Source organism: Streptomyces sp. NPDC101181 (assembly GCF_044767975.1).
Taxonomy (GTDB): domain Bacteria; phylum Actinomycetota; class Actinomycetes; order Streptomycetales; family Streptomycetaceae; genus Streptomyces.
This window is the reverse complement of record NZ_JBIWOX010000028.1, coordinates 1-55,904: the sequence shown is the minus strand read 5'-3', so window position 1 is coordinate 55,904 and position 55,904 is coordinate 1. Positions and strand designations below refer to the sequence as shown.

52 protein-coding genes, 1 tRNA gene, 2 pseudogenes and 1 riboswitch (1 of these 56 running past the window's edge) are annotated in these 55,904 nt (G+C 72.3%); of the genes and pseudogenes, 37 read left to right on the top strand and 18 right to left on the bottom strand.

What is annotated here, in order from left to right:
• Positions 1-161, bottom strand: partial view of a cation diffusion facilitator family transporter gene (locus ACIRRU_RS29005; RefSeq protein ID WP_363200093.1) — the 5' end (the start) only. 781 nt of this gene lie to the left of the window's left edge; only the first 161 of its 942 coding nucleotides appear in the window; it begins with the start codon at positions 159-161; its stop codon lies off the left edge, out of view.
• 284 nt (positions 162-445) lie between these two features.
• Positions 446-1,432, bottom strand: coding sequence for a UDP-glucose 4-epimerase GalE (gene galE, locus ACIRRU_RS29000; RefSeq protein ID WP_403685326.1), 987 nt, complete (start codon positions 1,430-1,432; stop codon positions 446-448).
• 324 nt (positions 1,433-1,756) lie between these two features.
• Here galE and ACIRRU_RS28995 point away from each other — a divergent pair, with 324 nt between their 5' ends.
• From ACIRRU_RS28995 to ACIRRU_RS28915, 17 genes are all read left to right on the top strand, one after another.
• Positions 1,757-3,514, top strand: a complete 1,758-nt coding sequence (locus ACIRRU_RS28995) for a DUF5941 domain-containing protein (RefSeq protein ID WP_403685324.1) — start codon at positions 1,757-1,759, stop codon at positions 3,512-3,514.
• Positions 3,511-4,248 (top strand): sugar phosphate nucleotidyltransferase, encoded by a 738-nt coding sequence (locus ACIRRU_RS28990; RefSeq protein WP_403685323.1) that lies wholly within the window; start codon positions 3,511-3,513, stop codon positions 4,246-4,248. Before ACIRRU_RS28995 ends, ACIRRU_RS28990 begins: the two co-directional genes overlap by 4 nt.
• The gene (locus ACIRRU_RS28985) at positions 4,236-5,297 is read left to right on the top strand and encodes an iron-containing alcohol dehydrogenase family protein (RefSeq protein ID WP_363200088.1); all 1,062 of its coding nucleotides are present in this window, start codon (positions 4,236-4,238) and stop codon (positions 5,295-5,297) included. The genes ACIRRU_RS28990 and ACIRRU_RS28985 overlap by 13 nt, the downstream gene beginning before the upstream one ends.
• Complete coding sequence (locus ACIRRU_RS28980; RefSeq protein WP_403685321.1) at positions 5,275-6,054, top strand: CDP-alcohol phosphatidyltransferase family protein; 780 nt, start codon at positions 5,275-5,277, stop codon at positions 6,052-6,054. The genes ACIRRU_RS28985 and ACIRRU_RS28980 overlap by 23 nt, the downstream gene beginning before the upstream one ends.
• Positions 6,055-6,062: 8 nt before the next feature.
• Positions 6,063-6,935: a glycosyltransferase family 2 protein gene (locus tag ACIRRU_RS28975; RefSeq protein WP_403685341.1), complete on the top strand. Its 873-nt coding sequence runs from the start codon at positions 6,063-6,065 to the stop codon at positions 6,933-6,935.
• Between the two features lie 101 nt (positions 6,936-7,036).
• Positions 7,037-7,966: an ABC transporter permease gene (locus tag ACIRRU_RS28970; protein WP_403685320.1), complete on the top strand. Its 930-nt coding sequence runs from the start codon at positions 7,037-7,039 to the stop codon at positions 7,964-7,966.
• Positions 7,959-8,744, top strand: coding sequence for an ABC transporter ATP-binding protein (locus ACIRRU_RS28965; RefSeq protein ID WP_363200085.1), 786 nt, complete (start codon positions 7,959-7,961; stop codon positions 8,742-8,744). Before ACIRRU_RS28970 ends, ACIRRU_RS28965 begins: the two co-directional genes overlap by 8 nt.
• A gap of 413 nt (positions 8,745-9,157) precedes the next feature.
• Positions 9,158-10,069, top strand: a complete 912-nt coding sequence (gene hpnC, locus ACIRRU_RS28960) for a squalene synthase HpnC (protein WP_403685319.1) — start codon at positions 9,158-9,160, stop codon at positions 10,067-10,069.
• On the top strand, positions 10,066-11,019 hold the full coding sequence (gene hpnD, locus ACIRRU_RS28955; RefSeq protein ID WP_403685317.1) for a presqualene diphosphate synthase HpnD: 954 nt from the start codon (positions 10,066-10,068) through the stop codon (positions 11,017-11,019). Before hpnC ends, hpnD begins: the two co-directional genes overlap by 4 nt.
• A gap of 118 nt (positions 11,020-11,137) precedes the next feature.
• Positions 11,138-12,523, top strand: coding sequence for a hydroxysqualene dehydroxylase HpnE (hpnE, locus tag ACIRRU_RS28950; RefSeq protein WP_403685316.1), 1,386 nt, complete (start codon positions 11,138-11,140; stop codon positions 12,521-12,523).
• Positions 12,520-13,623, top strand: a complete 1,104-nt coding sequence (locus tag ACIRRU_RS28945) for a polyprenyl synthetase family protein (RefSeq protein ID WP_403685315.1) — start codon at positions 12,520-12,522, stop codon at positions 13,621-13,623. The genes hpnE and ACIRRU_RS28945 overlap by 4 nt, the downstream gene beginning before the upstream one ends.
• A 108-nt stretch (positions 13,624-13,731) precedes the next feature.
• Positions 13,732-15,732 carry a squalene--hopene cyclase gene (gene shc / locus ACIRRU_RS28940; protein ID WP_403685314.1) on the top strand — a complete coding sequence of 667 codons (2,001 nt, stop codon included), beginning with the start codon at positions 13,732-13,734 and terminating at the stop codon, positions 15,730-15,732.
• Positions 15,732-16,379 carry a 1-hydroxy-2-methyl-2-butenyl 4-diphosphate reductase gene (locus ACIRRU_RS28935; protein WP_403685313.1) on the top strand — a complete coding sequence of 216 codons (648 nt, stop codon included), beginning with the start codon at positions 15,732-15,734 and terminating at the stop codon, positions 16,377-16,379. Before shc ends, ACIRRU_RS28935 begins: the two co-directional genes overlap by 1 nt.
• A 5-nt stretch (positions 16,380-16,384) precedes the next feature.
• On the top strand, positions 16,385-17,404 hold the full coding sequence (gene hpnH, locus ACIRRU_RS28930; RefSeq protein ID WP_363200077.1) for an adenosyl-hopene transferase HpnH: 1,020 nt from the start codon (positions 16,385-16,387) through the stop codon (positions 17,402-17,404).
• Positions 17,405-17,533: 129 nt separating this feature from the next.
• Positions 17,534-18,931 (top strand): aspartate aminotransferase family protein, encoded by a 1,398-nt coding sequence (locus ACIRRU_RS28925; RefSeq protein ID WP_403685312.1) that lies wholly within the window; start codon positions 17,534-17,536, stop codon positions 18,929-18,931.
• Positions 18,932-19,001: 70 nt separating this feature from the next.
• Positions 19,002-19,610, top strand: coding sequence for a helix-turn-helix domain-containing protein (locus tag ACIRRU_RS28920; protein ID WP_403685311.1), 609 nt, complete (start codon positions 19,002-19,004; stop codon positions 19,608-19,610).
• Between the two features lie 43 nt (positions 19,611-19,653).
• The gene (locus ACIRRU_RS28915) at positions 19,654-19,830 is read left to right on the top strand and encodes a DUF6126 family protein (RefSeq protein WP_363200074.1); all 177 of its coding nucleotides are present in this window, start codon (positions 19,654-19,656) and stop codon (positions 19,828-19,830) included.
• Positions 19,831-19,834: 4 nt separating this feature from the next.
• On the opposite strand, the gene ACIRRU_RS28910 is transcribed toward ACIRRU_RS28915, so the two are convergent.
• Positions 19,835-20,647 carry a tyrosine-protein phosphatase gene (locus tag ACIRRU_RS28910; RefSeq protein ID WP_403685310.1) on the bottom strand — a complete coding sequence of 271 codons (813 nt, stop codon included), beginning with the start codon at positions 20,645-20,647 and terminating at the stop codon, positions 19,835-19,837.
• Between the two features lie 458 nt (positions 20,648-21,105).
• A riboswitch (cyclic di-AMP (ydaO/yuaA leader) is annotated at positions 21,106-21,265 on the top strand.
• Between the two features lie 3 nt (positions 21,266-21,268).
• Between ACIRRU_RS28910 and ACIRRU_RS28905 the strand changes: the two genes are divergently transcribed.
• Together ACIRRU_RS28905 and ACIRRU_RS28900 are read left to right on the top strand one after the other, a co-directional pair.
• Positions 21,269-22,261, top strand: a complete 993-nt coding sequence (locus tag ACIRRU_RS28905) for a peptidoglycan DD-metalloendopeptidase family protein (protein ID WP_403685308.1) — start codon at positions 21,269-21,271, stop codon at positions 22,259-22,261.
• A gap of 179 nt (positions 22,262-22,440) precedes the next feature.
• Positions 22,441-23,268 (top strand): SGNH/GDSL hydrolase family protein, encoded by an 828-nt coding sequence (locus tag ACIRRU_RS28900; RefSeq protein ID WP_403685307.1) that lies wholly within the window; start codon positions 22,441-22,443, stop codon positions 23,266-23,268.
• 13 nt (positions 23,269-23,281) lie between these two features.
• On the opposite strand, the gene ACIRRU_RS28895 is transcribed toward ACIRRU_RS28900, so the two are convergent.
• From ACIRRU_RS28895 to ACIRRU_RS28870, 6 genes are all read right to left on the bottom strand, one after another.
• Complete coding sequence (locus ACIRRU_RS28895) at positions 23,282-24,199, bottom strand: STM4011 family radical SAM protein (protein WP_403685305.1); 918 nt, start codon at positions 24,197-24,199, stop codon at positions 23,282-23,284.
• Positions 24,200-24,206: 7 nt separating this feature from the next.
• Positions 24,207-25,619, bottom strand: a complete 1,413-nt coding sequence (locus ACIRRU_RS28890) for an STM4012 family radical SAM protein (RefSeq protein WP_403685304.1) — start codon at positions 25,617-25,619, stop codon at positions 24,207-24,209.
• Positions 25,616-26,446, bottom strand: a complete 831-nt coding sequence (locus tag ACIRRU_RS28885) for an STM4013/SEN3800 family hydrolase (RefSeq protein WP_403685303.1) — start codon at positions 26,444-26,446, stop codon at positions 25,616-25,618. The genes ACIRRU_RS28890 and ACIRRU_RS28885 overlap by 4 nt, the downstream gene beginning before the upstream one ends.
• A 97-nt stretch (positions 26,447-26,543) precedes the next feature.
• Positions 26,544-27,701 carry an STM4014 family protein gene (locus ACIRRU_RS28880; RefSeq protein ID WP_403685301.1) on the bottom strand — a complete coding sequence of 386 codons (1,158 nt, stop codon included), beginning with the start codon at positions 27,699-27,701 and terminating at the stop codon, positions 26,544-26,546.
• Complete coding sequence (locus ACIRRU_RS28875; RefSeq protein WP_403685299.1) at positions 27,682-28,632, bottom strand: STM4015 family protein; 951 nt, start codon at positions 28,630-28,632, stop codon at positions 27,682-27,684. Before ACIRRU_RS28875 ends, ACIRRU_RS28880 begins: the two co-directional genes overlap by 20 nt.
• 5 nt (positions 28,633-28,637) lie before the next feature.
• Positions 28,638-29,600: an STM4015 family protein gene (locus ACIRRU_RS28870; protein WP_363200066.1), complete on the bottom strand. Its 963-nt coding sequence runs from the start codon at positions 29,598-29,600 to the stop codon at positions 28,638-28,640.
• Positions 29,601-29,798: 198 nt separating this feature from the next.
• On the opposite strand from ACIRRU_RS28870, the gene ACIRRU_RS28865 reads away from it, so the two are divergent.
• Positions 29,799-30,125: a hypothetical protein gene (locus ACIRRU_RS28865; protein ID WP_403685297.1), complete on the top strand. Its 327-nt coding sequence runs from the start codon at positions 29,799-29,801 to the stop codon at positions 30,123-30,125.
• Between the two features lie 85 nt (positions 30,126-30,210).
• Entirely contained in the window at positions 30,211-31,212 is a 1,002-nt protein-coding gene (locus ACIRRU_RS28860; protein ID WP_403685295.1) for a DUF6745 domain-containing protein, read from the top strand.
• Positions 31,213-31,278: 66 nt separating this feature from the next.
• Here the strand turns inward: ACIRRU_RS28860 and ACIRRU_RS28855 are convergent.
• Positions 31,279-31,921: pseudogene (locus ACIRRU_RS28855) on the bottom strand (TetR family transcriptional regulator C-terminal domain-containing protein).
• A gap of 192 nt (positions 31,922-32,113) precedes the next feature.
• Here ACIRRU_RS28855 and ACIRRU_RS28850 point away from each other — a divergent pair.
• The 5 genes from ACIRRU_RS28850 (at position 32,114) to ACIRRU_RS28830 (ending at position 36,110) form a co-directional block, all read left to right on the top strand.
• Positions 32,114-32,554, top strand: a complete 441-nt coding sequence (locus tag ACIRRU_RS28850; protein WP_403685293.1) for a PPOX class F420-dependent oxidoreductase — start codon at positions 32,114-32,116, stop codon at positions 32,552-32,554.
• A 102-nt stretch (positions 32,555-32,656) separates the two neighbouring features.
• Positions 32,657-33,865, top strand: a complete 1,209-nt coding sequence (locus tag ACIRRU_RS28845) for an MBL fold metallo-hydrolase (protein WP_403685291.1) — start codon at positions 32,657-32,659, stop codon at positions 33,863-33,865.
• Between the two features lie 166 nt (positions 33,866-34,031).
• On the top strand, positions 34,032-34,505 hold the full coding sequence (locus ACIRRU_RS28840; protein WP_403685289.1) for a hypothetical protein: 474 nt from the start codon (positions 34,032-34,034) through the stop codon (positions 34,503-34,505).
• Between the two features lie 166 nt (positions 34,506-34,671).
• Complete coding sequence (locus ACIRRU_RS28835) at positions 34,672-35,100, top strand: pyridoxamine 5'-phosphate oxidase family protein (RefSeq protein ID WP_363200058.1); 429 nt, start codon at positions 34,672-34,674, stop codon at positions 35,098-35,100.
• A gap of 80 nt (positions 35,101-35,180) precedes the next feature.
• Positions 35,181-36,110 carry an oxidoreductase gene (locus ACIRRU_RS28830; protein ID WP_403685288.1) on the top strand — a complete coding sequence of 310 codons (930 nt, stop codon included), beginning with the start codon at positions 35,181-35,183 and terminating at the stop codon, positions 36,108-36,110.
• 142 nt (positions 36,111-36,252) lie between these two features.
• Here the strand turns inward: ACIRRU_RS28830 and ACIRRU_RS28825 are convergent, their stop codons facing one another.
• Positions 36,253-37,698, bottom strand: coding sequence for a glyceraldehyde-3-phosphate dehydrogenase (locus ACIRRU_RS28825; protein WP_403685286.1), 1,446 nt, complete (start codon positions 37,696-37,698; stop codon positions 36,253-36,255).
• 407 nt (positions 37,699-38,105) lie between these two features.
• Here ACIRRU_RS28825 and ACIRRU_RS28820 point away from each other — a divergent pair, with 407 nt between their 5' ends.
• The 5 genes from ACIRRU_RS28820 to ACIRRU_RS28800 are packed head-to-tail and all read left to right on the top strand — an operon-like array spanning position 38,106 to position 42,150.
• Positions 38,106-40,163: a sensor histidine kinase gene (locus ACIRRU_RS28820; protein ID WP_403685285.1), complete on the top strand. Its 2,058-nt coding sequence runs from the start codon at positions 38,106-38,108 to the stop codon at positions 40,161-40,163.
• A complete protein-coding gene (locus ACIRRU_RS28815) occupies positions 40,160-40,594 on the top strand; it encodes a roadblock/LC7 domain-containing protein (RefSeq protein ID WP_363200054.1) in 435 nt (144 codons plus the stop codon). The genes ACIRRU_RS28820 and ACIRRU_RS28815 overlap by 4 nt, the downstream gene beginning before the upstream one ends.
• Positions 40,595-40,596: 2 nt before the next feature.
• Positions 40,597-40,968, top strand: a complete 372-nt coding sequence (locus tag ACIRRU_RS28810; RefSeq protein ID WP_363200053.1) for a DUF742 domain-containing protein — start codon at positions 40,597-40,599, stop codon at positions 40,966-40,968.
• The gene (locus tag ACIRRU_RS28805; protein WP_363200052.1) at positions 40,946-41,569 is read left to right on the top strand and encodes an ATP/GTP-binding protein; all 624 of its coding nucleotides are present in this window, start codon (positions 40,946-40,948) and stop codon (positions 41,567-41,569) included. Before ACIRRU_RS28810 ends, ACIRRU_RS28805 begins: the two co-directional genes overlap by 23 nt.
• Positions 41,566-42,150, top strand: coding sequence for a GAF domain-containing protein (locus ACIRRU_RS28800; RefSeq protein ID WP_403685282.1), 585 nt, complete (start codon positions 41,566-41,568; stop codon positions 42,148-42,150). Before ACIRRU_RS28805 ends, ACIRRU_RS28800 begins: the two co-directional genes overlap by 4 nt.
• A gap of 28 nt (positions 42,151-42,178) precedes the next feature.
• Here the strand turns inward: ACIRRU_RS28800 and ACIRRU_RS28795 are convergent, their stop codons facing one another.
• A complete protein-coding gene (locus ACIRRU_RS28795; RefSeq protein WP_403685340.1) occupies positions 42,179-43,201 on the bottom strand; it encodes a LacI family DNA-binding transcriptional regulator in 1,023 nt (340 codons plus the stop codon).
• A 255-nt stretch (positions 43,202-43,456) separates the two neighbouring features.
• On the opposite strand from ACIRRU_RS28795, the gene ACIRRU_RS28790 reads away from it, so the two are divergent.
• From ACIRRU_RS28790 to ACIRRU_RS28780, 3 genes are all read left to right on the top strand, one after another.
• Entirely contained in the window at positions 43,457-44,323 is an 867-nt protein-coding gene (locus tag ACIRRU_RS28790) for an ABC transporter permease (protein WP_403685280.1), read from the top strand.
• A 135-nt stretch (positions 44,324-44,458) separates the two neighbouring features.
• Complete coding sequence (locus ACIRRU_RS28785) at positions 44,459-45,478, top strand: ABC transporter substrate-binding protein (protein WP_403685278.1); 1,020 nt, start codon at positions 44,459-44,461, stop codon at positions 45,476-45,478.
• Positions 45,475-46,302 carry an ABC transporter ATP-binding protein gene (locus tag ACIRRU_RS28780; protein ID WP_403685277.1) on the top strand — a complete coding sequence of 276 codons (828 nt, stop codon included), beginning with the start codon at positions 45,475-45,477 and terminating at the stop codon, positions 46,300-46,302. Before ACIRRU_RS28785 ends, ACIRRU_RS28780 begins: the two co-directional genes overlap by 4 nt.
• A gap of 279 nt (positions 46,303-46,581) precedes the next feature.
• On the opposite strand, the gene ACIRRU_RS28775 is transcribed toward ACIRRU_RS28780, so the two are convergent.
• Both ACIRRU_RS28775 and ACIRRU_RS28770 read right to left on the bottom strand, forming a co-directional pair.
• A complete protein-coding gene (locus ACIRRU_RS28775) occupies positions 46,582-47,454 on the bottom strand; it encodes a sugar phosphate isomerase/epimerase family protein (RefSeq protein ID WP_403685276.1) in 873 nt (290 codons plus the stop codon).
• A gap of 26 nt (positions 47,455-47,480) precedes the next feature.
• A complete protein-coding gene (locus ACIRRU_RS28770; RefSeq protein WP_403685274.1) occupies positions 47,481-50,978 on the bottom strand; it encodes a ThuA domain-containing protein in 3,498 nt (1,165 codons plus the stop codon).
• A 220-nt stretch (positions 50,979-51,198) separates the two neighbouring features.
• Between ACIRRU_RS28770 and ACIRRU_RS28765 the strand changes: the two genes are divergently transcribed.
• A complete protein-coding gene (locus tag ACIRRU_RS28765; protein ID WP_403685272.1) occupies positions 51,199-51,603 on the top strand; it encodes an MmcQ/YjbR family DNA-binding protein in 405 nt (134 codons plus the stop codon).
• A 377-nt stretch (positions 51,604-51,980) separates the two neighbouring features.
• Here the strand turns inward: ACIRRU_RS28765 and ACIRRU_RS28760 are convergent, their stop codons facing one another.
• Both ACIRRU_RS28760 and ACIRRU_RS28755 read right to left on the bottom strand, forming a co-directional pair.
• Complete coding sequence (locus ACIRRU_RS28760) at positions 51,981-52,889, bottom strand: transketolase family protein (protein ID WP_403685271.1); 909 nt, start codon at positions 52,887-52,889, stop codon at positions 51,981-51,983.
• Positions 52,890-52,930: 41 nt separating this feature from the next.
• Positions 52,931-53,650 carry a transketolase gene (locus tag ACIRRU_RS28755; protein ID WP_403685269.1) on the bottom strand — a complete coding sequence of 240 codons (720 nt, stop codon included), beginning with the start codon at positions 53,648-53,650 and terminating at the stop codon, positions 52,931-52,933.
• Positions 53,651-53,777: 127 nt separating this feature from the next.
• Between ACIRRU_RS28755 and ACIRRU_RS28750 the strand changes: the two genes are divergently transcribed.
• A tRNA-Pro gene (locus ACIRRU_RS28750) sits at positions 53,778-53,851 on the top strand.
• Between the two features lie 120 nt (positions 53,852-53,971).
• Here ACIRRU_RS28750 and ACIRRU_RS28745 read toward each other — a convergent pair.
• A complete protein-coding gene (locus tag ACIRRU_RS28745) occupies positions 53,972-54,124 on the bottom strand; it encodes a hypothetical protein (RefSeq protein ID WP_403685268.1) in 153 nt (50 codons plus the stop codon).
• Between the two features lie 757 nt (positions 54,125-54,881).
• Positions 54,882-55,508 carry a class I SAM-dependent methyltransferase gene (locus tag ACIRRU_RS28740; RefSeq protein ID WP_403685267.1) on the bottom strand — a complete coding sequence of 209 codons (627 nt, stop codon included), beginning with the start codon at positions 55,506-55,508 and terminating at the stop codon, positions 54,882-54,884.
• A gap of 36 nt (positions 55,509-55,544) precedes the next feature.
• On the opposite strand from ACIRRU_RS28740, the pseudogene ACIRRU_RS28735 reads away from it, so the two are divergent.
• Positions 55,545-55,814, top strand: a pseudogene (locus ACIRRU_RS28735) (transposase); the annotation flags it as partial.
• Positions 55,815-55,904: the final 90 nt, after the last annotated feature.

Genomic DNA, 55,904 nt, shown 5'->3' with positions numbered 1-55,904 from the left:
AGGGCGAGCGAGTTCGACAGCACACCGCCGACGATCTCCATGACCATCACGCTCAGCGTGATGCCCAGGGCGACCCGCAGTCTGCTCCGGTACGCGGCGGCCGCGGTCCCCGTCGGCGGCGGCCCGCCGTGCGTGTGCCCGTGATCGTGGCCAGCCCCCATGGGACGTCCCTTCCGGTCCGTACGCCGACGCCGGGACGAGGTGCCCGACGACGCCAGTGAACTACGGGTGGGGGGTACCCGGCAACACGGTACTGAACACCGTTATCAGCTCCTCTGACCTGCGGAAACGAGGTTCGCTACCGGTCCGGGACGTTACGCAGGTCAGAGCGGTACGGAGATCGCGGACGCCCGGTCCCGAGCTCCCCGGGACGGCACACGGACGCGGTCCGCAGCGCCGTCCGGGTCCCTCCGCCACCGGGGCGCTGGGCGCGGTCCCGGAGCCCTCACGGACGCGCGGCGGAGCCCGCGTCCGGGTGGCGCAGCAGCCACCCCTCCCACGCCGACTCCACCATCTCGCGCACACCCCGCCGGGCCGCCCAGCCCAGCTCCTCGCCGATCAGCGCCGCCGACGCCACCGCCCTCGGCGCGTCACCGGCCCGCCGCGCCTCGACCACCGGCTTCGGACCGAGCCCGGTCACCTCGCCGATCACCTCGGCCAGCTCCCGTACCGAGACCCCCTCGCCCCGGCCGACGTTCACCGTCAGATCGCCGTCCCGCTCCGTCAGCCGGTGGGCGACCGCGAGATGCGCCTCGGCCAGATCGGCGACGTGGATGTAGTCGCGGACGCAGGTGCCGTCCGGAGTCGGGTAGTCGTCGCCGAAGATCCGCGGGGCCTCGCCGCGCGTCAGCCGCTCGAACATCATCGGAACGATGTTGAAGACCCCGGTGTCCGCCAGCTCCGGGGCCGCCGCGCCCGCCACGTTGAAGTACCGCAGGCAGGCGGTCGAGATCCCGTGGGCCCTCCCGGCCGCCCGCACCAGCCACTCACCGGCGAGCTTGGTCTCGCCGTACGGGTTGATCGGGGCGCAGGGCGTCTCCTCGGTGATGAGGTCCACGTCCGGTACGCCGTAGACGGCCGCCGACGACGAGAAGAGGAAGCGCCGCACACCCGCCGCGACCACGGCCTCCAGCAGGACGGCCAGCCCGGCGACGTTCTCTCGGTAGTACAGCAGCGGCTTCTCCACGGACTCGCCGACCTGCTTCTTCGCCGCGAGATGCACCACACCGCTCACCGCGTGCTCGGACAGCACCCTCGCCAGCAGCACCGGGTCCGAGGCCGAGCCCTCCACCAGCGTGACGGTCCCAGGCAGCCGCTCCACGACGCCGCTGGAGCGGTCGTCGAGCACCACGACCCGCTCTCCCGCTCCGGCCATGGTCCGCGCCACGTGCGCCCCGATGTATCCCGCCCCGCCTGTGATCAACCACGTCATGGTGGCCAGCCTAAGCCTCGCGCCCACCCGTCCCCACCGGCGGTTTGTGGCCCGGGGCGCCGATCGATGATGATGATCGCGAGCGGAACAGGACGACCGGAGCCACCCGAACAACGTACGAACGGGCGGTGAACTCGCCCTTCCGTTCATCCGATAGCCTCACCCGGCATGCCGCGGGTCCGTCCCCTGGCCACGCCGTCGTGTGCCGACCGCCGTCAACTGATCAGTGCCAAGGAGTGAGTTCGTCTGTCGACCGCCATCCTCACCGGTGCGCCGGTCCCCGGGTCGTCGCTCGCCGACGATCTGCGGTCCCTGGGCTTCGACGTGCAGAGCGCCGACGACGCCGGTGACGCCGCGGCCCTCCTCGCCGCCGTACCGGCGGGCCGCCGGGTCGCGCTCGTCGACCCCCGCTTCGTGGGCCATGTCCACGCCCTGCGCCTCGGCCTGACCGACCCGCGCTTCCCCGCCGCCGCCGTCCCCGGCGCGCTCACCGCCCGGCCCGAGGCGCGCGGCGCCCTGCTGCGGGCCCTGGAGCGCAGCGCCGCCGCCGTCGGCGCGGGCGCCCCCGTGGCCGGACCGGACGCCGGTGCCACGCCCGAGGACCCCACCCTCCCCGGCCGGATCGCCGCCGCCCTGGACGCGGAGGGCGTCGCCGTCAAGCGCCCCGAGCTGGGGTCGCTCACCGCGGCCGTCCCCGCCGACGCCGGAGCGCGGGCGACCGCCGAGCGCGCCCGCGACGCGCTCGACGACGAGGCGGTACGGCTGCGCGGCGCGGTGAAGGCCCACGACGGCTTCTTCACCACCTTCGCCGTCAGCCCCTACTCCCGCTACCTCGCCCGCTGGTGCGCCCGCCGCGGCCTCACCCCGAACCAGGTCACCACCGCGTCCCTGATCACCGCGCTCGTCGCGGCGGGCGCGGCGGCCACCGGCACCCGCGGCGGCTACATCGCCGCCGGAATCCTGCTCCTGGTCTCCTTCGTGCTGGACTGCACCGACGGGCAGCTCGCCCGCTACTCGCTCCAGTACTCAACGATGGGCGCCTGGCTCGACGCCACCTTCGACCGGGCCAAGGAGTACGCGTACTACGCGGGCCTCGCCATCGGCGCCGTGCACGCCGGCGCCAGTGACGACGTATGGGTCCTCGCGCTCGGGGCGATGGTCCTCCAGGCCTGCCGCCACGTCGTGGACTTCTCGTTCAACGAGGCCAACCACGACGCGGTCGCCAACACCAGCCCCACCGCCGCCCTCTCCGACAAGCTCGACAGCGTCGGCTGGACGGTCTGGGCGCGCCGGATGATCGTGCTGCCGATCGGCGAGCGCTGGGCCATGATCGCCGTGCTCACCGCGCTCACCACCCCCCGGATCGTCTTCTACGCCCTGCTCGTCGGCTGCGCGCTGGCCGCCTGCTACACCACCGCGGGCCGCCTGCTGCGCTCGCTGACCCGCCGGGCCACCCGCACCGAGCGCGCCGCGCGGGCCCTGGCGGACCTGGCCGACTCCGGCCCCCTCGCCCAGGGCGTCGCCGCCCTCGCCCCCGGCCTCCGGGGCGCGTACACCGCCCCGGCGCTCGCCCTGCTCGGGTCGCTCGTGATGACCGGCGGGGCCCTGTTCCTCCCGTACGGCGGCTGGCTCACCGTCGCCGCCGCTGCGGTGTACGTCGTCCTCTCCGGCCTCGCCGTGGCGCGCCCGCTCACGGGCGTCCTCGACTGGCTGGTGCCGCCCCTCTTCCGGGCCGCGGAGTACGTCACGATCCTCGTCCTGGCCGCCCGCAGCGACGCCCCGCACGCCGTCCCGGCGGCGTTCGGGCTGGTCGCGGCCGTCGCCTACCATCACTACGACACGGTGTACCGCATCCGCGGCGGCACCGGTGCTCCGCCCCGGTGGCTGGTGCGGACGATCGGCGGACACGAGGGCAGGACCACGCTGGTGGCCGTCCTCGCCGCACTCACCCCTGTCTCAGGTTTCACCACGGCCCTCACCGCGCTCGCGGTGGCCGTGGCTCTGGTGGTGCTCGTGGAGTCCATCCGCTTCTGGGTGTCCTCCTCGGCCCCCGCCGTACACGACGAAGGAGAACTCGCATGATCGGCCTCGTACTGGCAGCCGGTGCCGGACGACGTCTGCGCCCCTACACGGACACGCTCCCCAAGGCGCTCGTCCCTGTCGACGGCGACAAGACGGTCCTCGACCTGACGCTGGCCAACTTCGCCGAGGTCGGACTCACCGAGGTCGCCATCGTCGTCGGCTACCGCAAGGAGGCCGTCTACGCGCGCAAGGCCGAGCTGGAGGCCGCCTACGGCCTCACCCTCACGCTCATCGACAACGACAAGGCCGAGGAGTGGAACAACGCCTACTCCCTGTGGTGCGCCCGTGACGTCATCAAGCGCGGCGTGATCCTCGCCAACGGCGACACCGTGCACCCGGTCTCCGTCGAGAAGACCCTCCTGGACGCCCGCGGCGAGGGCCGGAGGATCATCCTCGCCCTGGACACCGAGAAGGTGCTCGCCGACGAGGAGATGAAGGTCATCACCGAGGACGGCCAGGGCGTCCGGCGCATCACCAAGCTGATGGACCCGGCCACCGCCACCGGCGAGTACATCGGCGTCACCCTCATCGAGGCCGAGGCCGCCGAGGAGCTGGCGGACGCCCTGAAGGCCACCTTCGAGCGGGACCCCGACCTCTACTACGAGGACGGCTACCAGGAGCTCGTGAACCGCGGCTTCACCGTCGACGTGGCCCCCATCGGCACCGTCACCTGGGTCGAGATCGACAACCACGACGACCTCAGGAAGGGCCGGGAGATCGCGTGCCAGTACTGACCCGGCTCATTCCGTCCCCGGTCGTCGTCGACATCCGGCGCGGCGCCATGGACGATCTGGCGGGTCTCCTGGCCGATCAGCGGATCTCCTCCTCGGGCCGGCTCGCCGTCGCGATCAGCGACGGTTCCGGGCGCGCCCTCAAGGAGAGGCTCGCCCCGGTCCTGCCGGGGGCCGACTGGTACGCCGTCTCCGACGGCACGATCGACTCGGCGGTCAAGCTCGCCGACGGCATCAAGGGCAACCGGTACGACGCGGTCGTCGGCCTCGGCGGCGGCAAGATCATCGACGTGGCGAAGTACGCCGCGGCGCGGGTCGGGCTGCCCCTGGTCGCCGTCGCGACGAACCTCTCGCACGACGGCCTGTGCTCCCCGGTCGCCACACTGGACAACGACAACGGGCGCGGCTCCTACGGGGTGCCCACCCCGATCGCCGTCGTCATCGACCTCGACGTCATCCGCGAGGCCCCCGCCCGCTACGTCCGCTCCGGCATTGGCGACGCGATCTCCAACATCTCCTGCGTCGCCGACTGGGAACTGGCCCACGAGGTCAACGGCGAGGAGATCGACGGCCTGGCCGCCGCGATGGCCCGCCAGGCGGGCGAGGCCGTGCTGCGCCACCCCGGCGGGGTCGGCGACGACGCCTTCCTCAAGGTACTGGCCGAGGGGCTCGTGCTCACCGGCATCTCGATGTCGGTCGCGGGCGACTCCCGCCCGGCGTCCGGGGCGTGCCACGAGATCAACCACGCCTTCGACCTGCTCTACCCGCAGCGCGCGGCCAGCCACGGCGAGCAGGTCGGCCTCGGCGCCTGCTTCGCCATGCACCTGCGCGGCGCCCGCCAGGATGCCCTCCTGATGGCGTCGATACTGCGCCGGCACGGACTGCCGGTCCTGCCGCAGGAGATCGGCTTCAGCGTCGACGAGTTCGTCAGGGCCGTCGACTACGCGCCGCAGACGCGACCGGGCCGCTTCACGGTCCTGGAACACCTCAACCTGTCCGCCGATCAGATCAGGGACGCGTACGCCGACTATGCCAAGACCATCAGTAGCTGAACTCCGTCCGGTCGTTCACCCGCCGGGGGTGAAGGACCGGCGCAGCGGCGAGCACTGGGCCGGGCGTCTGTACATGCGGGAGATCTCGCTGCGCGTCGACCGCTATCTGGTGAACACCCGCGTCACGCCCAACCAGGTCACGTACGTGATGACGCTCGCCGGCGCGCTGGCCGCCCCGGCGCTGCTGGTGCCCGGCATCCCGGGCGCGCTGCTCGGTGTGCTGATGGTCCAGCTCTATCTGCTGTTCGACTGCGTGGACGGCGAGCTGGCCCGGTGGAAGAAGCAGTACTCGCTCAGCGGGGTCTATCTGGACCGGGTCGCCGCCTACCTCTGCGACGCGGCGGTCCTCGTCGGTCTCGGCCTGCGCGCCGCCGACCTCTGGGGCGAGGGCCGGACCGACTGGCTCTGGGCGTTCCTCGGCACGCTCGCCGCGCTCGGCGCGATCCTGATCAAGGCCGAGACGGACCTGGTGGGTGTCGCGCGGCACCAGGGCGGTCTCCCGCCGGTCAAGGAGGCGGCCTCGGAGCCGCGCTCCTCCGGTGTGGCGCTGGCCCGCAGGGCCGCGGCCGCGCTCAAGTTCCACCGGCTGATCCTCGGCATCGAGGCGTCGCTGGTGATCCTCGTTGCGGCCGTCGTGGACGCGATCGCGGGCGGTCTCTTCTTCACCCGGCTGACCGTGGTGGTCATGGCGGGTGTCGCGCTGCTCCAGACCCTGCTGCACCTGGTGTCCGTCCTGGCCTCCAGCAGGCTGAAGTGACCTCTGCCATGCGACTGGGCGCGGTGATCATCACCATGGGCAACCGCCCCGGTGAGCTCCGCGCCCTCCTCGACTCGGTCGCCGCCCAGCACGGTGAGCGGATCGAGGTGGTGGTGGTCGGCAACGGCGCCCCGGTCCCGGACGTCCCGGCCGGGGTGCGCACGGTGGAGCTCCCCGAGAACCTGGGCATCCCCGGTGGCCGCAATGTCGGCATCGAGGCGTTCGGCCCCGGCGGAAGGGACGTGGACGCCCTGCTCTTCCTTGACGACGACGGGCTCCTGCCGAACCGGGACACCGCCGAGCTGTGCCGCCGGGCCTTCGAGGCGGACCCGAAGCTCGGGATCGTCACCTTCCGGATCGCGGACCCGGACACCGGGGTCACCCAGCGCCGCCACGTGCCCCGGCTGCGGGCGGCCGACCCGATGCGCTCCTCCCGCGTCACGACCTTCCTCGGCGGCGCGAACGCCGTACGGACCCGGGTCATCGCCGAGGTCGGTCCGCTGCCCGAGGAGTTCTTCTACGCCCACGAGGAGACGGACCTGGCCTGGCGTGCGCTGGACGCGGGCTGGATGATCGACTACCGCTCGGACCTGGTGCTGCACCACCCGACCACCGCGCCCTCGCGGCACGCGGTCTACCACCGCATGGTGGCCCGCAACCGGGTCTGGCTCGCCCGGCGCAACCTGCCCGCCCCGCTGGTCCCGCTCTACCTGGCGGTCTGGCTGCTGCTGACGCTGGTCAGACGGCCCTCGCGGCCCGCGCTGAGGGCATGGCTCGGCGGATTCCGGGAAGGGTGGAGAACGCCCTGCGGCCCTCGCCGCCCGATGAAGTGGCGTACGGTGTGGCGGCTGACGAGGCTGGGCCGACCTCCGGTCATCTGAGAAGCTTTCCTCTGAGAGCATGAGGCGTATTTTCTTTCCGGAACCTGTCCGCCTGAGCCGCGCCCGCGACTGGCTGCGCGTGAAGACGAGAGTTTCAACTTGTGAGTGAGACGACCCACGACGGTGGGGTAGCCCTCGGCACCCCGCCGTCCGCCCACGAGGGCCTCAGCGCCGCCCAACTCGCTGAGAAGCACGGCCTGACCGAGAGCGGCGCCAGGCCGGGGCTGTTGGAGTACCTGCGACAGCTCTGGGGCCGACGCCACTTCATCCTGGCCTTCTCCCGGGCGAAGCTGACCGCGCAGTACAGCCAGGCCAAGCTGGGCCAGCTGTGGCAGGTGGTCACCCCTCTGCTGAACGCCGCTGTCTATTACCTGATCTTCGGTCTGATCCTGGGGACCAGGGAGGGAATTCCCCACGACGTCTTCGTGCCGTTCCTGGTCACCGGCGTCTTCGTCTTCACCTTCACCCAGAGCTCCGTGATGGCGGGCGTCCGGTCGATCTCCGGCAACCTCGGGCTGGTGCGGGCGCTGCACTTCCCCCGGGCCTCGCTCCCGGTCTCCTTCTCGCTCCAGCAGCTCCAGCAGCTGCTGTTCTCGATGATCGTCATGGTCGCGGTCACCGTCATCTTCGGCAGCTACCCCTCGCTGTCCTGGCTGCTGGTGATCCCCGCCCTGCTGCTCCAGTTCGTCTTCAACACCGGACTGGCCCTCGTCATGGCCCGGCTGGGTGCGAAGACCCCCGACCTCGCCCAGCTGATGCCGTTCGTGATGCGCACCTGGATGTACGCCTCGGGCGTCATGTTCTCCATCCCGGTGATGCTCAAGGACAAGCCGGCCTGGATCGCGGACGTGCTCCAGTACAACCCGGCGGCGATCTACATGGATCTGGTCCGCTTCGCCATGATCGACGGCTACGGCTCCGAGAACCTGCCGGACCACGTCTGGGCCGCCGGTCTGGGCTGGGCCGTGCTGCTGGGCGTCGTGGGATTCGTGTACTTCTGGAAGGCGGAGGAGCGGTACGGCCGTGGCTGACGACAACGCGCAGGGGCGCATCCCCACGGTGATCGCCGACGACGTGCACATCGTGTACCGGGTCAACGGCGCGGGCGGCGGCCGGGGCAGCGCCACGGCGGCGCTGAGCCGCATGCTGCGCCGCGGCAAGGGCGAGCCGCGCGGGGTGCGCAAGGTGCACGCCGTGCGCGGCGTCTCCTTCACCGCCTACCGCGGCGAGGCCATCGGCCTGATCGGCACCAACGGCTCCGGCAAGTCGACGCTGCTGCGGGCCATCGCCGGTCTGCTGCCCACCGAATCCGGCCACGTCTACACCGACGGCCAGCCCTCGCTGCTCGGCGTGAACGCGGCGCTGATGAGCGACCTCACCGGCGAGCGCAACGTGGTGCTCGGCGGACTGGCCATGGGGATGACCCAGGCGGAGATCCGCTCCCGCTACCAGGAGATCGTCGACTTCTCCGGGATCAACGAGAAGGGCGACTTCATCACGCTGCCGATGCGGACGTACTCCTCCGGCATGGCGGCCCGGCTGCGCTTCTCGATCGCCGCGGCCAAGAACCACGACGTCCTCATGATCGACGAGGCGCTGGCCACCGGCGACCGCAAGTTCCGCATCCGCTCCGAGGAACGCATCCGCGAACTGCGCAAGGAGGCGGGCACGGTCTTCCTGGTCAGCCACAACAACAAGTCGATCCGGGACACCTGCGACCGGGCGCTGTGGCTGGAGAAGGGCGAACTCCTGATGGACGGGCCCACCGAGGACGTCCTCAAGGCGTACGAGCACGAGACGGGCAAGTAACCCGCACGCCACCCGTGGCCCCCGCCGGACCGGTCCGGCGGGGGCCACGCGGTGTCCGGCGCACCCCCGGCCCCGCGGTGCCCGCCCCGGGGGATCTCCTCCCGGCGGATGAGGTGAAGTCGCCCGCGCCCGGCGAAGGTTGACAGGGCCGACGGCGAAACGGCGGCAGGGGTTCCACCCCACCGATCCCTTGTCGGTCGTACAACGTAGGCTGGAGCCGTGCTGATTCACGGCAAGTGGGGCAATACACCCCGGCGCTTCGCCCGCTGTACCGCAGTGCACTCGGAAGCGTGAGCGGCGTGTCCGAAAAGGGTTGTTTTGGGTCAGCAGTGTAGAACGGGAGATGTGACGGCACCGATGGAAGATCTCCAGCTCCGACGTGGTTGCGCCGTCCCCGCGCCGGGCGGTCCGCAGTGACCTCCACCCCCCAGGCGCGCACCGGCGACGCCACACTCGGCAAGGCCGCGGACGAGAACTTCCCCGTGGCCCCCTTCTTCCTGCCCCGCGCCTGGCGCGAGGACCTGATGGCGGTCTACGGCTTCGCCCGGCTCGTCGACGACATCGGCGACGGCGACCTCGCCCCCGGCGGCGCCGACGCCCGCCACCTGGGCCTGGAACCGGAGCAGAGCGAGGACCGGCTCGCCATGCTCGACGCCCTCGAAACCGACCTGCACCGGGTCTTCGCCACCACCGGCGCGGAGCCGCACCACCCCCTGCTGCGCGCCCTGCGCCCCACCGTGCGGCGCCGCGCGCTCACCCCCGAGCCCTTCACCGGCCTGATCGAGGCCAACCGGCAGGACCAGAAGATCCGCCGCTACACCACCTACGCCGAGCTCGCCGCCTACTGCGAGCTCTCCGCCAACCCGGTCGGCCGCCTGGTCCTCGCCCTCACCGGCACCGCGAGCCCGGAGCGCATCCGTCGCTCCGACGCGGTCTGCACCGCGCTCCAGATCGTCGAGCACCTCCAGGACGTGTCCGAGGACCTCGCGCGCGACCGGATCTATCTGCCCGCCGAGGACATGGCACGCTTCCACGTCACCGCGTCCGACCTTTCCCGGCCGTCCGCCGGGGCCTCGGTGCGCGCCCTGATCGCCTTCGAGGCCCAGCGCGCGAGCGACCTGCTGGAAGCGGGCACCCCCCTGGTGGGCAGTGTCGACGGCAGGCTCCGGCTGCTCCTCGCCGGGTTCGTCGGAGGCGGCCGCGCCGCCCTCGCCGCGATCTCGGCCGCCGGGTTCGACGTCCTGCCCGGACCGCCCAAGCCCACCAAGCCCAGGCTGCTGCGCGAAGTGGGCACCGTCTTGCGAAGAGCGCGTGGAGAGAGGTGAGCCGGACCGTGGAGGGACAGCCGACGTACATGTCGCCGCCGGTGCAGGCCGCATACCGTTACTGCGAAGCCGTCACCGGACAGCAGGCGCGTAACTTCGCCTACGGCATCAGGCTGCTGCCGCTGGAGAAGCGGCAGGCCATGTCGGCGCTGTACGCCTTCTCCCGGCGGGTCGACGACATCGGCGACGGGGAGCTGGACCCGGGGACCAAGCGCACCCGGCTGGAGAGCACCCGCGAGCTGCTCGACCGGGTCCGCCACGGCAAGATCGAGGAGGACGACACCGACCCGGTGGCCGTCGCGCTCGCCGACGCCGCCCGGCGCTTCCCGCTGCCGCTCGAAGGGCTCGACGAGCTGATCGACGGCGTCCTGATGGACGTCCGGGGCGCGACCTACGAGACCTGGGACGACCTCAAGACCTACTGCCGCTGCGTCGCGGGCGCCATCGGCCGCCTCAGCCTCGGCGTGTTCGGTACGGCCCCGGGAGCCCCCGGGGCCGAGCGGGCCGCGGAGTACGCCGACACCCTCGGCCTCGCCCTCCAGCTCACCAACATCCTGCGCGACGTCCGCGAGGACGCCGGAAACGGGCGCACCTACCTGCCCGCCGACGACCTGGCCACGTTCGGCTGCTCCGCCGGATTCCACCGGGCCACCCCGCCGCCCGGCTCGGACTTCGCGGGCCTGGTCCACTTCGAGGTCCGCCGCGCCCGCGCCCTCTTCGCCGAGGGCTACCGCCTGCTGCCGATGCTCGACCGCCGCAGCGGCGCCTGCGTGGCCGCCATGGCCGGGATCTACCGCCGCCTCCTCGACCGGATCGAACGCGACCCCGAGGCCGTCCTGCGCGGCCGGGTCTCGCTGCCCGGTCACGAGAAGGCGTACGTCGCGGTGCGCGGCCTGTCCGGCCTGGACACCCGCCAGATCGCGAAGCTCACCCCCCGGGAGCGGTACTGATGCGACCGCCCGCCCCCGGGCCCGGGGCAACCCCCAGGTGGCCCGACGCGTCCCTGACTGGGACGATCTTCAGGACGGCGACCCGCCGCTCCACGACGACCCGGCGAGAGGGGCACGCATGAGCGACGACACCCCGCGCCCCGTCGCGGTCGTCGTCGGCGGCGGCCTCGCGGGCGTCACCGCCGCCCTCCTGCTGGCCGACGCCGGACTCGACGTGACCCTGCTGGAGGGGCGCCCCCGCCTCGGCGGCCTCGCCTTCTCCTTCCAGCGCGGCGACCTCACCGTCGACAACGGCCAGCACGTCTACCTGCGCTGCTGCACCGGCTACCGCTGGTTCCTCGACCGGATCGACGCCGCCCACCTGGCCCCCCTCCAGGACCGCCTGGACGTGCCCGTGCTCGACGTCGGCCGGGCCGCGGGGCCCCGCCTGGGGCGTATCCGGCGCACCGCCCTGCCCGTGCCGCTGCACCTGGCGGGCGGTCTCGCCGCCTATCCGCACCTCTCGCTCGCCGAGAAGGCGTCCGTCGGTCGCGCCGCGCTCGCCCTCGCCCGGCTCGACCCCGCCGACCCCGAGCTGGACCGCGTCGACTTCGGCACCTGGCTGCGCCGCCACGGCCAGTCGCCGCGTACCGTCGAAGCCCTCTGGGACCTCGTCGGCGTCGCCACTCTCAACGCCGTCGCACCCGACGCCTCCATGGCGCTCGCCGCCAAGGTCTTCACCACCGGCCTGCTCTCCGAGCCCGGTGCCGCCGACATCGGCTGGGCCGCCGTCCCCCTGGGCGAACTGCACGACACGCTCGCCCGTAAGGCCCTGGACACCGCGGGCGTCCGCACCGAGCTCCGCGCCAAGGCGGGCTCCGTGACCCGTACCGAGGACGGCCGGTGGACCGTGGAGACGGCAGGGGAGCGGATCACCGCCGACACCGTCGTCCTCGCCGTCCCGCAGACCGAGACCCACGACCTGCTGCCCCCGGGCGCGCTGGACGAGCCGGACCTGCTGCTGGACATCCCCTACGCGCCCATCCTCAACGTGCACGTCGTCTACGACCGTCCGGTGCTGCGCCGCCCGTTCTTCGCGGCCATCGGCTCCCCGGTGCAGTGGGTCTTCGACCGTACGCACTCCTCGGGGCTGAAGGGCCCCGGACAGTATCTGGCCGTCTCGCAGTCCGCCGCCCAGGACGAGATCGACCTGCCCGTCGCCGAGCTGCGCGCCCGCTACCTGCCCGAACTGGAGCGGCTGCTCCCCGCCGCCCGCGGCGCGGGCGTCCGCGACTTCTTCGTCACCCGGGAACGCACCGCCACCTTCGCCCCCGCCCCGGGCGTCGGACGGCTGCGCCCCGGCCCCCGCACCCGGGCGCCCGGCCTCCAGTTGGCGGGAGCCTGGACCGACACCGGCTGGCCCGCGACGATGGAGGGTGCTGTGCGCAGCGGCGCGGCCGCCGCCGACGCCGCCCTTCAGGAGCTCGGCCGCCCCCAGGGACATCCGCTTCAGGAGGCGGCATGAGCAGTACCACCGGAACAAGAGGAGAGTCAGTGACCCCGGCGAATCCGGCTTCCGACACCGTGGCCGACGCCACGGACGTCACCGCGCTTCTGGAGCGCGGACGAGCCCTGTCAGCGCCGGTTCTGCGGGCGGCCGTGGACCGGCTCGCGCCGCCCATGGACACCGTCGCGGCCTACCACTTCGGCTGGATCGACGCCGAGGGCCACCCCTCGGACGGCGACGGCGGCAAGGCGGTGCGACCCGCGCTCGCCCTGCTGTCCGCGGAGGCGGCGGGCGCCCCGGCCGAGGCCGGCATCCCCGGCGCGGTGGCCGTCGAACTCGTGCACAACTTCTCGCTGCTGCACGACGACCTGATGGACGGCGACGAACAGCGCCGCCACCGCGACACCGTGTGGAAGGTGCACGGTCCCGCCCAGGCGATCCTGGTCGGCGACGCGCTCTTCGCGCTCGCCTACGACCTGCTGCTTGAGCTGGGCACGGTCGAGGCGGGCCGCGCGGCCCGCCGCCTGACCACCGCCACCCGCAAGCTCATCGACGGCCAGGCCCAGGACATCTCCTACGAGCACCGCGAGCGGGTCACCGTCGAGGAGTGCCTGGAGATGGAGGGCAACAAGACCGGCGCGCTGCTGGCGTGCGCCGTCTCCATCGGCGCGGTGCTCGGCGGCGCCGGCGACCGCACCGCCGACACCCTGGAGGCGTACGGCTACCACCTCGGCCTCGCCTTCCAGGCCGTCGACGACCTGCTCGGCATCTGGGGCGACCCGGAGTCGACCGGCAAGCAGACCTGGAGCGACCTGCGCCAGCGCAAGAAGTCCCTCCCCGTCGTCGCCGCCCTCGCCGCGGGCGGCGAGGCCTCCGAGCGGCTGGGCGAACTGCTCGCCGCCGACGCCAAGAGCTCCGACTTCGACAGCTTCTCCGAGGAGGAGTTCGCCGCCCGCGCCGCCCTCATCGAGGAGGCGGGCGGCCGCGAGTGGACCGCCCAGGAGGCCCGTCGTCAGCACGCGGTCGCCCTTGAGGCGCTGCACGCCGTCGACATGCCGCACCGGGTGCGGGAGCAGCTCACCGCCCTCGCGGACTTCGTGGTGGTACGCAAGAGATGACCAGCACACGCATATGACTCGCAGTCGCCGGCCGGTGCCCTGACCCGGGCGCCGGCCGACGGAGACCCCAGCACAGCAGAGAAACCGCACTGCACTGAGGGGAAACTCATGACAGCGACGACCGACGGATCCACCGGGGCCGCCAACCTGTCGGCACTCCCGGCCGCCGATCCGCACGACAAGAACCCGGGCGCGGACGAGGTGCTCGCCGCCGCGCACGAGGCCGCGGAACGCTCCGTGGCCCACCTCCTGGCCCGCCAGGACGAGCAGGGCTGGTGGAAGGGCGACCTGGCCACCAACGTCACCATGGACGCCGAGGACCTGCTCCTGCGTCAGTTCCTGGGCATCCTGGACCCCGGGACCGTCCGGGCGTCCGCCCTCTTCATCCGGGGCGAGCAGCTCGGCGACGGCACCTGGAACACCTTCCACGGCGGCCCCGCCGACCTCTCCGCCACCGTCGAGGCGTACGTCGCGCTGCGGCTGGCCGGGGACCGCCCCGAGGAACCGCACATGGCGCGGGCCTCCGGCTGGATCAGGGAGCAGGGCGGCATCGCGGCCGCCCGGGTGTTCACCCGGATCTGGCTGGCCCTGTTCGGCTGGTGGAAGTGGGACGACCTCCCCCAGCTCCCGCCCGAGCTGATGTTCCTCCCCAAGTGGGTCCCGCTCAACATCTACGACTTCGGCTGCTGGGCCCGGCAGACCATCGTTCCCCTGACCATCGTCTCGGCGAAGCGCCCCGTGCGCCCCGCGCCCTTCGCCCTGGACGAGCTGCACACCGACCCCCGCCACCCCAACCCGGCCAGGAAGCCCGCCCCGGCGGCCAGTTGGGACGGCTTCTTCCAGCGCCTCGACAAGGGACTGCACCTCTACCACAAGGTGGCCCCGCGTCCGCTGCGCCGGATCGCGATGAACGTGGCCGCCCGCTGGATCATCGAACGCCAGGAGAACGACGGCTGCTGGGGCGGCATCCAGCCCCCGGCCGTCTACTCCGTCATCGCCCTGCACCTGCTCGGCTACGACCTGGACCACCCGGTGATGAAGGCGGGCCTGGCCTCGCTGGACCGGTTCGCCGTCCACCGCGAGGACGGGGCCCGGATGGTCGAGGCCTGCCAGTCGCCCGTCTGGGACACCTGCCTGGCCGCCATCGCGCTGGCCGACGCCGGACTCAGACCCGACCACCCGGCCCTGGTGAAGGCCGCCGACTGGATGCTGGACGAGGAGATCACCCGGCCCGGGGACTGGTCGGTACGGAAACCCGGACTGGCCCCAGGAGGCTGGGCGTTCGAGTTCCACAACGACAACTACCCGGACATCGACGACACCGCCGAAGTCGTCCTGGCGCTGCGCCGGGTGCGCCACCCCGACCCCGCCCGGCTGGAGGCGGCGATCGCCCGCGGGGTGCGCTGGAACCTCGGGATGCAGTCCCGCAACGGGGCGTGGGGCGCGTTCGACGCGGACAACACCAGCGCCTTCCCCAACCGCCTGCCGTTCTGCGACTTCGGCGAGGTCATCGACCCCCCGTCGGCCGACGTCACCGGCCATGTCGTGGAGATGCTCGCCGTCGAGGGGCTGTCCGGCCACCCCCGTACCCGCCGGGGCGTGGACTGGCTGCTCGCCGAACAGGAGGCGTGCGGCGCCTGGTTCGGCCGCTGGGGCGTCAACTACGTCTACGGCACCGGGTCCGTGGTCCCCGCGCTGATCGCGGCGGGACTGCCCGCCGGACACCCGGCGGTCCGCCGGGCCGTCGCCTGGCTGGAGTCCGTGCAGAACGACGACGGCGGCTGGGGCGAGGACCTGCGCTCCTACCAGGAGGAGAAGTGGATCGGCCACGGTGAGTCCACCGCCTCCCAGACCGCCTGGGCGCTGCTGGCCCTGCTCGCCGCAGGCCGCCGCGACACCCGGGCGGTGGCCCGCGGGGTCACCTGGCTGACCGAGGCCCAGCAGGCCGACGGCTCCTGGGACGAGCCGTACTTCACCGGCACCGGCTTCCCGTGGGACTTCTCCATCAACTACCACCTCTACCGCCAGGTCTTCCCGCTCACCGCCCTCGGGCGCTACGTCCACGGCGACCCGTTCGCCGACCGGGCGGACGCCACCGGGGGAGCCTGATGGGCCAACCGCGCGGACACCGGCACCCCGAGCCGCCGCTGCTGGTCGCCTGCGCGCTCGGCATCGAGCAGGTGGCCCTGCGCAGCGGCGGGGGCGTCCGCGGTCCCGTGCGGGTCCTGCGCACCGGAATGGGCCCCCGGGCGGCGGAGATGGCCGTGGCGCGCGCCCTGGGGCCCGGCGGAGCCCCCGGCGCCGGGGTCATCGCCTCCGGTTTCTGCGCGGGGCTCGCCCCCGGGATGCACCCCGGTGACCTGGTCGTCGCCGAGGAGACCCGGGACGCCGACGGCGCCACCCCGTGCTCCGGCACCGGCGTCCTGGTCGCCGCGCTCTCCCGTGCCCTCCCCGGACGCACCGTCCACACCGGCCCGCTGACCGGCTCCGACCACGTCGTACGGGGCCCGGAGCGGGCCGCGCTGCGGGCCGGCGGGGCCATCGCCGTGGACATGGAGTCCGCCGCGACACTGCGCACCGCGCTGTGCCACGGACCGCGCCCGGTTGCGGCCGTCCGGGTGGTCGTGGACGCTCCAGAGCATGAGCTGGTCCGAATCGGCACACTACGCGGTGGAATATCAGCCTTCCGCGTTCTTCGTGCCGTCCTTCCGGCTTTTTACGAATGGCACCGATCTTTGCTGCTCCCCAGGAGGTGAGCCAGATGGCCATGCCGCTCCGTCAGTCCATCAAGGTGGCGACGTATCTCTTCGAACAGAAGCTCCGCAAGCGTGAGAAGTTCCCGCTGATCGTCGAGCTGGAGCCGTTGTTCGCCTGCAACCTCGCCTGTGAGGGCTGCGGGAAGATCCAGCACCCGGCCGGTGTCCTGAAGCAGCGCATGCCGGTCGCGCAGGCGGTGGGCGCCGTCCTCGAATCCGGTGCCCCCATGGTGTCCATCGCGGGTGGCGAGCCCCTGATGCACCCGCAGATCGACGAGATCGTGCGCCAGCTCGTCGCGAAGAAGAAGTACGTCTTCCTCTGCACCAACGCGATGCTGATGCGCAAGAAGCTCGACAAGTTCACCCCCTCGCCCTACTTCGCCTTCGCGGTGCACATCGACGGACTGCGCGAGCGGCACGACGAGTCGGTCGCCAAGGAGGGCGTCTTCGACGAGGCGGTGGAGGCGATGAAGGAGGCCAGACGGCGTGGCTTCCGCATCACCACCAACTCCACCTTCTTCAACACCGACACCCCGCAGACCGTCATCGAGGTCCTGAACTACCTCAACGACGACCTCAAGGTGGACGAGATGATGATCTCGCCCGCCTACGCCTACGAGAAGGCCCCCGACCAGGAGCACTTCCTCGGCGTCGACCAGACCCGCGAGCTGTTCAAGAAGGCCTTCGCGGGCGGCAACCGGGCCCGCTGGCGGCTCAACCACTCGCCGCTCTTCCTGGACTTCCTGGAGGGCAAGGCGGACTTCCCCTGCACCGCCTGGGCCATCCCCAACTACTCGCTCTTCGGCTGGCAGCGCCCCTGCTACCTGATGAGCGACGGCTACGTACCGACGTACCGCGAGCTGATCGAGGAGACCGACTGGGACAAGTACGGCCGGGGCAAGGATCCGCGCTGCGCCAACTGCATGGCGCACTGCGGCTACGAGCCCACGGCGGTGCTCGCCACCATGGGTTCCCTGAAGGAGTCCCTACGCGCCGCGCGGGAGACCGTCGGCGGGAGCCGGTGACGAGGTGAACGGCGTACGGCGGGCGGCCCGGGACCTCCCGGGCGGCCCGCCCGCCGCTCAGGCACAGCACGGCGCGGCGCGGCGGCGCACCACCACGGCACGCCACACCCCGAAGGAGACGAGCGGGCGATGACGGACGGCGGACCCAAGGGCTTCGACCTGGCGCGGCTCCTCGCCGAGCGCGGGCCGGAGCGGTACGAACTGCACGCGCGCCACCTCAACCACCAGCTGCCGCGCATGCTGCACACCATCGGCTTCGACAAGGTCTACGAGCGGGCCGAGGGCGCGTACTTCTGGGACGCGGAGGGCAACGACTACCTCGACATGCTCGCCGGGTTCGGCGTCATGGGCCTCGGCCGCCACCACCCCGTCGTCCGCCAGGCCCTGCACGACGTGCTCGACGCCCAGCTCGCCGACCTCACCCGCTTCGACTGCCAGCCGCTGCCCGGACTGCTCGCCGAGAAGCTGCTCGCGCACAGCCCGCACCTGGACCGCGTCTTCTTCGGCAACAGCGGTACGGAAGCCGTCGAGACGGCGCTGAAGTTCGCCCGCTACGCCACCGGCAAGCCCCGGGTCCTCTACTGCGACCACGCCTTCCACGGGCTGACGACCGGCTCCCTCTCCGTCAACGGGGAACGCGGCTTCCGCGACGGCTTCGCCCCGCTGCTGCCGGACACGGCCATCGCGCTCGGCGACCTGGACGCGCTGCGCCGCGAGCTCAAGCGGGGCGACGTGGCCGCCCTGGTCGTCGAACCGGTCCAGGGCAAGGGGGTGCACGCCGCGCCGCCCGGCTTCCTGCGCGAGGCCCAGGAGCTGCTGCACCGCCACAAGGCACTCCTGATCGCCGACGAGGTGCAGACGGGCCTCGGCCGGACCGGGGACTTCTACGCCTACCAGCACGAGGAGGGTGTCGAGCCCGACCTGGTGTGCGTGGCGAAGGCGCTCTCCGGCGGCTACGTCCCCGTCGGGGCGACGCTCGGCAAGGACTGGATCTTCCGCAAGGTCTACTCCTCGATGGACCGGGTCCTCGTCCACTCCGCCAGCTTCGGCTCCAACGCCCAGGCCATGGCCGCCGGGCTCGCCGTCCTCTCGGTGATGGAGGACGAGGAGACCGTGGCGAACGCCCGGCGCACCGGCGACCTCCTGCGCGAGCGGCTGACCGCCCTGGTCGACCGTTATGAACTGCTGCACGAGGTGCGCGGGCGCGGCCTGATGACCGGCATCGAGTTCGGCCGCCCCACGTCGCTGAAGCTGCGCGGCCGCTGGACCATGCTCCAGGCGGCCCGCAAGGGGCTCTTCGCGCAGATGGTCGTGGTGCCGCTGCTCCAGAAGCACCGCATCCTCACCCAGGTCTCCGGCGACCATCTGGAAGTGATCAAGCTCATTCCGCCGCTGATCATCGGGGACGCGGAGGTGGACCGCTTCGTGACGGCTTTCACCGCCGTGATGGACGACGCCCACAGCGGCGGCGGGCTGATGTGGGACTTCGGCCGGACCCTGGTCAAGCAGGCCGTGGCCAACCGCTGAGGCCCCGGATGGCCTTTGCCTGTGGGGCAATTTATTTGCCTCAGGGGAAAGGTCCTGGCCCAATGGAACCATGAACCCTCCGGACGAAGGGGTGCCGGACGAGCTCCCCGGCGTCGCGCCCCGCCTGCGCGAACTGCGGCGCGGCCGTGGTCTCACCCTGGAGACCGCCGCCGGGCGCGCCGGACTCTCCCCGGCTCACCTCTCCCGCCTGGAGACCGGCCGCCGGCAGCCCTCGCTGCCCATGCTGCTGGGGCTCGCCCGCGTCTACGGTACGACGGTCTCCGAACTGCTCGGCGAGCAGCCGCCCGAACGCGACGCGATCGTCCGTAGCGGCGGCTTCGAGGGCGCCGAGGCGGACGGCTGGATGTACCGGCGGGCCGGGGGCTCCGGCCGTGCGATGCAGGCGCTGCGCGTCCGGGTGCCGTACGGAGCCCAGGGCGACCTGGTCCGGGTGCACCCCGGCGAGGAGTGGCTGTACGTCCTGGAAGGACGGCTGCGGGTCGCGCTCGGGGAGACGGTGCACGACCTCGACCCCGGCGACAGCGCCCACTTCGACTCGCTCACCCCGCACCGGATCGCGGCCCTCGGCCGGGGCGGTGCCGAGCTGCTCTTCGTCCACTCCCTGCTCCAGAGCCCCGCGGCCGAACTCTGCCTCGGCAACGCCCTCCACGCGCGCTGACCCTTATCGTTCCCCGGCCGCGAGGCCGGCAGAGAGGACCGTCATGTCAGATTCCGAGCACTACGACCCGTTGAGTCCGCGGCGGCCCAGGGCGGCGAAGGACTCCCAGGAGCGCCGGATGCCGCGCGGCCTGGTGATCCGGCTCCTCGCCTACCTGGTGGTCGGACACGTGATCGCGGCCTTCCTCTACCTGCTCTTCGTGGTGGCGGGCGCCGAATAGCCGCTCAGCCCTCGTCGAGCAGTCGCCGACGCAGCCGCTCCCGGGTCGCGGGGGAGACCTTGAGGCCCTCCTCCAGGTAGGCGTCCGTCGTCCCCCACCGTTCCTCGATCGTCGCGAAGGCCGCCGCGAGGTAGGCCGGCTCCGCCCCGAAGAGCGGGTCGAGAAGCTCCATCACCTCGGGGGACATCCCGGTCTCGGACATGTCGGAGCGCCGCACCTTGTAGCGGCGGTGCGGATCGTCGGACTTGAGGTAGTCCGCCTCGATCGCCTCGCGCTCGACGCCCACCGCCAGCAGCGTGACCGCTATCGAGAGTCCCGCCCGGTCCTTACCCGCCGCGCAGTGCATCAGCGCGGGGACGCTGTCCTCGGCCAGCGCGTGCAGGATCCGGCTGTGCTCGGCGGTGCGGTCCTCGATCGTCGACCGGTACATCCGGATCATGCGCTCGGCGCCCTGGCCGTTCGCCAGGACGGAGCGCAGCTGCTCGATGTTCCCGTCGCGCACCAGCCGCCAGAACTCCGCGCCGTCGGCCGGGTCGGAGAGCGGAATGCTGACGTGACGGACGCCGTCCAGCTCGATGTCGTAGCCGTCCAGCCGGTGGTCGGCCGAGTGCCGGAAGTCGAAGACCGTGTGCAGCCCCAGCCCGCCGAGGAAGGCCGCGTCCTCGGCGGTGGCGTGCGCGAGGTGGCCGCTGCGGTAGAGCCGTCCGAAGGCGGTGCGCCGCCCGTCCACGGTCGGGAGCCCGCCCACGTCGCGGAAGTTGCGGACCCCGCTCAGGGTGGTCTCGGTCGGCGGGACCTGCGGCACCGGCTGCGTCACGGGGGCTCCTGGATCTCTGGCGTCGGCGGTCTCCGGCCCCGCCGCGGTTCGCGCGAGGGCGCTCCCGTGACGATACGACATCGATTCGACGGAAAATCGTGCCGCCCGTCCGCCTGTGGCGAGGGCGTCGCACCGGCGGGGCTGATGGTGCGTCAGGGGCTCCACCCACCCCGTGTCCGTATTGGTGCATTTAGCAGAACATGCCCCGGTAATGGGGCAGATGAGATTCCGTGGGTGATCGGGATCATATCCGTGACGGTCCGTGGCGATCTCGCCCGGGGGTATTTCCGTTTCCTGCGCGGAAAGCCAAGATCCGTAATCCACGGAGTGTGACGGGAAAACCGGACGGCCGTCGCATCGGTGAATCCCCCGAGCAACCGACGGCTTGTTCCGCTCGTCCTCACTCGTTTACGGTCACCGTCAATCCGGACGGATCGCCTAATCCTGCCGCCGACCGGAATTCGCACCCACCCACTCACGTGTGGCAGGAGCGGGGGAACCAGGTAAGTCGCCGCCCGGAGCGATCCGGACCGGCTAGGGGTGAAGTCGCCACCGTGCGACCGGGCATCTCCAGCCCGAACCCGACAGCTCACCTCGCAGGCGCCGGAGAGGAACTTCCCCATGCCCGCACAGGGTAAGCACCGCCGTCCCAAGTCCGGCCCGATCTCCCGCGGCGTCCTCGCCGCGGGTACCGGCGGCGCCGCACTCGCGCTTCCGCTCATCGGCGCCACCGCCGCGCACGCCGCCCCGCAGGCCGCCCCGGCCGCGAAGCCCGCCGCCGCCTCGGTCGCCGCCGCGCACACCGCGCCCCAGACCGCCGCCCCGCAGGCCGCTCCCGCCGCGTCGAAGGCCGCCCCCAGGACGTACGCCGTCGTCCGCGGCGACTACCTGTCCAAGATCGCCGCCGAGCACCGGATCAAGGGCGGCTGGCAGAAGCTGTACCAGGACAACCGCTCCACCGTCGGCGAGAACCCCAGCCTCATCCTCCCCGGCATGAAGCTGACCCTCGGCGCCAAGGGCTCCACCGCCGCGCCCTCGGAGGCCAAGAAGGCCGCACCGGCCCCCAAGGCCGCCGCTCCGAAGGCCGCCGCCCCGAAGAAGGCCGAGCAGGCCCCGAAGGCCGCGCCGAAGAACGACACGGTCTCCGCCGACGACTCCGAGAGCTCCGGCAGCTCCGCGCAGACCGGCTCCTCCCAGGCGACCGGCTCCGGCTGGACGGCCCCGCTGGCCAACGCCAACGTCACCACCCAGTACCGCGCCTCCGGCTCCAGCTGGTCCAGCGGCTACCACACCGGCTCCGACTTCCAGGCCGCGTCCGGCACCCCGGTCCGCGCGATCGGGCCGGGCACCGTGGTCTCGGCCGGCTGGAGCGGTTCGTACGGCAACGAGGTCGTCATTAAGCACGAGGACGGCATGTACTCGCAGTACGCCCACCAGTCCTCGCTGAGCGTCTCCGCGGGCCAGACCGTCACCGGCGGCCAGCAGATCGGCCTCTCCGGCTCCACCGGCAACTCCACCGGCCCGCACCTACACTTCGAGGTGCGCACCGGCCCGAGCTACGGCTCGGACGTGGACCCCGTCTCCTACCTGCGACAGCACGGCGTCTCCCTCTGACCGAGGGAACGGCCGGATGAGTGAGGGGCGGTGCGCTGCGGCGCACCGCCCCTCCTCTTCTTGTTCCAGCTCTTCTTATTCCGGCTTTACCAAAACCTGACCGGGTGGTCTATCTCACCACCCGTCAACCCCTTATTACGGTCGCGTAGGTCACATTGAACGGTGCAGGATATGTGCTTGTGGCAGACGATTCGAGAAACAACCAGCAGCACACCATCGGGTCGTACGCGGCGATCGGCGACAGTTTCACCGAGGGCGTCGGCGACCCCGGTCCGCACGGGACCTTCGTCGGCTGGGCGGACCGGTTCGCGGTGCTCCTCGCCGACCGCCTCCCGGCCCCCGGCCCGGAGACGACCCCGCAGGACTCCCCGCACGGATATTTCCGCTACGCCAATCTCGCCGTACGCGGACGCCTCCTCGACCAGATCGTCCGGGAGCAGATTCCCCGCGCCAAGGAGCTCGCCCCCGACCTGGTCACCTTCTGCGCGGGCGGCAACGACATCATCCGGCCCGGCGCCGACCCCGACGACCTCGCCGAGCGGTACGAGCGGGCCGTCGCGGAGCTGACCGAGACCGTCGGCACCGTCATGGTCGCCACCGGCTTCGACACCCGGGGCGTACCGGTGCTGCGCCACATGCGCGGCAGGATCGCCACGTACAACGTCCATCTGCGGGCGATCGCGGACCGCTACCACTGCCCGGTGCTGGACCTGTGGTCGCTGCGCTCCGTCCAGGACCGGCGTGCCTGGGACGCCGACCGGCTGCACCTCTCGCCCGAGGGGCACACCCGGGTCGCGCTGCGCGCCGCCCAGGTCCTCGGCCACGAGGTGCCCGCCGACCCGGACCAGCCCTGGCCGCCGCAGGTCCAGCGCCGCCCGCTCGACGAGCGGCGCGACAACATCCAGTGGGCGCGGGAGTACCTCGTACCGTGGATCGGTCGGCGGCTGCGCGGCGAGTCCTCCGGGGACCACGTCGAGGCGAAGCGCCCGAACCTGCTGCCCCTGTGAGCCGCCCGCCCGCTCAGGGCTCCAGCAGCGGGAGCGCCCGCCGGGACGGCCCCGGCACCACCGCTCCGTCCGCCGCCGGGCCCGCGCCGAGGCCCGCGGGTATCCGCTCCAGGACACCGCCCGCGAACACGTCGTACAGCGGCAGCGTCTCCAGGTGCACATAGCCGATGTGGCAGTCGCACACGGCGAGCGGACAGGCCCGCGGACCGAGCGCCCGGCGGTAGCTGCCGTCGTAGAGGTTGCCCAGCTCGGCCCGGACGAAGTGGCAGCGCCGCACCGTCCCCTCGCCGTCCACCGAGATCACCGACTCGCCCGTCCGACAGGGCAGCCCCGCCGAGCGGTGCGGATGTCTGCTGTACGGGAAGAGCGGGTCCAGCTCCGTCCACCGCCGCGCCTCCTCGTCGGTGTACGTACGCCCCTCGGCCGCGTTCACCCAGAGGTAGACCTCCTCGGGCAGCGCCGCCCGCAGCCGCCGCGCCTCGTCGAGGTGGTCCTCGAACCCCACCACGCCCACGCTGTAGCGGACGCCCCGGGCGGACAGCTCACGGCACTTGCCGAGGAACCGCTCGAACGGCGTCTGCCCCGGGTGGTACGTGCACCACAGCGCGACCCGCCGCGGATCGGCGTCCGCGAGCCACGCCGTACGGCCGCTGAGGTTCGTCTGGATCGCGACCCGGCGGATGTGCGGCAGCTGGGACAGCTCCGTCAGCGCCCGGCGGTACCAGGAGCGCACCAGCCCCTCGCCCCACGGGGTGAACAGCACGGAGAGCCGGTCACCGGTCTGCGCCGCCGCCCACCCCGTGAACCGCTCCAGCGCCTCCCGGTCGGACACGAGCTGCGAGCGGCTGTCCCGCCGCTTGGCGAACGGGCAGTAGGGGCAGTCGTAGTCGCACGACGCCAGCGGGCCCCGGTAGAGGATCGTCAGGTCCATGACCCGCTCACTTCCGCTCGTAGGCGGCCATCGCCGCCCGCACCCCGGGCGAGAACAGCGCCGGCCCCAGGGCGTCGGAGTGCGCCAGACCCAGCGGGGAGAGCCGCAGCACCCCCTCCGGCGCGCCGCTGTCCAGCCAGCCCCGGGCCTCGAAGGCCGCCAGCTCGGCGGGGAAGTCCTCGTGGGGACCGGTGCCGAAGCGGGTCCGGTAGTCGTCCACGGGCAGTCCCGCCGCCTGGAGCACCGACTGGAGGAGATGGCGCCTGCGGGCCTCCGCCGCGTCGACGTACCGGCCGACCTCGGCCCGGGAGAAGTCCTCGGCGGCGGTGAAGGAGTCGATGATGGAACGGATCTCCCGCATCTCGACCGCGTAGTCGAAGGAGTAGTGCAGGGTGGAGGTGTAGGAGCGGGCCCCGCAGCCCAGGCCGATCATGCCGTCGGTCTGGCAGGCGTAGTCATCGGGGCCCTCGTGCGACTCCCCGGGCGCGTCCGCACGCCGGAACATCCGCATCGACACCTGCTCGTAGCCGTGGGCCAGCAGATGGTCCCGGCCCACCGCGTAGAGCCGCAGCCGCTGCTCGTCCCAGGCCGCCTGCTCCAGGGCCTGTGCCTCCGGACCGGTCCCGGCTCCCAGCCGGTGCAGTCCGGTCAGCGGACGGACGTAGAGCGGATACAGGTACAGCTCCTCCGGCCGCCAGGCCAGCGCGGCGTCCAGCGAGGTGAGCCAGGTGCGCTCGGTCTGGCCGTCGATGCCGTAGATCAGGTCGATGTTCAGCACTGGTATCCGGGCGTCCCGGATCCGGCCCAGAGCGCCCTCCACCTCGGCCCGTCGCTGCGGGCGGACGGCCGCCCTTGCCTCCTCGTCCACGAAGCTCTGCACCCCGATGCTGACGCGGGTCGCCCCCCGGTCGGCCAGCACCGCCAGCCGGTCGGCCGTCGCGGTGGACGGGGACGTCTCCACCGACAGCGGCACCGCGCGCAGGTCGGCGCCCATCCGCCGCTCGGCCGTGTCGCACAGCCGCTCCAGCTCGGCGGCCGTCAGGAAGGTGGGGGTGCCGCCGCCGAACGCCGCCGCCGCGAACCGGACGGGCTCCCCGTCGCCGAGCGCCTCCCGGACGGCGACGGCCTGCCGGTCCAGCGCGTCGAGATAGCGGGTCGTCAGCTCCTCGGGCGCGCCGATCCGGGTGAAGAGGTTGCAGAAGCCGCAGCGGACCTCGCAGAACGGTATGTGGAGGTAGAGGGAGAGGGCGTCCTTGCGCTCCGCCGCCCACAGCTCGCGCAGGGCGGGGCGGTCGGGAAGGGGACGGTAGGCCGTCTTGTGCGGATAGGCGTAGACGTAGCTCTCGTACGGCCGCACGGCGGGTGGTGCGGCCGTCCCAGTGGCGCTGGACGCGGTGGTGGGCGTGGTGGCGGTGGTCATCGGGCGGCCCCCGGTTCGAGCGGTGCGGGCGGTTCGAGGAAGAAGTGGGCGTACGGCACGGTCCAGACGGCTTCGTGGCCGAGCCGGTGGCCGGTGTAGCCGTCGTCGCCGTACGCGGTCCCGTGGTCGGAGCAGACGATCGCGAAGCACCGGCGACGGCTGCTCGCTGCGGCGAAGAGCCGCCCGACGTGCCGGTCGACGTACTCCAGGGCGGCCGCGTGGGTGGCGCGGGAGTCCCCGGCCTCGCGGGTCGCGCCCGGGGTGTGGAACCAGTTCGGCTGGTGCAGGGCGGAGACGTTGACGAAGAGGAACAGCCGCTGCTCCCTCGGCAGTTCCGCGACGACCTTCTCGGCCCGGGTCACCTGCTCCTCGAAGGAGACCGGCGACGCGACCCCGAACTCCGGCTCCCAGTGGCTCTCCTGGAACATCCCGGGCAGCACCGACCCCAGCGCCCCGCGCCGGTTGAAGAACCCGACCCCGCCGACGCACACCGTGCGGTAGCCCTCGGCGGCCAGCCCCGAGACCAGATCCGGGGTGTCGAAGACGAACGTGCCGTCCGCCGTCGTCTCACTGCCCGCGAACCGGGCCGCGAACAGCCGCGGGTGCGGGCCGGGGGCGGCGGGCGTCGGCAGGAAACCGGCGAACATCGCCTGGTGGGAGGCGTAGGTGAAGCTGCCAGGGGCGTGCCGCTTCTCCCACACCCCGCCGGGCAGATGCCGGGCCAGGTTGGGGATGCGCCCGGCGGCGGCCAGCTCCACGGCGACGTCGTGGCGCAGGGTGTCCAGGGTGACCAGCAACAGGTCGTGGCTGCCCACCACCTCGCTCATGTCGGGCCTGTCCACGACCTTGCTGATGCCGGACCGGCCGGACTGGCCGGGCCGGTGGGCTCCGTCGGGCCGGTCGGTCCCGGGGGGCGTGGGGGGATCAGGAAGCGGTGACGGCACGGTGGTTCCTCGTTCGTTCCAGTACGGCGGCGACCTGCGCCCCATAGGTGTCCAGCCCCTCGGCGCCACTGCCGGGCAGCCCCGTCAGCCTGGGCAGCAGGTCCCCGAAGGCGTTGACCTCGCCGACGGCGAAGCGCCGCCAGCCGGCCGTGGGCAGCAGATCGACGCCGACGCACAGCGTCCCGGGGAAGCAGGCCGCCGCGCGCTCGCACACCGCCAGCGCCTCGCGCCAGGAGCCACCGGCCGCCGCCACGGCGGCCCGGACCTCGTCCAGATCGCCCCGCGCGCCCCCCAGATGCAGGTTGGTCATGGGGGACCGGCTCGTCCGGACGACCGCGTGGGTGGCCCGGCCGCCGACCACCACGACCCGCAGATCGGCGGCCCGCCCCCGCTGGGACGCCTTCGGCAGCCAGCGCTCGACGTGCAGCCCGTCCGGGGCCAGCGCGTCGACGAGCGCCCCGACCTCGCGCTCGGTGTCGTACCGGCGCACCCGGAGCGAGTTGAACAGCCTGCCCTCGCCGTCCCGCTCCACCGAGGTGACCGCCCGGACCCGGCCGGGGCCCGCCGTCTCCACCGCCAGCACCCCGGAGGCGGACGAGCCGTGGGCGAGCTTCACGAACACCCGGGGCATCCGGTGCCCCCGCATCAGCGCCCGTACGTCGGACCAGCCCCGCACCTCCGCCGCGCCCGGACCGGACGTGGGCGAGGGCGGGACCGGCACCCCCGCGGCCGCCAGTCGGGCGTGGCAGAGCCGCTTGTCGAAGAGGGCGGCGAGGTCACCGGGGGCGGCGAGCACCCCGGCACCGGCCGCCGACGCCGCCCGTGACACCTCCTCGACCGCGGTGCGGAACCCGGCGTACCAGCGCGCCGACCCCTCCACCCGGGTCGGGTCGTCGACCCCGCGCAGCAGCCGCTCCACCTCGGCGTTCTCCCCGGGCGAGTCGATCCGTACGGTCTCCTCCGGCGCGAACGCCGCCCCGCCGCCCAGCACCTGGAGCCAGGGGACCACCCGGGCCGCCGGAAGTCCGGCGGCCCGTACGGCCTCCTCGAAGAAGGCGACCCGGCGGTTCTCCGGATTGCCCACGACGGCGAAGCGCGGGGCCGCCGCGCCCCGGGTGCTACTCGCTGACGGCGACATAGCGCTCCGGATCGTCCTCGTCCTCGTCCCCGAAGTCCTCGTCGGCCTTGTCGTCCGCCACCGCGGCCGGGGCGCAGGATTTCTTGATCCGCTCCAGCACCGGGCCGGTGAGGTAGTGGTGGCGCAGGTCGAGCGTGGTCAGGTGGTTCAGTGGCTGCCCGTTCAGCAGGGCCTCGCCGCCCGCGTCGCCGAGCGTGCCCATGGACAGGGCGAGGGTCTCCAGCTGGGCGACGACGGGCGCGGACGCCACGGCGGCGGCTATCTCGTCCTGGAACTCGCTGTTCTGGAGGCCCAGATGGCGCAGCCGGGGAAAGGTGCCGGCCGACAGGACCGGCCGGATGTCCGCCAGGGTGGCGTCGCCGCCGTACCACGTGCTGCCGAACCACAGCTCCAGCCGCTCCAGCGCGGGCAGTTCGCTCGCGGCGACGGAACGCACCACCTCGCCGGGCAGCCCGCCGGACTCCAAGCGCAGCGCTCTCAGCGCCGTATGCCGGACCGGACGCAGCTCCAGCCCTTCCTGACCGCACCCCCGGGCCGTCAACTCCTCCAGCAGCGGGAACGCGTCGAGCGCCGGGGTGATGTCGCCCACGGGCAGCCACGACACCTCGCACTCCTCGCCCACCACGTCGGCCAGGAAGAGCCCCCGTAGGGCCGGGAACCGGTCGGCGTGGGCGACCAGCAGGTCCAGCACCGGGTCGAACGGGGAGTAGTCCCCGTCCCACCAGGGGCCTATGACGAGCGCCCGGACCCGCGTGGTGTCCACGGCGTCGAGGAACCGCTGCCACACGCCGTCGAAGTCCATCTCCTCGTCGAAGTGGCATTCCAGCCGCCAGGCCACCGCGTCGGCGGCGGGCAGGGGCAGGGACGGCTCGTGGGTGTGCACCGGCAGGCTGTGGAAGTGTTCGGGGTGCTCGATGTCGATGGGGGTCATGGCGCTCACTCCGACACGGCGGTGTAGCGGCCCTCGGGCCCGCCGTCGCCCCACGGCTTGCTGCGCTCCGAGAGGTCGACGCGCACCCCGTGCGGCTCCAGGGCGGAACGCACCCGCTCCTCCATCGCCTCGCTCAGGAAGTGGTGGTGGAGGTCGAGCGCGTCGAGATGGGTGAGCGGCTGCCCCTCGAGGAGTGCGGCGGCGCCCTCGTCGCCCAGCGTGCCGTTCGACAGGTCCAGGGTCCGCAGCTGGGCCACCACCGGTGCGGAGGCCACGGCCGCCGCGATCTCGTTCTGCACCTCGCTGTTGCGCAGCCCCAGGTGGTGCAGGCGCGGGAAGCGGGTGCCGGACAGCAGCGGCGCGAGGTCCGCCACGTCGGTGTCGCCGCCGTAGGCGGACACCCCCAGCCACAGGTCCAGCCGCTCCAGCGCGGGCAGTTCACTGTCCAGGATGCCCCGGACCACCTGGACGGGCAGCCCGCCCGCCTGGACGGTCAGGGAGCGCAGCCGCTCGTGCCGGGTGGGCGGGAACACCAGGTCGGTGCCGCCCCGCACGCCGAACTCGGTCAGCGCGGGGAAGGCCGTCAGCAGCGCGGTGACATCGGACTGCTCGATCCAGGTGATCTCGGCCTGCTCCGCCTCCAGGTCGCCGACGAACACCGCTTCCAGCGAGGTCAGCCGGTCCGCGGCGGCGGTCACCGCGCCGATCGGGACGGAGGAGTCCTCCTCGTACGCCTCGCCCCACTGACCGATGATCAGGGCCCGGACCCCGGCCGGGTCGACCGCGTCCAGGAAGGCGCTGAACTCCTGCTCCCAGGGGTGGTAGTGGCCGTCCTCGCCCCCGTACGGGTCGACGTGGATCCGCCAGGCCACGGCGTCGGCGGCCGGCCGGGAGGCCCCGTCGGTCGTGTGCTGGAAATCGACGGCCGGAAGACCGCCGAACTCGTGCAGATGCTGCGCACCGTACATGGCCCTGAGCTCCTGATCGTGGGGACGGTTGATGTCCGCAAGGTCTATCAAGCCGCACTGACAACGCCGCGACCGGGACCCGTCCGAGCCAGAACCTCCTGGTGTCCGCACCCCGCGCGACGGTCCGTTGTCAGACCCTGCCCGTAGCGTTTTTCCCGTGGTCGGCACAGCGGGTGCCGCGACCGAGGGGAGACGTCTGTGTACCGGCAGGGCGATGTACTGATCATGGGCCTGGAGGAGTCGGCGGTGCCCGCTCCCTTCCTGGAGGCCGCGGGCGAACTGCGCGACGGGCGGGGGCGGCTGGTGCTCGCGCTGGGGGAGGTCACCGGCCACGCGCACGCCGTGCAGGGCCCCGGGCGGCTGATCCGGGAAGCGGGTCCGTTCGGCCCGATGCTGCTCCACCTCCCCGAGGGCGGCCGGGTGGTGCACGAGGAGCACGCCACGATCGCGCTGCCCCAGGGCTGGTTCCGCGTCGTGCGGCAGCGGGAGTACGCACCCGGAGCGGTCCGCATCGTCGCGGACTGACCGCCGCGCGCGGCGAGCACGGACATACACAGCGAGAACGAACAAGCACCGACGGACGATTGACAGCAGGGGACGGGGACGACCGATGCAGCAAGTGAATTCCTGGCGGCACGTGGCGGCGGCGACCGGCCGGGCCGACCGGGCGGCGGCCGAGGCCGGGGTGCGGCTCGCCTACCGCACGGCGGGGCTGGCCGAGCCGGACCGGATCATCTGGGCCACCTCGCCCCGGGCCGCCGTGGAGACGGTGGACAAGCTCACCGACGCCGGACGGTCGGTCCGCGAGGAGGTCCGCACCCGGCCGTGGGCCCAGGAGCGCCGCCGGATGTACGACGAGCTGGGCCCGGCCGGCTGGTCGGCGCTCTGGTCCGCGACGGGCGCCCAGCTGTGGGAGACGACGGCCGCGCTCGCCGAGCGGATACGGACCGGTGTCGTCGCCGATCTGGCCGGGCGGCCCGAGGACGAGGGGGCCGTGCGGCTGTCACTCCTGGACGCGGTGCTCGGCCAGCACGACGCCGCCTGGCTCGCCGCGTTCGACGGCCGGGGCGAGCGGCTGACGGGCCTGGCGGAGGTGGCCCGGAACGCCGGCTGGTGGTGGCCCTACGAGCGGGCCGTCGTGATCACCGAGCGCCCCGACGTCCTCCACCGGGACGAGGCGGGCCGCCTGGACCACGGAGAGGGACCGGCCCTCGCCTACGGGGACGGCTTCTCCCTGTACGCCTGGCGCGGCATGCCGGTGCCCGCCGCGTTCCTGGCCGAGCTGTCCACCCTCACGCCCGAGCGGATACGGACGGAGGAGAACGCGGAGCTGCGCCGCGTGATGCTGGAGCACTACGGCTACGACCGGTATCTCACGGAGTCGGGCGCCGAGCCCGTCCACCGCGACGAGACGGGCATCCTCTGGCGCATCGCCCTCGCGGCCGACGAGGACGTGGTGATGGTCGAGGTGGTCAACTCCACCCCCGAGCCGGACGGCACACACCGCACCTACTGGCTGCGCGTGCCGCCGACGACCCGCACCGCGAAGGACGGGGTCGCCTGGACGTTCGGGCTGGAGGGAGCGGCGTACGCACCGGTGCGCCAGACCTGACACGGCGGCCGCCCGACGCACGGGTGACCCGGTTCCCGGACGGGGAGCCCGGCGCGGCGGACCCGGTCAGTCGCCGCAGGAGGGAGCCCGTCCGGGGGAAGCGGTCAGGGCGGCCCGGCCGATACCCAGCTCCCGGGCGAGCGCCTCGTCGGTCCACCGCAGCATCGTGGTCCGCGAGAGCGGACCGGCGTACGAGGTCATCTGCACGGCCAGACCGTCCAGCAGGGCGGTCAGCCGCCAGGCCGCCGACCGCGGGTCCGCGCACCGGAACTCCCCGGCCGCCGCGCCCTCCTCGATGACCTTGGCCAGCTCCGACTTCCACCGCTGGTCCAGGTCCCCCGCGACCTCGCGGAGTGCGGGGTCCCGCAGGGCGGCCGCCCACCCCTCGATCCACAGCCGCCAGCCCTTGGCCTGCCCCGTCGGCGCGTACCACCGAACGGCCGACCGCAGCCGCCGGACGGCGGTGGTGCGACGGGCCAGCAGCTTGCGGAGCTGGGCGAGGTCGGCCTCGGCCGCGTAGGCGAAAGCGCCCGCGACCAGCTTCTCCTTGGTCGAGAAATGGTAGAGAACGAAGGCGTTGCTCACCCCCCAGCACCGCAGCGACATCGGCGATGCGCACGGAGGAGACGCCCCGGATCTCGATCTGTTCGACCGCCGCGCGCAACAGCTCCTCGCGCCGTTCCGCCACGTTCAACCGGACTCTCACCATCGGGTCACCCTAACCACTGGGCCAGGTCAGCGGGGGCGCGGCCGGCGGCGGGTGCCCGCCGGCCGCCGGGCACGAGGGGGACCCCGGGGGAGCGGAGGTTCACCCGGGAGGACGTAACACGGGCCGCGGGATACGGGGCCGCCTCTCGCGGCGGACCGGAATCCTGCGGCCCACCCGGACGTTGGACCGGGCATGAGCCCACGTGACCCGGCACAGGACCCGCTGCTGCGACTGCTCGGCGAGCACGACGGAGGTGTACTCGTCACCCTCAAGCAGGACGGCCGCCCGCAGCTGTCCAACGTCAATCACGCGTACTACCCCGAGGAACGGGCGATCCGCGTCTCGGTCACCGAGGGGCGGGCCAAGACCCGCAACCTGCGGCGCGACCCCCGGGCCAGCTACCACGTCACCAGCGACGACCGCTCGGCCTACGTCGTGGCCGAGGGCACCGCCGAGCTGACCCCGGCGGCGGCCGCGCCCGACGACGCCACGGTCGAGGCCCTGATCAGCCTGTACCGGGACGTGCAGGGGGAGCACCCGGACTGGGCCGACTACCGCCGGGCCATGGTGGAGGACCGCAGAGTGGTGCTCACTCTGCGCATCGATCACGTCTACGGGTACCAGCACGGCTGACGCCGCCGACGGCCGGATCGGCTGCTCCGTCCACCGCCCTGCTCTCGCCCCGTCGTACTACCGGACCATAATGAGACGACACCGACTCCCTCAGGAGATGTTGTGACCGGCGCTGACCCTTTCCCCACGCTTCGCGCGAAGCTGCGCTCGAAGCGCACCGAGTCCTTCGGGGCCGATCCGGCCGGAGCGCGGATGGAGCGCATCCGCCGCTCACCGAATTTCGTCGACGGGGCCTTCCAGAACCCGCTGGGGGCCCGGACCCGTCCCTCCGGTTCCTCGCTGGAGTTCGCCAAGACCTACTTCCAGAAGGAGCAGCGGGCCCGCAGGGCGCCCACCGGCACGGTGCCCGTCCACGCGACGACCCTCGCCGACCTGGCCGCTCCGCCCACCACCGGACTGCGGCTGACCTGGATGGGACACTCCAGCGTCCTGGCGGAGATCGACGGCCGCCGCGTCCTGTTCGACCCGGTGTGGGGTGAGCGCTGCTCCCCGTTCCCGTTCGCCGGGCCCAAGCGTCTGCACCCCGTGCCGCTGCCGCTGGCCGCGCTCGGCCCCGTCGATGTCGTCGTGATCTCGCACGACCACTACGACCACCTCGACATGCCGACGATCCGGGCGCTGGCGGGCACGGACACCGTCTTCGCCGTTCCGCTCGGCGTCGGCGCCCACCTGGAGCGCTGGGGCGTGCCCGCCGACCGGCTGCGCGAGCTGGACTGGAACGAGACCGCCACGGTCGCGGGCATCAGCCTCACCGCCACCCCGGCACGGCACTTCTGCGGCCGTGGGCTGCGCAATCAGCAGCACACCCTCTGGGCCTCCTGGGCCGTCGCCGGGCCGGAGCACCGCGTCTACCACAGCGGCGACACCGGCTACTTCCCCGGCTTCCGGGACATCGGCGCCGAGCACGGCCCCTTCGACGCGACCATGATCCAGATCGGGGCGTACTCGGAGTACTGGCCGGACATCCACATGACCCCCGCCGAAGGCATGCGCGCCCACCTGGACCTCCAGGGCGGCCACCCGCACGGTGTGATGCTGCCGATCCACTGGGGGACCTTCAACCTGGCGCCGCACGCGTGGTCGGAGCCGGGAGAGTGGTCCAAGGACGCCGGTGAGGAGGCGGACCAGCCGGTGGCGTTCCCCCGGCCTGGCGAACCCTTCGAGCCCGCGGGCATCCTCCCCGTCGCCCCCTGGTGGCGGGCGATCTCGGCGCCCCTGCCCGCCCGCCACTGGCAGACGGCGACACCGGCCGCGGCCTCCGGCGGCGCCCCGGTCGTCGCACGGGACCTGGACGTGGCCACGGACCGCTGACGGACCGGGCCGGACCGGTGCGCCCACCCGGCGCTCCGGTCGCGGGCCCGGGAGCAGCGCGCCGGGCCCGCGCCCGTGGCACGCCCCTCGGTAAGTCGTACGCCGGTTCGAGCTTCCGGCAGGTCGAGGCAACGTCCGGTGCACGGGGCGCGTCTGAAGGTGTGTGATGAGCATCGGTGATGTCGGCTGGGGCGGCCCCTTCGACCCGGAGAACGACGAGGTCGTGCGCGGCGGGCCGTGGTGGCGCCACGCACTGTGGGTGGCAGGCGTCACCGCCGCCGGGGTGGCGCTGGGGTGGCTGGGCTCGTTGTTCCGGATCGGGCCCGAGGAGTACGGGCTGCCGCCCGCCGCACCCGGAGCCCTGTGGCCCTATCTGGCTGTCTGGAGCGCGATCGGGCTGGGGCTGGCGTCCGTCGTGCGCTCGGTGGCGGTCAAGGTTCCGGTCTACGCCCCGAGCGAGGTCGTGATCGGGTCCGTCCTGATCGGTACGCGCCTCTCCCTGGGCTGGCGACCCGAGCCCCTCGAAGTCACCGCCCTCGCCCTGGCCGCGCTGGTGCTGGTGGCCCTCTGGTGCGCCGTCGCGCTGCGCGGGGCCGCCGTGGTGCGGGGTAAGGAGGCCGCGTCCCCGGCCGACCACTGACGGCCGGACGGGTCGGTGCCGGCAGTCCCGTCTCCCGGCGAGGCGCCCTCGACGCCCGGCGACACGGCGCGCCACCCCGGTGAAGTCCCCGGTCCCGGCCCCGCCGTGCGGGCACACTGGGCAGCGCGTCCGCAGCCCCGTACCCGTCCGCACCAAGGAGTCCGCCGTGGCCCTCACCCGTGAAGAGCGCGAACAGTTCCTCGCCGAGCCCCGTGTCGCCGCCCTCTCCGTGGCCGCGCGGGACAGCGACCGGGCCCCGCTCAGCGTGCCCATCTGGTATCAGTACGCACCCGGCGGCGATGTGTGGATCATGACCGGCCGCACCTCCCGCAAGGCCGAACTGATCGGCGCCGCGGGCCGGTTCACCCTACTGGTCGAGCGGACCGAGCCGACCATCCGTTACGTCTCCGTCGAAGGGCCCGTCGTCGACACCCGCCCGGCCACCCGCGCCGAGCTGGAGGAGATGTCGGCGCGCTATCTCCCGGCCGGGAAGGTCGCCGGTTATGTCGACTTCGCCTGGGAGAACCACGGTGAGCAGGTGGTGATCACCCTGCGGCCCGAGCACTGGATCAGCTCGGACCTCGGCCAGGTCTGAGCCCCCGGCTCCCTACCGTCCCGCAGGGCCGCCGCGGCCTGACACGTGTGGCCACGGCCCGTCGCGGGGAGGCGTGCCCCATGCACTCCTGGACTCTCCACGACATGCCCGACCTCACCGGCACCACCGCGGTGGTCACGGGCGCGAACAGCGGTATCGGCGCGGTGACCGCCCTCGTCCTCGCCCGCTCGGGCGCCCGTACGCTGCTGGCCTGCCGCGATCCGGAGCGGGGCAGGCGGGCCGTGGACGCCGTCCGCCGGGCCGCGCCCCAAGCGGACGCCCGGCTCGTCCGCCTGGATCTGGCGGATCTGAGCAGCGTCGCCGAGGCGGCCGAGCAGATCGTGGGGGAGACCGGTGGGCGGCTCGACCTCCTGGTCAACAACGCGGGGGTGATGGCGCTGCCTCCGCTGCGCACGGCGGACGGCTTCGAGATGCAGTTCGGCACCAACCACCTCGGCCACTTCGCCCTGACGCTCCGACTGCTGCCCGCTCTCGGCGTCCAGGGTCCGGCACGTGTCGTGACCCTCTCCTCGCTCGGCCATCGCCTCGGCCGTATCGACTTCGACGATCTCAACGCCGAGCGCGGCTACAGCAAGTGGCGGGCGTACGGCCAGTCCAAGCTCGCCAATCTGCTGTTCACCAGCGAGCTGGACCGGCGGGCGCGCGCGGCGGGCCGTGACCTGGTCGCGCTCGCCGCCCACCCAGGCCTCTCCTCCACCGACCTGGGCCAGGCGGGTCTGCTGCTGGCCGGACGGACCTGGGCCGCGCGGCTGGAGCGGGTCTCCCGGCTGTACACCCAGCCCGCGTCCGTCGGCGCCCTGCCCGTCCTGTACGCGGCGATCCTGCCCGGTGCCCGGGGAGGGTCCTACTACGGCCCGGCCCACCTGGGCGAGACGCGGGGCCGTCCGGCCCCCGCCCGCAGGTCGCGGCGCGCCCAGGACATGGCCACGGCCCGCGCCCTGTGGGACGCATCGGCGCGCCTGACCGGGCTGAGCGCCGACGCGCTGTGAGATCGCGCCCCCGAGGCCTCGGGCGCCCGGGACCGGGACCGGGAGCGCGAGCGCGAGCGCAAAGGCCTTGGTGCGCGGCGGGCCCGCCGCGCACCAAGGCCTCTCCGGGCACCAGGGCCTGTCATAGGCGCCGCCGCCGGACTCAGACCGCCGGGGCCGGGAACGTCGGGTACTCCACCCCGGAGACGTGCTGGACGACGCGGATGACCTGGCACGAGTAGCCGAACTCGTTGTCGTACCAGAGGTAGAGGATCGCGTTGTCGCCGTCCACCTTGGTGGCCCCCGCGTCGACGATCGAGGCGTGGCGCGAGCCGATGAAGTCGCTGGAGACGGCGTCCGGTGCGCTGATGAAGTCGATCTGGCGCTTGAGCGGCGAGGCCAGCGACACGTTGCGCAGGTAGTCGAGGACCTCCTCGCGGGTGGTCTCGCGCTCCAGGCGCAGGCTGAGGATGGCGATCGAGACGTCCGGCACCGGGACACGGATCGAGCTGCCGGTGATCGGCGCCGTCAGCTCGGGGAGGGCCTTGGCCACGGCCGAGGCGGCCCCGGTCTCGGTGATGACCATGTTGAGCGCCGCCGAACGTCCGCGGCGGTCCGAACCGTGGTAGTTGTCCAGCAGGTTCTGGTCGTTGGTGTACGAGTGGACGGTCTCCACGTGGCCGCGCAGCACGCCGTACTCGTCCGCCATCGCCTTCAGCGGCGGGACGATGGCGTTGGTGGTGCAGGAGGCGCAGGACAGGATCCGCTCGTCCGGCTTCACCGTGTCGTGGTTGACGCCGTGCACGACGTTGGGGACGTCACCCTTGCCCGGCGCGGTGAGGACGACCTTGGCGATACCCGGCCGGAGGTGCTGGGACAGGCCCTCGCGGTCGCGCCACCGGCCGGTGTTGTCGATCAGGATCGCGTCCTTGACGCCGTACGCCGTGTAGTCGACCGCCGTCGGGTCGTCGGAGTAGATCACCTTGATCTCGTTGCCGTTGGCGATGATCTTGCTGTTCGCCTCGTCGACGGTGATCGTGCCCTGGAACTGGCCGTGGATCGAGTCGCGCCGCAGCAGCGAGGCGCGCTTGACGATGTCCTGGCCGGAGCCCCTGCGGACGACGATGGCCCGCAGACGCAGCCCGTTGCCCGACCCGGCCTTCTCGATGAGCAGACGGGCGATGAGGCGGCCGATGCGGCCGAAGCCGTAGAGGACGACATCGCGCGAAGCGCGCCGCTCGATCTTGTTGGCGCCGGTGGCTCCGGCGACGGCCTCGGCGGTGAACTCCTCGACCGACAGACCCCGGCCGTCGGCCCGGTGGGTCGCGGCCAGCATGCCTATGTCGATCTGGGAGGGGCCGAGATCGAGCGTCGTCAGGGCCTTCAGGAAGGGCATCGTGTCGGTGACCGAGAGCTCCTCACCCGCTATCTGCCGGGCGAAGCGGTGCGTCTTGAGGATGCTGACCACCGACTTGTTCACCAGGGAGCGGCTGTGCAGCAGGACATTGACGTCCTGCTCGCGGTGCAGCTTCCCGATGATCGGGATCATCGACTCCGCGATCTCCTCGCGGTGCATCCAGTTGGTGAACGAGTCGTCATTGACAGTCACAAGTTTATCTTTCGAGCTAGGCGGCGCTCATATGGTAACCGGCCGCTTTTTCGGCCCGTGAGGCGGTGTCCCACCTGCGGAAAAGCCCGGGGGATACCGCCCCGGCAGGGTCTCGCGGGGCCGGAACCGTCCAGCATGTGGGCGGCTGCCTGGGTTCCGGACCGGGGCGGCGCAATCGGGTGCGCGTGCGAGCGGTCATACCAGAGTGGGACGGATGGCGGGCAAGTTCGAGAACTGCCCGTCGCGCATCCGTCATGGACGACTACCGTGTGTGCCCGGTGATCAACGGTGGGCTCACAACGCCGGGCCTGCCCGACCGATGACCCGAGCCTGACCGACCACCGTAGGGGCCACCGCATGGACGCCGTCACCGCCGATCCCCGGTGCCCCCTGTACCGAGGACGCTGATGTCTCAACTTCGCGCACCCGAAGCGCGACCGGAACGCCGCGAGGGCGGGCGGCACGGCCGCCCCGGCACCCGAACCCACTCGGCCCCGAGCAGGCCGCGTGCCGCCCAGCCTTCCCCCGAGTCCCGGATCCGTCCCCAGCTGCTGCGGACCGCGCTGCTGCCCGCGGTCGCCGCCGCGCTGAGCGGCGCCGCCGCCGTCATCTTCACCATCCGCGCCGGAGCCGTCGCCACCTCGCCCAGCCTCTGGGCCGCCCTCGGCGGATCGGCGGCCCTGGCGGTCGCCGCGGTCGCCGCCGCCTACCTCGGCGCCAACCGGGTCGCCCACCAGGTGCTCGACCGGGCCCTGGCCCTGCGGCGCGCCAGCGCCCAGGGCCAGGCGGAGCTGCAACGGGTGGTGGAGCAGCTCCGCGGCGGCGAACCCGTCGCCGCGCGCCGCCCCGCGCCGCCCGCCCCACCCGGCGGCGACGCCTTCGACCTGCTGGGGCAGGAGATGGCACGGGCCCAGGAAGCCGCGGTCGCCGCCGTCGTCCAGGCGTCCCGGCTCTTCAGCAGCGCGGGCAACGAACAGAAGGTCGAGGTCTTCGTCAACCTCGCCCGGCGGCTCCAGTCCCTGGTCCACCGCGAGATCCAGATCCTCGACGAACTGGAGCACGAGGTCGAGGACCCCGACCTGCTCAAGGGCCTCTTCCACGTCGACCACCTCGCCACCCGCATCCGCCGTCACGCCGAGAACCTCGCCGTCCTCGGCGGGGCCGTCTCCCGGCGGCAGTGGAGCAACCCGGTCACCATGACGGAGGTGCTCCGGTCGGCCATCGCGGAGGTCGAGCAGTATCCGCGCGTCAAGCTGGTCCCGCCGATGGACGGCACCCTGCGCGGCCACGCCGTCGCCGACGTGATCCACCTGCTGGCCGAACTGGTCGAGAACGCCACGGTGTTCTCCGCCCCGCACACCCAGGTCCTGCTGCGCGTCCAGCACGTCACCGCCGGGCTCGCCCTGGAGGTGGAGGACCGCGGCCTCGGCATGCCGGACCACGAGCAGAAGCGCATGAACGCCCTGCTCTCCGACCCCGACCAGGTCAACGTCGCCCACCTCCTCCAGGACGGCCGGATCGGCCTGTTCGTCGTCTCCGCCCTCGCCCGCCGCCACGGCATCGCGGTCCGCCTCCAGAGCAACATCTACGGCGGCACGCAGGCGGTGCTGGTCCTCCCGCAGTCGCTGCTCGGGACCGACCCCGACGCGGAGCCCGCACCCGACGCCGCCCCCGTACCGCCGCCCGGCGCCGTACACCGGCCGCCCGTCGAGGGCGCGCCCCCGCCGCCCGCGCCTGCCGCCCGGCCGGCGGGCGCCGCCCCGCAGGCCGCGGACCACCCGGCCCAGGATCCCGCCCCCGGGGGGCACGCCCCCACCCCCGGACCGCCGCCGGGTGAGGCCCCGCCCCTCCCGCTGCGCGCCGAGCGCGTCGACCGGCCCGCACCGCCCGTCTCCCCTCCGCAGCAGCGGACCGCGCCGCCTCCCGCACAGCCCGCCCTCGCACCGGAGCTGGACGAGCGCCCCACCGCCGGGGCCCGGCCGGAGCTGCCCCGGCGGAGCAACCAGGAACACCTCGTCCCGCAGCTGCGCGAGGCGCCCGTCCCGCGCGTCGAGGACGAGCACGCCCTGCACGACCCGGGACTCATGGCGGCGTTCCGGCGCGGCGTCGACCTCGCCGAGGCGCAGACCGCCGAGGAGGAGGGACCCGGCGGCTACGAGAACCCCGGCGCCGGGGCCGGAGGGCGGACCGCGCTCCACGCCCCTCTGGAGACCCTCGCGCCGCTCCCGGTGCGCGGGGCGGGCGCCCCCGCCGACCGGCCCGGCCCGGCCCGTGCCCCGCAACCGGAGTACGCCCTGCCCGCGGCCGGCCTGCCCGTGCCCGACAGCTACCCGCCCGACGCCTACCCCCGCGACCCCGCAGCCGGGGCCCCGACGTCCGGGCCGTTCACCGCGGGTGCCTTCCTGCCCGGCCGGGCCGTGCCGGAACCCCGTAAAGACACCACCTTCAAGGAGGAGAACCCATGACGAGCGAAATGCCGTCCGGTCAGGTCCCGGATCTGGACTGGCTGCTGAGCGGACTGGTCCAGCGCGTGCCCTACACCCGCAGCGCGGTCCTGCTGTCGGCCGACGGGCTGGTCAAGTCCGTGCACGGCATGGACCCCGACAGCGCCGACCACATGGCGGCCCTGGCCGCCGGGCTCTACTCGCTGGGCCGCAGCGCCGGAGCCCGCTTCGGGGACAACGGGGACGTCCGGCAGGTCGTCGTCGAGCTCGACTCCACGCTCCTGTTCGTCTCCACCGCCGGGTCCGGTACCTGTCTCGCCGTCCTCGCCGGGCGCGAGGCGGACGCCGCCGTCCTCGGATACGAGATGGCCATGCTGGTCAAGAGCGTCCGGCCCTACCTGTCGACCCCGCTCCGCCAGCCGGCCGGAGCCCCGTTCGCCTCGGGGCTGTGAGGATGCCGGCCCCGCAGGACGGGCCCCTGCTCGACGACGCGGCCGGCCGGCTCATCCGCCCGTACACCGTCAGCAACGGCCGGACCCGGCCGTCCACCGAGTTCGACCTGCTGTCGCTGATCATGGCCACCGGCATCGAACCGGACATCCCGCTCGGCCCGGAGCACACCGTGGCCCTCGGACTGTGCGACGGGCCGATGTCCGTCGCCGAGATCGCCGCACACCTCCGGCTGCCCGCGGCTGTCGCCAAGGTCATCCTCTCCGACCTGGTCGCCTGCGGAGCGGTCACCGCGCACGCCCCCGCTTTTCACGACATGCCCACCGACCGATCCCTGCTGGAGGCAGTGCTCGATGGTTTACGACGACAGCTCTGACCGCACCGGAACCTCCGAGTTCTTTCCCGTGGCCCTCAAGGTTCTGGTCGCCGGCGGATTCGGCGTCGGCAAGACGACCTTCGTGGGCGCCGTCAGCGAGATCGCGCCGCTGAGCACCGAGGAGCTGCTGACCCAGGTCAGCGTGGGGACCGACAGCCTGGAGGGGGTCGAGGCCAAGACGGCCACCACCGTCGCCATGGACTTCGGCCGCATCACCCTGTCCGAACAGCATGTGCTGTACCTGTTCGGGACGCCGGGCCAGGAGCGTTTCTGGTTCATGTGGGACGAACTGTCCCAGGGCGCCCTCGGCGCCGTGGTGCTCGCCGACACCCGGCGGCTCGCTGAGTGCTTCGCCGCCGTGGACTTCTTCGAGCGGCGCGGCATCGGATTCATCGTCGCCGTCAACGAGTTCGACGGGGCCTACCGCTACGAGCCCGACGAGATCCGCGCCGCGCTCGACCTCGGTCCCGAGGTGCCGGTCGTCCTGTGCGACGCCCGGATCGCCAGCTCCGGAACGGGCGCCCTGGTCACCCTCGTCCAGCACCTCATCAACGCCACATCGGCGCCCGCCCCACTCCAGACCTTCGGAGCCCACCCGTGACATCCTTCGCCGCCGGCCGGATGCTGCTGACGCCCACCGACCGGCACGGTCCGGCCCGTGTGCGGCGACTGCGCAAGCTGGATCTCGTGGAGCGCCCCGACGCCACCTTCGACAGCTTCGACGCCTTCGCCGACAAGGTGGCCGACGCCACCGCGGCCCCCTTCTCGATGGTCAACTTCATCGACGAGAACCGCCAGTTCTTCGCCGGACTGCACACCCCGGCGGGCAACCGCAACGGCCGGGACCTCGGGGCCACCGCCGCGGGCAGCAGCCGCTCCGGCCGCTACATGGCCCGCGACCACGGCTACTGCCCGCACGTCCTGGTCCGGCGCAAGGCCCTCGTCCTGGAAGACGTCTGCGACTACCCGCGCTTCGCCGGGAATCCGGTGGTCGACGAGATAGGCGTCCGCTCCTACCTCGGGGCGCCGCTGATCGACCGCACCGGGATCGCGCTCGGCACCGTCTGCGCCGTCGACACCGTGCCGCGCCCCTGGGGCCGGGCCGGGCTCGACACCATCAAGTCCCTCGCCCGGGAACTGGTCCGGCAGATCGACCACCGGGAGGCCCCCCACCCTCTGTGAGAGCCCGTCCGGTCGGGGGAGCGAGCGGTCAACTCCCGCGCGGCGCACAGGTGCTGCCCCGCAGCACCACGTCCCCCTCGATCCGCAGCACCCGGGAGCGCCCCGTCCCCGACGGCGTCCGCAACGCGAGAGCCATCACCTGCTCGCCCATCTCCGTGAGCGGCAGCGCCACCGTGGTCAGCGGCGGCGACAGCTCCCGTACGACGGGGATGTCGTCGAACCCCGCGAGCGACATCTCCTCGGGCACCCGCACCCCGGCCTCCCGCAGGGCGGCCAGCGCGCCGACCGCCATCACATCCGTCACCGCGAACACACAGGTCGGCCGTGGCCCCGGAGCGGCCAGCAGCTGTCGCGTCGCCGTGTGGCCGCCCTCCCGGGTGAACGCGCCCGGCACCACCCGTCCCAGGGCGATGCCCGCCCCGGCGAGACCTTCCCGGAACCCCGCCAACCGGTCGGCCACCGTGGTCAGTTCGGGCGGTCCGGTGAGCACGGCGAAGTGCCGGTGGCCGAGCGCCACCAGCGCCTTCGCCAACGCGGCCGCCCCGGCCCGGTTCTCCGGCTGCACGGTGTCCACCCGCATGTTCCGGTGGCGGCTGACCACGGCGACCCGGCCGCCCGCTCGGACGTACGGCTCCAGCTCCGCGCCCATCGCCCGCTCCCAGGTCCGGTCCTGGAAACCGGAGCCGATCAGCAGGATGGCCCGCGCCCGCTGGGCCCGCAGCATCGAGACGTACGCGATCTCCCGCGCCGGTTCCCGGAAGGTGGAGGCGAGCATCACCAGCAGGTCCTGCTCGGCGGCCGCGCGCATCACCCCGCTGGCGATCCCCGCGAAGTAGGGGTCGCCCACGTCGTGGCAGATGAGCCCCACCGTACGGTTGCCCTCGGCGCTCGCGAGCGCCTGCGCGTGGGCATTGGGGATGTACCCGAGGAGATCGGCGGCCGCGCGGACCCGGCCGCGCAGATCGTCCCGGACCCGGGTGGTGCCGTTGAGCGCGCGGGACGCGGTGGCGAGGGAGACGCCCGCCTCGCGCGCGACCGCGTCGAGCGTCACATGGGGGGCGGGGGCCCGTCGGCGCAGCTCGGGGTGGACCGGTGTTTCCCGTTCACTCAACTCGACCCCCAGGGGTGCGGTGGTGGCAGGGCCCCGAAACTTCGGGACGACCTATTGACCGTGCGCGGGAGCAGTCATTAGCGTGGCGGCACCTTACCAGAAAGCGCTTTCTGAAAGCGCCTTCACGGTAGGGCCCGCAGCATCGCAGGATCGCACAGCTCTCCACAACTACCCGCGAGGCACAGGGAGTTCACCGTGAGCCAGAGCGCGACCACCACCAAGAGCCCGGCCCCCGTCGCCGGGGTGGCCCGCCGGGCCGGGCCCACCGCGGCCGAACGGCTGGCCCGTGCGGCCGAGCAGAGCTGGCGGCCGGTCGTCCTGCTGTTGGCCGTGCTCGTGATCTGGTGGGTGATCGCGGCGGCCGAACTGGTCGAGGCGTATCTCGTGCCGTCGCCCGGCGCGACGCTCGACGTCATCACCTCGAAGGCCGGTTACCTCTGGGAGCACAGCTGGGTGACGACGTACGAGACGCTCCTCGGCTTCGCCATCGCCGTGGTCGTCGGGGTGCTGGCGGCGGTGGTGATGGTGTACTCCTCCACCGTGGAGCGCACGCTCTATCCCATCCTGCTCTTCGCCCAGGTCGTGCCGAAGATCGCCATCGCCCCGCTGTTCGTGGTGTGGCTCGGGTTCGGCATCGCGCCCAAGATCCTCATCGCCGTGCTCATCGCCTTCTTCCCCGTGGTGATCTCGATGGTCACAGGTCTCAAGGCCGTCGACCCGGAGATGCTGCAACTCTCCGCGACCATGGGCGCCAAGCCCTGGCAGACCTTCGTCAAGATCCGCTTCCCGGCCTCCCTGCCGCACCTGTTCTCCGGCCTCAAGGTGGCGGTCACCCTCGCGGTGACCGGAGCGGTGGTCGGCGAGTTCGTCGGGGCGAACGAGGGCCTCGGCTATGTGATCCTCCAGGCCAACGGCAACCTCGACACCCCGATGCTCTTCGCGGGGCTGCTGGTGATGTCGCTGATCGGCGTCGTGCTGTTCGTCGTGGTCGAGATCGCCGAGAAGCTGCTCCTGCCGTGGCACGCCAGCCGCCGCGAGTCCTCGGCCACCACCACGTTCTGAGCGGCCCCCTGGCACCCCTGCCCCCTGCCGCCCCGCCCCCCTTGCCACCTCCCGCTCACCGGCACCGGAACGCACCGACTGCCGCCGTCACCACCGACCTCGTTCCTCGTTCCCCGTCGCGAGAAGGGCCATCCCATGCATGCGCGCAGACTCCTGATCGGTGTCGTCCCCCTCGTCCTGGTGGCCACCGCCTGCGGCGGGGAGGAGTCGTCGACCTCCACCAGCGACTCCGGCAAGAAGCTCGACAAGGTGACCCTGACGCTCAACTGGTATCCGTACGGTGAACACGCGCCGTTCTACTACGGCAAGCAGGAGAAGATCTTCGAGAAGCACGGGATCGACCTGGACATCCGGGCGGGCCAGGGCTCCCAGAAGACCGTCCAGGCGACCGCCGCCGGGCAGACCGACTTCGGCTGGGCGGACACCCCGGCCCTGCTCGCGGGCGTCGACCAGGGCGTCAAGGTCAAGAGCCTCGGCGTCTTCCTCCAGACCACCCCGGCCTCGGTGCAGTTCTTCGACGCCCAGGGCATCGAAGCGCCCGCCGACCTGAAGGGGCGGACGATCGCCGGGACGGCGGGGGACGCGCTGTCGAAGACCTTCCCGATCTTCCTCAAGAAGAACGGCATCGGCGACTCGGACGTCACCGTCCAGAACACCGACCCGGCGGGCAAGATCGCCGCCGTGATCTCCGGAAAGACCGACGGGCTGCTGGGATACGCCAGCGACCAGGGCCCGACCATGCAGGACAAGGCGAAGAAGCCCGTCTCCTACCTCCGGTTCTCCGAACACGGCCTGAACTTCTACTCCAACGGTCTCCTCGCCGGGCAGCGGATCCTCGCCGCCAAGCCGGAAGTCGCCGAACGGATGGTGAAGGCCGTGAGCGAGTCCTGGGCCGCAGCCGCCAAGGCCGCCGGACCGGCGGTCGCGGCAATGGAGGGTGCCTCCGAGCAACTGCCCCCGAAAACCGTGCTGTCCGAGCAGTTCAAGACGACGCTGACCCTGCTGCACACCGACGCGACCGAGGGAAAGGCGCCCGGCGTCAACACCGAGGCCGACTGGCAGCAGACCATCGACGTGTTCGCCGAGGCGGGCATGGTCAACTCACCGAAGGCCGTGGACGCGTACTGGGACACCAAGACGGCGCTGAAGGGATGACCATGCCGAAGCAGCAGACGACACCGCGCGACGCCGTCCCCGGCGCGGGTCCGGCCGCGGCCGTGCGGCTCGCGGACGTGGCGGTGCGCTTCCGCAGCAAGAAGCGCGATGTCACCGCACTCAGCGATGTCTCACTGGACGTGGCCCCGGGGGAGTTCGTGGCCATCGTCGGCCCCTCGGGGTGCGGCAAGTCCACCCTCCTCAAGCTGGTCGCGGGGCTGCTCACCGCCTCCTCGGGCGAGGTCCTGCTCGGCGGCGAACGGGTCACCGGCCCCCGGCACGACATCGGTTACGTGTTCCAGCGCGCGGCCCTGCTGGAGTGGCGCTCGGCGCTGCGCAACATCCTGCTCCAGGCGGAGATCCGCCGGATGAACCCGGCCCAGGCCCGCGGCCGCGCCGACGAGCTGGTCCGGATGACCGGGCTGAGCGGGTTCGAGGACGCCTATCCGCATGAACTCTCCGGCGGTATGCAGCAACGCGTCGCGCTCTGCCGGGCGTTGCTGCACGAGCCGCCGGTTCTGCTGATGGACGAGCCGTTCGGCGCGCTGGACGCCCTCACCCGCGAGCAGATGAACACCGAGCTGAACCGGATCTGGCGCACCACCGGCACCACGGTCCTCCTGGTCACCCACTCGATCTCGGAGGCCGTCTACCTGGCGGACCGGGTGGTGGTGATGAGCCCGCGCCCCGGCACGGTCACGGAGATCATCGAGGTGGGCCTCCCGGCGGAGCGGGACTACAGCGAGACCCTCGGCCGCCCGGAGTTCCGTGCGGCCACGGCGCACATCCGCGACCTGCTCGGGGCGGTGTCCGCGCACGACTGAGACCGGGAGCGGGGAAACGGCGGTGCGGGCCGCCCGGGGCACAGTGCCCCGGGCGGCCCGCACCGCTCGGCCGTGGAGCCGCTCCGGCGGCTTCCCCCCCCCGGTCGATCCCGCTCCGGCGGCTTCCGCCGACCGCCTTGCTCCGCGGGGTTCCCCGCTTCCTTCGCCCCGCTCGGCCTCCTTCGCTCGGCGGGCGGGCGGGCGACGGTGTGCCGGACGCGGGTCCGGCCCCGGGGCGGACGCTCCCCCGGGGCCGGACCGTGGCACTCGGACCTCAGCTCAGTAGCGCAGCTGGGACAGATACCGGTAGCTGGTCCGTGCGGAGGCGAAGGGGTCGGCCGGGGCGTCGTGCTCCACCAGCCACTGCTCGACCCCGCCCTGCCGTGCGGTGTCGAACATCGCCGGGAAGTCGAGAATGCCCGACCCGACGTCCGCGAAGTCTCCGTTCGGCGCCATGTCCTTCACATGGAGAGCCGGGAAGCGGCCCGGGTGGCGGATGAAGAGTTCGCCCGGGTCGGACGAACCGCCCTCGGCCGCCCAGTAGAGGTCCAGTTCGAAGCCGACCAGCTCCGGATCGGTCTCGGCGAGCAGGATGTCGTACAGGCTGACGCCGTCCACGACCTCGTGGTCGCTGCCGTGGTTATGGTAAAGCAGCTTCAGCCCGGACTCCCGGGCGGCCAGCCCCGCCCGGTTGAACTGCCGTGCCACCTCCCGGTATCCCTCCGGCGAGTGCAGCGAACCGGGCAGACTCGGCACCACGATCCACTGCCCGCCGAGCGTGTGGACGTCTTCCAGCGCCTGCGGCAGCCCGGAGCCGGTCACGATGTCGTAGCCGACGTGCTCCAGGACCGCCTTGAGCCGGACGGCGTCCAGCATCTGCCGGATGGCGGCGGGGGAGTTGCCGTGCCGGCCGCTGACGCCGACCGTGGCGTAGCCGATCTCCGCCAACCGCCCCAGCGTCCCCGCGAAGTCCGCCGCCAGCGGCGTCCGCATGGTGTACAGGTGCATGCCGATCCCGGACGGCGGGATGCGGCGGCAGCCACGCCGTCCGGCCGCGCTCGCCGGAGTGCCGGCCAGGCCGACGGCGGCCGCCGCCCCCAACGCCGTACCGAGAAAGGCTCTTCGGGTTCCGTTCACCGTTCCGCCTCCCATCTCACGCCTCCTCATCTCACCCCTCCTCATCGGACGTCGACGCGCACGGCGCCGGTGGTGGTGTCGCCCTTGTCGTCGGTCACCGTCAGGTGGGCGGTGTAGGCCCCCTTGCGGGCGTAGCTGTGCGTGGCCGTCGCGCCCTCGGGCCCCGACGGCTTGGTGTTGTCGCCGAAGTCCCAGTGGTACGAGGCGATCGTGCGGTCCGCCGCCGGTTCGACGGTGCCGGTCAGCCGCACGGTCGACGGGGCGGTGCCCGAGGAGGGTTCGGCCTCCACCGTCACCTGCGTGCCGTCCGCCTTCTCCACGCCGGGCCCGTTGAAGTGCAGCCAGTCGAGCGAGAGCAGGTCGGCCTTGCCCGTGTCCCACTCGGGGTTGGTGAAGACCACGTACAACTTCGTCGTCCCGCCCGGGTCCTTGAGCTCCGTCGTCGGGGAGACGAGCTTGTCCCAGCCGCCGGTGGCGGGCACGGTCACCGAGCCCAGCAGCTCACCGGTGGGGGAGCCGGCCCGGAACTCGACCGTGCCGCCGAGTCCGCCCGAGGAAGCCCCGACCGTCACCGAGTCGACGCCCTCGAGGTGCACCGGGTCGAAGGCGACCCAGTCGCCGTCCTCGATCTCGATCAGCCGCTTGCCGCCCGCCGCGTCGGCCCGGCCGGCCACCTCCGCACCGCCGTTGTCGCCGCCCGTTCCGATGTGGTGCTCCGCCTCCCGGTAGGAGGTGCGCAGGGTCAGCGAGGTGGAGCCGGTCAGCTGCGGCGCGTCCGGTGCGCCCTTGTCCTCGTACTGCGCGGTGATCCCGTAGTACAGGTTCTGGCCGGGGCCGTGGCTGTCCCCGGCGTCCGTGACGATCTCCCCGGTGCAGCCGGTGTAGTTGTCCAGCGGGTGCAGATGGGTGTCGTGGCCGAGCTGCGACTGCACCACCACGCGCGAGCAGTCGATCGGACCGTCCTTCCCGTCCTCCGCGTCCTTCACCTCCACCGTGAAGGGGATCGTGTCACCGAAGCTGAACATCCCGCCGTCCGGAGGCTGTTGGATGCTCACCTCGGGCCGGGTGTTGCCGACGACGATGTCCTGCACGGCGAGCGCCGTCAGTTCACCGGGTCCGGTCACGGTGAGCCGGGCCGTGTGCAGCCCCTTCGCGGTGTACGTGTGCGAGGGGTTGGCCTCCGTCGAGTCGGTGGTCCCGTCTCCGTCGAAGTCCCAGGCAAAGGTGATGGGTTGGTCTCCGGGCAGCCCGGAACCCTCGCTGGAGAACTCCACCGTCAGCGGGTCCGGACCGCTGTCCCGGTCGACGGAGATCTTCGCGTCGGGCAGCCGTCCGTCACCGACGTAGTCGATCCGGTAGATCCCCGAACCCTCGTTGCTCCCGCCCCGGCCGGTGCCGCTGCCGAGCCCGAAGTCGATCACGTACAGAGCCCCGTCAGGACCGAACTCCGCGTCGAAGGGCTGGTTCCACTCCATGTCCTCGAAGATCCCGTTGATGGAGAGCAGGTCGCCCTTCTTCACCGGGTCGAACCGGGGGTCGGTGAAGGACTGGTCCTCGCCCTGGAACGAGAACGTCTTGAACCACCGCCGCGTGAGCTCGTAGTGGAACGCCTTGCCCTCGAAGTACGCGGGGAACTTGGTGCGGTAGGTGTTGTCCGGGTCGTAGTCGTAGACGGGACCGCTCATCGGACCGCCGCCCCCGGTGCCCAGCTCCGGGAAATCCTCGGACGCGGAGTAGGCGTACCAGACCGTGGCCGGCTGGGCGGCCGGCAGTTCGCGCAGCCCGGTGTTGTTCGGCGAGTCGTTGACGGGGGCCGCGCAGTCGAACTTCGGGCCGGACTCCTTCTTCTGGAAGTCGTAGTCGTTGAACGGGGTGTTGTCCCCGACGCAGTAGGGCCAGCCGAAGTTTCCGGCCTCGGTGATACGGGTGTACTCCACGGTCCCCTCGGGGCCCCGGTCCGCCTTCGCCGCACGGGCGTCGGGGCCGTAGTCCGCGACCATCAGGGCCCCGCTGAGCGGATCGGTGGTGATGCGGAACGGGTTGCGCATACCCATCGCGTAGATCTCTGGCAGCGTCCTGTCCGTGCCGGGAGCGAAGAGGTTCCCCTCCGGTACGGAGTACGTCCCGTCGTCCTTGGGGGTGATCCGCAGGATCTTGCCGCGCAGGTCGTTGGTGTTGCCCGCGGTCATCTGCGCGTCCCAGGCCCGACGGCCCTCGCCCTCGTCGATCGGGGTGAAGCCGTCCGAGGCGAACGGGTCGGTGTTGTCGCCGGTGGCCGCGTACAGGTTGCCGTCCTTGTCGAACGTGAGCGAACCGGCCATGTGCGAGTTGGCCCGGCCCTCGCCCCGCAGCGTCGGAACGGTCAGCAGCCGCTTCTCCGACGCCTCGTCCACGGTGTCGCCGTCCACCGTGAAGCGGGACAGGTTCAGCCGCTTCTCGGTCTTGTCGGAGTAGAGCAGGTACAGCCAGTTGTTCTCCGCGAAGTCCGGGTCCAGCGTGAGCCCCAGCAGCCCGTCGGACTGGCTGGTCATCTCCGGGGTGTACGCGAAGTCCAGCGCCGTCGAGACCTTCATGGTCCGCTGGTCGATGACCTTCAGCTTCCCGGTCCGCTGGGCGAAGAACACCCGGCGGTCGGGGGCGACGGCCAGTTCGAAGGGGTCGGCCAGATCGCTCGTGGCGAGCGGGGTCCGCTGGAAGGAGCCGGTGCGCGTCGCCGTGCAGTCGCCCTCCGCCGCGCCCGCCGCCCACTGGATACCGCCGAGCAGGTGCTGGACGAAGCCCTCCTCCTGGAAGGCGGCCTTGTCGTGCCCGCCCGCCGTGTACCAGGAGCGGCCGCCGTCGTAGTTCTGGCACCACGAGAACGGGTGGTCCACGCCCTCGTCGAGACCGTCGACACCGTCACGCACCTTGATCTGCGCCAGGGTGTGCACCTTGGAGGTGGGGTTGGCGCGCCAGTTGTACCACTCCTCCTGACGCTCCCACAGGTCGGGGAGGTGCTTGGTGGAGGGGTGCGTGCGGTCCAGCACCTTGATCCGCCCGGTCTGCGGGACGGGGTGCTTGTCGAAGATCGCGCCCACCAGACCCTCGTACCACTCCCAGTCGCGCTCGCTGGCGGACGCGGAGTGCAGCCCGACCCAGCCGCCACCCGCGCGGATGTACCGCTGGAGGGCGGCCCGCTCCTCGGCGTTGAGCAAGTCGCCCGTCTCCGGTGTGGAGTTGGTGTTGTTGAAGACGACCGCCTGGAACCGGCCGAGGTCGGCGTCGTTGAAGACCGAGGAGTCGGCCGTGGCCTCCACCTCGAAGCCGTGCTCGGCGCCGAGCTTCCGCACGGCCTCGATCCCGGCCGGGATCGAGGGGTGGTCGGAGTTGGTGACCTCGGAGTAGACCAGCACCCGGAAGGACGCCGCCGCCTGCGCGCCCGGCGGTGCCGCCACCAGCAAAGCCAGGACCATGGCCAGCAGAGAGGTGAGTGCGATGAGGGGGGAGGGACCGCGTGGGCGGCCCGTGCGGGCGGCTCTGCGTGACGAACGGCGTTTCATGGGGCGCTCCCTGTGCGGTAGATGCCGGCTCTGGGGGTGTAGAAAGCGCTTTCTGAAGTTCGCCGTTCAGAGTAGGTTCACGGTTCGGGCGGGGTCAATGGGTCTGCGGGGCACGCCGGTTCGGAAGCGGGACGGGTCCGTTTGGGCGGTGGATGTCGGTGCCGGGCGTTACGGTCGAATCCCGGCGACGGTCGCCGGGTCCGCCGGATCGGAGACCGGGATGACCACCAGCAGCCCCAGCGGCGACGGCCCCGCCCCGACCGCCGCCGACGTGCGCTCCACCGCGCTGTCCCTGCCCGACACCACCGAGAAGCTCGCCTGGGGGCAGCCCACCTTCCGGGTGGCGGGCAGGATCTTCGCCTCGCTCGGGGACGACGACACGGTGATGGGCGTGAAGTGCCCGAGGGAGGACCGGGCGGAGCTGATCGCCGCCGAGCCGGAGAAGTTCTTCGTGAAGGAGGGCCACGACGACCACTACGCCTGGATGCGGGTCCGGCTGGCCGCGCTGGAGGACGCCGGGGAGCTGACCGCCATCCTGACCGACGCCTGGCGGCAGGTGGCCCCGCCCCGCTTGGCGGCCGCCCATCCGGAGCTGGATGGGCCGGGGGAGGGGAGCGGGGGCTGAGGGGGGTGTGGCGGGCGTGCCGCGCGGCGGGCGTGCCGCGCGGTGAGCTGTGGCCGCGGTGCGGTGGGGGCCCGTACCCGCGCCGCGCGGTGGCAGGGGCCGTGCGCGTCGGCCGCAGGCTCCCGTACGGCGCGGACGCTGCGGTCTACAGCCGTACGGCGCGGACGCAGCGGTACGGCTGCGGCCAGCCGTACGGCGCGGGCGCTTCGGCCTGAGGCGCCCGACGAGGCCCGCGCGCTCGCCCTGGGCTCCCGGGCGGCGCAGGCGGCTCCTGACCGGGTGGCGCTTCGCCCCCCGCGCGGGGCGGCTCCCGGATGGGGCGGCCGCGGTTCCCGCGTGAGGGGCGCCTACCCGGGTGTCGTGACGGGTGCGGCCGGTCAGCCGGGCAGGAAGCCGGTGATCCGGTCCCGCAGCCCTCGCGGGTCCAGTCCGTGCGCCGCCACATGCTCCTCCAGCTGTCCGTAGCGGCGCAGCTCCGCGCGGCCCACCCCGAGGCCGAGTACCCGGTGCGGCAGGTCCACGAGCGCCGCGCCCGCCACCCCGGCCGAGGTCCCCGCCAGGTACGGCTCGACGATCACCACATCGGCCGCCGCCGTCGCACCGGCGGCCCGGCGCACCCCGGCGGCGTCGAACGGCCGCACCGTCGTCGCGTACAGCACGGTCACGTCCAGGCCCTCGGTCGCCGCGAGGACGTTGTCGAGCAGGGGGCCCACCGCGATCACGGTCCCGCCGCGCCCCTCGCGTACGACAGTGAAGCCCTGCCCGCCGCCGACCGGGCGCGCGCCCCGGTTCGTCTGGAGCGACAGGCGTACGTACACGCGGTCGTCGCCCTCCACCGCCTCCCGCAGCAGCGCCTCGGCCTCGTCGGGGTGGCCCGGCACATGGACCGTCCAGCCGTCGAGCGTGTCCAGGAGGGCGACGTCGCCCGGTGACATATGCGTGAAACCCCCGGCGGGCCAGTCGTACGAACCGCCCGCGCTCACCAGGACCCCGCCCGCCCCCTGGTGGCCGAAGTCCAGCTTGACCTGCTCGAACGGGCGCTCCACCAGGAAGCTGGCGAAGGTGTGCACGATCGGCCGCATCCCGGTCAGGGCCATCCCCGCTCCGGCCCCGATCAACAGCTGCTCCCTGATCCCGACATTGATCACCCGGTCCGGGTGGGCGCGCCGTGCCGGAGTGAAGCCGTCGGCGCTGATGTCGGCGAGGACGACGGCCAGCCGGGGCTCCTCGTCCAGAAGCCGCGAGGTGGTGGTGATGAAGCGGTCACGCATGGTGTCCGTGGGCATGGGGGCTCCTCCGGTGGGTTCGGTGTACGGGCTGTGGCCGGTCAGCTCTTGGGCTCGACCCGGGCGACGACCGCGCGCGGCCTGCCCGGGTGGGGTGCGGTGAAGGCCACGTGCAGGGCCTCGTGGTCGCGGCCGTCCACGGTCACCGCGGACCACCCGGCGGACGCGAACCGGGAGGCGATCCCGCCGGGCCAGCCGTGGGTGGCGGACGCGTTGTCGATCACCAGCGTGTGCAGCTGCTCCAGACCGGCCGGGCCCGCATGGGCGATGGCCTCGTGATTGCTGCCCTCGTCCAGCTCCGCGTCACCGATCAGCACCCACACCCGGGGGTCGGTGAGCCCCTGGGCCCGCAGCCCGAGCACCGTCCCGACGGCGAGGGGCAGCCCGTGCCCGAGCGATCCGCTGCCGATCTCCGCGCCGGGGACGAGCAGCCGGTCCGGGTGGTGCCCGAGCGGCGAGTCGTACGACCCGAAACCGCTCAGCAGCGCTTCGTCGAAGAACCCGTGTGCGGCGAGGACGGCGTAGTACGCCATCGGCCCGTGCCCCTTGGAGAGCAGGAAGCGGTCCCGGCCGGGGTCGTCGACGGTGGCGGGGGCGACGCGGAGCACCCGGTGGTAGAGGACCCACAGGGCGTCCAGCGTGGAGTGGGCGGCGGGCGCGTGCTTCTCGGCCCCGGTCATGAGGGCGAGGAGGCGTGGCGCGTCCTCGAAGGTGCCGGTCCGGGGGGAGGAGGCGGCAGGAGTGGCGGTGGTGTTCGTCATGGTGCCGAGCGTTCAACATCAACCGTGGTTGAGGTCAAGGGGGAAACGGTGTTGGTGACCATCGGTCCGAGTGCGGTATTGTTCTCATGCGCGTTCGGCCGGGGGAAACCCCAGGTCAGACGGGCAACGGGACGTGGCGCAGCTTGGTAGCGCACTTGACTGGGGGTCAAGGGGTCGCAGGTTCAAATCCTGTCGTCCCGACTCGTGAGAGTCGCAGATCAGGGGCGGCGCCGGAGAGATCCGGCGCCGCCCCTGATCAGTTTGGGGAGCAGTCGGGACCAACCGGAGGTCCGGCGTCCTTGACCGGTCAGCGGGTCATTACTACGGGCTCGGCAGGGAGCGCGGTGCGCGCAGCACGTTGACGTGGGTCGACAGTGCCGCTTCGGCAGCCGTGATCTTGTGGACGTCCGGGTGCAGGTAACGCTGGGCGTTGGTCGGTGAACCGTGACCGGCGATCCTGCGGAGGACGCGCACTTGCACCCCGGCGTCGGCGAACCAGGTCAGTCCGGTGTGCGCCGGAGGTCGTTGTGGCGCACAAGCTCGTAGCCGAGCTTTGTGACCACGTCGTCCCAGTGTGCGGCGTCGCGCAGTGCGGTGGTGAAGATACGGCCGCCTTGCGGGCCCGTGAACAGGTGGGTGTCCGGATTGGGGCTGGCGGACAGGATGCGCTGGGCGACGGCAGGGGCGTATCTCCCCGACGAAGGGCACCTTGCGGGCTTTGGTGCCCTTGTCGGTCAGCCCGCCGGGCGCGGGTGTGGTGTGACGCCGCACGGTCCAGATCCACTGGGTCGTGTCGATGTCTCCGACGCGGCAGCCCGAGATCTCACCGATCCGTGCGGCGGTGCACGGGGCGGAGATGTCCACCCCGGCCGCGGTACTTGTCGAGGGAGGTGACCACGAGCGCGTCGGCCCAGCGCGACGAGCGTTTCCCCATCGGGCAGGGCCGGTGCACGTGGGTCCAGGAGTTCGTCGTCGGCCTGCTCGCAGAGCTTCTGCCAGCCGGTCACCCGGGCGGGGTTCATCTTGATGATGCCGTCGCGGACTGCCTTCTCCATGACGCGGACCAGGACGGCGATGGTGTTCTTGACCGTGGAGCGACTGTGCTCGTCGGTGATCCAGCTCCGACAGAGCCCTAGAGCCTGTCTGACAATTCCCGTCCAATCAGCGAGGTTCGGTCGAGTTGGCAATCGGGAGGTGCGCCGCCCGTCCGGCGGGGATTACCGGGCAGGGCCTACGAACGGCGGGCCAGCAGATGGGCGTCGAGGAAGCCCCTTTCGGAGGCTGGATGGAGCAGCCGGGCGAAGGGAACGAGCCCGGTGTCGGCCAGCAGTTCGGCGAGGCGATCCGCCGGCCAGCTGTAGGCGGGCGCCACCTTGTGGTCGAAGCGGACCGGTTCTTGTTCGTCGGTCCCGAAGAAGGAGACCAGGAGCAGGCCATCCGGCGCCAGGACGCGTGCCTGCTCGGCGAGCAGCTCCGGTAGTTCTCCCGGAGGGGTGTGGATCATTGAGTAGTGGGCCAGTACGCCGCCGAGGGCGGCGTCCTCGATCGGCAGGGATTCCATCCGCGCCTCCTGGAAGCGCAGCGCCGGATGGGCCTGCCGGGCGTGGTCGATCATGCCGGGGGCGAGGTCGAGTCCGAAGGCGTCCAGGCCCAGTTCGTGCAGCATGGCTGTCAGATGTCCAGGCCCGCACCCGACGTCCGCTGCCCGCGGGTTGCCTGTCGCGCGCACCAGTTCGGCGAAGGTGCCGATCATGGTCCGGGAGAAAGGCTGTGTCTCCAGCCGGTTTGCGAACAGCGATGCGTACAGCTCGACGACTCCGTCGTAGGCCGTCCTGGTCTCGTCCTGATGATTCACCACGGGCAGGACTTTATAGCCGGTCTGATAATTGATCTTGTGTCAGGTCGAGGTGAGTTGACGGATGCGGCGTGGGGGCGGATAGAGCCCGTTTTGCCCCAGGTGGACGGACGGGGCCGTCCGAGGCGTGATCACCGCCAGGTGGTCAACGGAGTGCTGTGGCGGCTACGGACCGGGGCTCCTTGGCGCGACCTGCCCGAGCGGTATGGGCCGTGGGGGACCGTCTACGAGCGGCTCGCCCGCTGGGAGGTCGATGGCACGTGGGCGAAGCTGCCGGAGCATGTCCAGGTCCATCATGACGCGCGGGGGGTGCCCCTATGTCTTTGGTCAAGGGAAACGGGAGTGCGTCGAGTCGGTGAGCCGGGGCAGCATGGCGGGGTGGCTGATCTGCTGTGGGAT

Excerpts from the sequence above, each read along its gene's own strand:
- galE (WP_403685326.1), bottom strand. The coding sequence starts at position 1,432 with ATGACGTGGTTGATCACAGGCGGGGCGGGATACATCGGGGCGCACGTG.
- ACIRRU_RS28990 (WP_403685323.1), top strand. The coding sequence starts at position 3,511 with ATGATCGGCCTCGTACTGGCAGCCGGTGCCGGACGACGTCTGCGCCCC.
- ACIRRU_RS28980 (WP_403685321.1), top strand. The coding sequence starts at position 5,275 with ATGCCAAGACCATCAGTAGCTGAACTCCGTCCGGTCGTTCACCCGCCG.
- ACIRRU_RS28975 (WP_403685341.1), top strand. The coding sequence starts at position 6,063 with ATGCGACTGGGCGCGGTGATCATCACCATGGGCAACCGCCCCGGTGAG.
- hpnE (WP_403685316.1), top strand. The coding sequence starts at position 11,138 with ATGAGCGACGACACCCCGCGCCCCGTCGCGGTCGTCGTCGGCGGCGGC.
- ACIRRU_RS28945 (WP_403685315.1), top strand. The coding sequence starts at position 12,520 with ATGAGCAGTACCACCGGAACAAGAGGAGAGTCAGTGACCCCGGCGAAT.
- shc (WP_403685314.1), top strand. The coding sequence starts at position 13,732 with ATGACAGCGACGACCGACGGATCCACCGGGGCCGCCAACCTGTCGGCA.
- ACIRRU_RS28935 (WP_403685313.1), top strand. The coding sequence starts at position 15,732 with ATGGGCCAACCGCGCGGACACCGGCACCCCGAGCCGCCGCTGCTGGTC.
- hpnH (WP_363200077.1), top strand. The coding sequence starts at position 16,385 with ATGGCCATGCCGCTCCGTCAGTCCATCAAGGTGGCGACGTATCTCTTC.
- ACIRRU_RS28925 (WP_403685312.1), top strand. The coding sequence starts at position 17,534 with ATGACGGACGGCGGACCCAAGGGCTTCGACCTGGCGCGGCTCCTCGCC.
- ACIRRU_RS28920 (WP_403685311.1), top strand. The coding sequence starts at position 19,002 with ATGAACCCTCCGGACGAAGGGGTGCCGGACGAGCTCCCCGGCGTCGCG.
- ACIRRU_RS28915 (WP_363200074.1), top strand. The coding sequence starts at position 19,654 with ATGTCAGATTCCGAGCACTACGACCCGTTGAGTCCGCGGCGGCCCAGG.
- ACIRRU_RS28905 (WP_403685308.1), top strand. The coding sequence starts at position 21,269 with ATGCCCGCACAGGGTAAGCACCGCCGTCCCAAGTCCGGCCCGATCTCC.
- ACIRRU_RS28895 (WP_403685305.1), bottom strand. The coding sequence starts at position 24,199 with ATGGACCTGACGATCCTCTACCGGGGCCCGCTGGCGTCGTGCGACTAC.
- ACIRRU_RS28890 (WP_403685304.1), bottom strand. The coding sequence starts at position 25,619 with ATGACCACCGCCACCACGCCCACCACCGCGTCCAGCGCCACTGGGACG.
- ACIRRU_RS28885 (WP_403685303.1), bottom strand. The coding sequence starts at position 26,446 with ATGAGCGAGGTGGTGGGCAGCCACGACCTGTTGCTGGTCACCCTGGAC.
- ACIRRU_RS28880 (WP_403685301.1), bottom strand. The coding sequence starts at position 27,701 with ATGTCGCCGTCAGCGAGTAGCACCCGGGGCGCGGCGGCCCCGCGCTTC.
- ACIRRU_RS28875 (WP_403685299.1), bottom strand. The coding sequence starts at position 28,632 with ATGACCCCCATCGACATCGAGCACCCCGAACACTTCCACAGCCTGCCG.
- ACIRRU_RS28870 (WP_363200066.1), bottom strand. The coding sequence starts at position 29,600 with ATGTACGGTGCGCAGCATCTGCACGAGTTCGGCGGTCTTCCGGCCGTC.
- ACIRRU_RS28860 (WP_403685295.1), top strand. The coding sequence starts at position 30,211 with ATGCAGCAAGTGAATTCCTGGCGGCACGTGGCGGCGGCGACCGGCCGG.
- ACIRRU_RS28850 (WP_403685293.1), top strand. The coding sequence starts at position 32,114 with ATGAGCCCACGTGACCCGGCACAGGACCCGCTGCTGCGACTGCTCGGC.
- ACIRRU_RS28840 (WP_403685289.1), top strand. The coding sequence starts at position 34,032 with ATGAGCATCGGTGATGTCGGCTGGGGCGGCCCCTTCGACCCGGAGAAC.
- ACIRRU_RS28830 (WP_403685288.1), top strand. The coding sequence starts at position 35,181 with ATGCACTCCTGGACTCTCCACGACATGCCCGACCTCACCGGCACCACC.
- ACIRRU_RS28820 (WP_403685285.1), top strand. The coding sequence starts at position 38,106 with ATGTCTCAACTTCGCGCACCCGAAGCGCGACCGGAACGCCGCGAGGGC.
- ACIRRU_RS28815 (WP_363200054.1), top strand. The coding sequence starts at position 40,160 with ATGACGAGCGAAATGCCGTCCGGTCAGGTCCCGGATCTGGACTGGCTG.
- ACIRRU_RS28810 (WP_363200053.1), top strand. The coding sequence starts at position 40,597 with ATGCCGGCCCCGCAGGACGGGCCCCTGCTCGACGACGCGGCCGGCCGG.
- ACIRRU_RS28805 (WP_363200052.1), top strand. The coding sequence starts at position 40,946 with ATGGTTTACGACGACAGCTCTGACCGCACCGGAACCTCCGAGTTCTTT.
- ACIRRU_RS28785 (WP_403685278.1), top strand. The coding sequence starts at position 44,459 with ATGCATGCGCGCAGACTCCTGATCGGTGTCGTCCCCCTCGTCCTGGTG.
- ACIRRU_RS28780 (WP_403685277.1), top strand. The coding sequence starts at position 45,475 with ATGACCATGCCGAAGCAGCAGACGACACCGCGCGACGCCGTCCCCGGC.
- ACIRRU_RS28775 (WP_403685276.1), bottom strand. The coding sequence starts at position 47,454 with ATGGGAGGCGGAACGGTGAACGGAACCCGAAGAGCCTTTCTCGGTACG.
- ACIRRU_RS28770 (WP_403685274.1), bottom strand. The coding sequence starts at position 50,978 with ATGAAACGCCGTTCGTCACGCAGAGCCGCCCGCACGGGCCGCCCACGC.
- ACIRRU_RS28765 (WP_403685272.1), top strand. The coding sequence starts at position 51,199 with ATGACCACCAGCAGCCCCAGCGGCGACGGCCCCGCCCCGACCGCCGCC.
- ACIRRU_RS28760 (WP_403685271.1), bottom strand. The coding sequence starts at position 52,889 with ATGCCCACGGACACCATGCGTGACCGCTTCATCACCACCACCTCGCGG.
- ACIRRU_RS28755 (WP_403685269.1), bottom strand. The coding sequence starts at position 53,650 with ATGACGAACACCACCGCCACTCCTGCCGCCTCCTCCCCCCGGACCGGC.